The 52,109-nt window shown below is 71.6% G+C and carries 63 protein-coding genes (1 of these 63 cut by a window edge); 17 read left to right on the top strand and 46 right to left on the bottom strand.

Translation table 11 applies throughout. The annotated features are described in order from the left end of the window. Positions 1-323 precede the first annotated feature (323 nt). The 4 genes from GGQ91_RS02375 (at position 324) to GGQ91_RS02390 (ending at position 4,859) form a co-directional block, all read left to right on the top strand. A complete protein-coding gene (locus GGQ91_RS02375) occupies positions 324-1,166 on the top strand; it encodes a type 1 glutamine amidotransferase (protein WP_043760158.1) in 843 nt (280 codons plus the stop codon). Between the two features lie 105 nt (positions 1,167-1,271). Continuing rightward, positions 1,272-2,801 (top strand): phytoene desaturase family protein, encoded by a 1,530-nt coding sequence (locus GGQ91_RS02380; protein WP_043760156.1) that lies wholly within the window; start codon positions 1,272-1,274, stop codon positions 2,799-2,801. Positions 2,802-2,896: 95 nt separating this feature from the next. Continuing rightward, positions 2,897-3,655, top strand: coding sequence for a lysophospholipid acyltransferase family protein (locus GGQ91_RS02385; protein ID WP_182591476.1), 759 nt, complete (start codon positions 2,897-2,899; stop codon positions 3,653-3,655). Positions 3,656-3,722: 67 nt separating this feature from the next. Beyond that, positions 3,723-4,859 carry a glycosyltransferase family 2 protein gene (locus tag GGQ91_RS02390; protein WP_182591271.1) on the top strand — a complete coding sequence of 379 codons (1,137 nt, stop codon included), beginning with the start codon at positions 3,723-3,725 and terminating at the stop codon, positions 4,857-4,859. A 45-nt stretch (positions 4,860-4,904) separates the two neighbouring features. On the opposite strand, the gene GGQ91_RS02395 is transcribed toward GGQ91_RS02390, so the two are convergent. The 3 genes from GGQ91_RS02395 to cutA all read right to left on the bottom strand — a co-directional run bounded on the left by GGQ91_RS02395 (position 4,905) and on the right by cutA (position 6,550). Beyond that, entirely contained in the window at positions 4,905-5,492 is a 588-nt protein-coding gene (locus GGQ91_RS02395) for a cupin domain-containing protein (protein ID WP_244447714.1), read from the bottom strand. Between the two features lie 84 nt (positions 5,493-5,576). After that, positions 5,577-6,056, bottom strand: coding sequence for a hypothetical protein (locus GGQ91_RS02400; protein ID WP_182591272.1), 480 nt, complete (start codon positions 6,054-6,056; stop codon positions 5,577-5,579). Between the two features lie 140 nt (positions 6,057-6,196). Further along, positions 6,197-6,550: a divalent-cation tolerance protein CutA gene (gene cutA, locus GGQ91_RS02405; RefSeq protein ID WP_043350188.1), complete on the bottom strand. Its 354-nt coding sequence runs from the start codon at positions 6,548-6,550 to the stop codon at positions 6,197-6,199. Between the two features lie 143 nt (positions 6,551-6,693). Here cutA and GGQ91_RS02410 point away from each other — a divergent pair, with 143 nt between their 5' ends. Then, complete coding sequence (locus GGQ91_RS02410) at positions 6,694-7,461, top strand: NAD kinase (protein WP_043350190.1); 768 nt, start codon at positions 6,694-6,696, stop codon at positions 7,459-7,461. Positions 7,462-7,463: 2 nt separating this feature from the next. Beyond that, entirely contained in the window at positions 7,464-7,946 is a 483-nt protein-coding gene (locus GGQ91_RS02415; protein ID WP_182591477.1) for a GNAT family N-acetyltransferase, read from the top strand. 12 nt (positions 7,947-7,958) lie between these two features. On the opposite strand, the gene GGQ91_RS02420 is transcribed toward GGQ91_RS02415, so the two are convergent. The 6 genes from GGQ91_RS02420 to GGQ91_RS02445 all read right to left on the bottom strand — a co-directional run bounded on the left by GGQ91_RS02420 (position 7,959) and on the right by GGQ91_RS02445 (position 11,212). Next, positions 7,959-8,159, bottom strand: a complete 201-nt coding sequence (locus GGQ91_RS02420; protein WP_043350192.1) for a hypothetical protein — start codon at positions 8,157-8,159, stop codon at positions 7,959-7,961. A 35-nt stretch (positions 8,160-8,194) separates the two neighbouring features. Next, entirely contained in the window at positions 8,195-8,563 is a 369-nt protein-coding gene (locus GGQ91_RS02425; protein WP_043350195.1) for a DUF6481 family protein, read from the bottom strand. A gap of 123 nt (positions 8,564-8,686) precedes the next feature. Further along, a complete protein-coding gene (locus GGQ91_RS02430; protein ID WP_010683690.1) occupies positions 8,687-8,896 on the bottom strand; it encodes a cold-shock protein in 210 nt (69 codons plus the stop codon). Between the two features lie 370 nt (positions 8,897-9,266). Beyond that, positions 9,267-10,394, bottom strand: a complete 1,128-nt coding sequence (locus GGQ91_RS02435) for a beta-ketoacyl-ACP synthase (protein ID WP_182591273.1) — start codon at positions 10,392-10,394, stop codon at positions 9,267-9,269. A 7-nt stretch (positions 10,395-10,401) separates the two neighbouring features. Next, on the bottom strand, positions 10,402-10,881 hold the full coding sequence (locus GGQ91_RS02440; protein WP_182591274.1) for a 3-hydroxyacyl-ACP dehydratase FabZ family protein: 480 nt from the start codon (positions 10,879-10,881) through the stop codon (positions 10,402-10,404). A gap of 22 nt (positions 10,882-10,903) precedes the next feature. Then, complete coding sequence (locus tag GGQ91_RS02445; protein WP_010683687.1) at positions 10,904-11,212, bottom strand: acyl carrier protein; 309 nt, start codon at positions 11,210-11,212, stop codon at positions 10,904-10,906. A 302-nt stretch (positions 11,213-11,514) separates the two neighbouring features. On the opposite strand from GGQ91_RS02445, the gene GGQ91_RS02450 reads away from it, so the two are divergent. Further along, positions 11,515-12,633: an AI-2E family transporter gene (locus tag GGQ91_RS02450; RefSeq protein WP_043350201.1), complete on the top strand. Its 1,119-nt coding sequence runs from the start codon at positions 11,515-11,517 to the stop codon at positions 12,631-12,633. 13 nt (positions 12,634-12,646) lie between these two features. On the opposite strand, the gene GGQ91_RS02455 is transcribed toward GGQ91_RS02450, so the two are convergent. Beyond that, positions 12,647-13,150 carry a thermonuclease family protein gene (locus GGQ91_RS02455; RefSeq protein ID WP_043386014.1) on the bottom strand — a complete coding sequence of 168 codons (504 nt, stop codon included), beginning with the start codon at positions 13,148-13,150 and terminating at the stop codon, positions 12,647-12,649. A 209-nt stretch (positions 13,151-13,359) separates the two neighbouring features. On the opposite strand from GGQ91_RS02455, the gene GGQ91_RS02460 reads away from it, so the two are divergent. Continuing rightward, on the top strand, positions 13,360-13,620 hold the full coding sequence (locus GGQ91_RS02460) for a hypothetical protein (protein ID WP_182591275.1): 261 nt from the start codon (positions 13,360-13,362) through the stop codon (positions 13,618-13,620). A 46-nt stretch (positions 13,621-13,666) separates the two neighbouring features. On the opposite strand, the gene GGQ91_RS02465 is transcribed toward GGQ91_RS02460, so the two are convergent. Then, positions 13,667-14,347 carry a L,D-transpeptidase gene (locus GGQ91_RS02465; RefSeq protein ID WP_043349444.1) on the bottom strand — a complete coding sequence of 227 codons (681 nt, stop codon included), beginning with the start codon at positions 14,345-14,347 and terminating at the stop codon, positions 13,667-13,669. Between the two features lie 171 nt (positions 14,348-14,518). Between GGQ91_RS02465 and GGQ91_RS02470 the strand changes: the two genes are divergently transcribed. Beyond that, positions 14,519-14,959 (top strand): VOC family protein, encoded by a 441-nt coding sequence (locus tag GGQ91_RS02470; protein WP_053609225.1) that lies wholly within the window; start codon positions 14,519-14,521, stop codon positions 14,957-14,959. Here GGQ91_RS02470 and GGQ91_RS02475 read toward each other — a convergent pair whose 3' ends face one another. Then, a complete protein-coding gene (locus GGQ91_RS02475; RefSeq protein WP_043349450.1) occupies positions 14,960-15,403 on the bottom strand; it encodes a cyclic nucleotide-binding domain-containing protein in 444 nt (147 codons plus the stop codon). Between the two features lie 79 nt (positions 15,404-15,482). Here GGQ91_RS02475 and GGQ91_RS02480 point away from each other — a divergent pair, with 79 nt between their 5' ends. Continuing rightward, a complete protein-coding gene (locus tag GGQ91_RS02480; RefSeq protein WP_246410531.1) occupies positions 15,483-16,298 on the top strand; it encodes a thioredoxin domain-containing protein in 816 nt (271 codons plus the stop codon). A gap of 18 nt (positions 16,299-16,316) precedes the next feature. On the opposite strand, the gene GGQ91_RS02485 is transcribed toward GGQ91_RS02480, so the two are convergent. Continuing rightward, the gene (locus GGQ91_RS02485) at positions 16,317-16,523 is read right to left on the bottom strand and encodes a hypothetical protein (protein ID WP_053609227.1); all 207 of its coding nucleotides are present in this window, start codon (positions 16,521-16,523) and stop codon (positions 16,317-16,319) included. Positions 16,524-16,766: 243 nt separating this feature from the next. On the opposite strand from GGQ91_RS02485, the gene GGQ91_RS02490 reads away from it, so the two are divergent. Further along, positions 16,767-16,955, top strand: coding sequence for a con-10 family general stress protein (locus GGQ91_RS02490; RefSeq protein WP_043349455.1), 189 nt, complete (start codon positions 16,767-16,769; stop codon positions 16,953-16,955). Positions 16,956-17,102: 147 nt separating this feature from the next. Here GGQ91_RS02490 and GGQ91_RS27995 read toward each other — a convergent pair whose 3' ends face one another. Then, entirely contained in the window at positions 17,103-17,684 is a 582-nt protein-coding gene (locus GGQ91_RS27995) for a hypothetical protein (protein WP_236952777.1), read from the bottom strand. 249 nt (positions 17,685-17,933) lie between these two features. Beyond that, a complete protein-coding gene (locus GGQ91_RS02500; protein ID WP_043349459.1) occupies positions 17,934-18,737 on the bottom strand; it encodes a response regulator in 804 nt (267 codons plus the stop codon). A gap of 173 nt (positions 18,738-18,910) precedes the next feature. On the opposite strand from GGQ91_RS02500, the gene GGQ91_RS02505 reads away from it, so the two are divergent. Further along, positions 18,911-19,258 carry a NepR family anti-sigma factor gene (locus tag GGQ91_RS02505; protein ID WP_236952776.1) on the top strand — a complete coding sequence of 116 codons (348 nt, stop codon included), beginning with the start codon at positions 18,911-18,913 and terminating at the stop codon, positions 19,256-19,258. Positions 19,259-19,443: 185 nt separating this feature from the next. Here GGQ91_RS02505 and GGQ91_RS02510 read toward each other — a convergent pair whose 3' ends face one another. Then, the gene (locus GGQ91_RS02510; protein WP_007568853.1) at positions 19,444-19,620 is read right to left on the bottom strand and encodes a DUF1328 domain-containing protein; all 177 of its coding nucleotides are present in this window, start codon (positions 19,618-19,620) and stop codon (positions 19,444-19,446) included. A 205-nt stretch (positions 19,621-19,825) separates the two neighbouring features. On the opposite strand from GGQ91_RS02510, the gene GGQ91_RS02515 reads away from it, so the two are divergent. Beyond that, positions 19,826-20,002 carry a hypothetical protein gene (locus GGQ91_RS02515; RefSeq protein ID WP_164706346.1) on the top strand — a complete coding sequence of 59 codons (177 nt, stop codon included), beginning with the start codon at positions 19,826-19,828 and terminating at the stop codon, positions 20,000-20,002. Between the two features lie 230 nt (positions 20,003-20,232). Then, positions 20,233-21,153: an MBL fold metallo-hydrolase gene (locus GGQ91_RS02520; RefSeq protein WP_043386003.1), complete on the top strand. Its 921-nt coding sequence runs from the start codon at positions 20,233-20,235 to the stop codon at positions 21,151-21,153. Between the two features lie 13 nt (positions 21,154-21,166). On the opposite strand, the gene GGQ91_RS02525 is transcribed toward GGQ91_RS02520, so the two are convergent. Together GGQ91_RS02525 and GGQ91_RS02530 are read right to left on the bottom strand one after the other, a co-directional pair. Beyond that, positions 21,167-21,946 (bottom strand): DUF1499 domain-containing protein, encoded by a 780-nt coding sequence (locus GGQ91_RS02525; RefSeq protein WP_043349473.1) that lies wholly within the window; start codon positions 21,944-21,946, stop codon positions 21,167-21,169. A 67-nt stretch (positions 21,947-22,013) separates the two neighbouring features. Beyond that, entirely contained in the window at positions 22,014-23,849 is a 1,836-nt protein-coding gene (locus GGQ91_RS02530; RefSeq protein ID WP_246410533.1) for an AsmA family protein, read from the bottom strand. A gap of 304 nt (positions 23,850-24,153) precedes the next feature. On the opposite strand from GGQ91_RS02530, the gene GGQ91_RS02535 reads away from it, so the two are divergent. Next, entirely contained in the window at positions 24,154-24,894 is a 741-nt protein-coding gene (locus GGQ91_RS02535; RefSeq protein ID WP_053609231.1) for a CoA transferase subunit A, read from the top strand. A 24-nt stretch (positions 24,895-24,918) separates the two neighbouring features. Next, positions 24,919-25,581: a 3-oxoacid CoA-transferase subunit B gene (locus GGQ91_RS02540; RefSeq protein ID WP_043349486.1), complete on the top strand. Its 663-nt coding sequence runs from the start codon at positions 24,919-24,921 to the stop codon at positions 25,579-25,581. A gap of 268 nt (positions 25,582-25,849) precedes the next feature. Here GGQ91_RS02540 and GGQ91_RS02545 read toward each other — a convergent pair whose 3' ends face one another. The 17 genes from GGQ91_RS02545 to GGQ91_RS02625 form a co-directional block, all read right to left on the bottom strand. Next, complete coding sequence (locus tag GGQ91_RS02545; RefSeq protein ID WP_043349488.1) at positions 25,850-26,143, bottom strand: formate dehydrogenase subunit delta; 294 nt, start codon at positions 26,141-26,143, stop codon at positions 25,850-25,852. Positions 26,144-26,152: 9 nt separating this feature from the next. Continuing rightward, positions 26,153-29,026, bottom strand: coding sequence for a formate dehydrogenase subunit alpha (fdhF, locus tag GGQ91_RS02550; protein ID WP_043349489.1), 2,874 nt, complete (start codon positions 29,024-29,026; stop codon positions 26,153-26,155). 10 nt (positions 29,027-29,036) lie between these two features. Beyond that, entirely contained in the window at positions 29,037-30,596 is a 1,560-nt protein-coding gene (locus tag GGQ91_RS02555; protein ID WP_043760140.1) for a formate dehydrogenase beta subunit, read from the bottom strand. Next, entirely contained in the window at positions 30,593-31,066 is a 474-nt protein-coding gene (locus tag GGQ91_RS02560; RefSeq protein ID WP_010684574.1) for a formate dehydrogenase subunit gamma, read from the bottom strand. Before GGQ91_RS02560 ends, GGQ91_RS02555 begins: the two co-directional genes overlap by 4 nt. 460 nt (positions 31,067-31,526) lie before the next feature. After that, the gene (locus tag GGQ91_RS02565; RefSeq protein ID WP_053609266.1) at positions 31,527-32,183 is read right to left on the bottom strand and encodes a glutathione S-transferase family protein; all 657 of its coding nucleotides are present in this window, start codon (positions 32,181-32,183) and stop codon (positions 31,527-31,529) included. A 97-nt stretch (positions 32,184-32,280) separates the two neighbouring features. After that, positions 32,281-32,745 (bottom strand): cytochrome c-type biogenesis protein, encoded by a 465-nt coding sequence (locus tag GGQ91_RS02570; protein ID WP_043388082.1) that lies wholly within the window; start codon positions 32,743-32,745, stop codon positions 32,281-32,283. Then, positions 32,745-34,745 carry a heme lyase CcmF/NrfE family subunit gene (locus GGQ91_RS02575; protein WP_043760138.1) on the bottom strand — a complete coding sequence of 667 codons (2,001 nt, stop codon included), beginning with the start codon at positions 34,743-34,745 and terminating at the stop codon, positions 32,745-32,747. Before GGQ91_RS02575 ends, GGQ91_RS02570 begins: the two co-directional genes overlap by 1 nt. 10 nt (positions 34,746-34,755) lie before the next feature. Continuing rightward, a complete protein-coding gene (gene ccmE / locus GGQ91_RS02580) occupies positions 34,756-35,268 on the bottom strand; it encodes a cytochrome c maturation protein CcmE (protein WP_043388080.1) in 513 nt (170 codons plus the stop codon). 184 nt (positions 35,269-35,452) lie between these two features. Further along, a complete protein-coding gene (gene ccmI, locus GGQ91_RS02585; protein ID WP_043760134.1) occupies positions 35,453-36,943 on the bottom strand; it encodes a c-type cytochrome biogenesis protein CcmI in 1,491 nt (496 codons plus the stop codon). A 189-nt stretch (positions 36,944-37,132) separates the two neighbouring features. Then, positions 37,133-38,551: an ATP-binding protein gene (locus GGQ91_RS02590; RefSeq protein WP_182591277.1), complete on the bottom strand. Its 1,419-nt coding sequence runs from the start codon at positions 38,549-38,551 to the stop codon at positions 37,133-37,135. Positions 38,552-38,566: 15 nt separating this feature from the next. Continuing rightward, a complete protein-coding gene (locus GGQ91_RS02595; protein ID WP_343066747.1) occupies positions 38,567-38,932 on the bottom strand; it encodes a PrpF domain-containing protein in 366 nt (121 codons plus the stop codon). Continuing rightward, complete coding sequence (locus tag GGQ91_RS02600) at positions 38,929-39,606, bottom strand: response regulator transcription factor (RefSeq protein WP_012321897.1); 678 nt, start codon at positions 39,604-39,606, stop codon at positions 38,929-38,931. Before GGQ91_RS02600 ends, GGQ91_RS02595 begins: the two co-directional genes overlap by 4 nt. A 35-nt stretch (positions 39,607-39,641) precedes the next feature. Further along, a complete protein-coding gene (locus tag GGQ91_RS02605) occupies positions 39,642-40,013 on the bottom strand; it encodes a PepSY domain-containing protein (RefSeq protein WP_043354854.1) in 372 nt (123 codons plus the stop codon). A gap of 197 nt (positions 40,014-40,210) precedes the next feature. Beyond that, entirely contained in the window at positions 40,211-40,432 is a 222-nt protein-coding gene (locus GGQ91_RS02610) for a hypothetical protein (RefSeq protein WP_043354856.1), read from the bottom strand. Between the two features lies 1 nt (position 40,433). Further along, a complete protein-coding gene (locus GGQ91_RS02615) occupies positions 40,434-40,793 on the bottom strand; it encodes a hypothetical protein (protein WP_182591278.1) in 360 nt (119 codons plus the stop codon). 40 nt (positions 40,794-40,833) lie between these two features. Then, complete coding sequence (locus GGQ91_RS02620) at positions 40,834-41,355, bottom strand: hypothetical protein (RefSeq protein WP_182591279.1); 522 nt, start codon at positions 41,353-41,355, stop codon at positions 40,834-40,836. 66 nt (positions 41,356-41,421) lie between these two features. Continuing rightward, positions 41,422-41,931 carry a phage tail tip lysozyme gene (locus GGQ91_RS02625; RefSeq protein WP_179697622.1) on the bottom strand — a complete coding sequence of 170 codons (510 nt, stop codon included), beginning with the start codon at positions 41,929-41,931 and terminating at the stop codon, positions 41,422-41,424. A gap of 86 nt (positions 41,932-42,017) precedes the next feature. On the opposite strand from GGQ91_RS02625, the gene GGQ91_RS02630 reads away from it, so the two are divergent. Further along, positions 42,018-42,578, top strand: a complete 561-nt coding sequence (locus tag GGQ91_RS02630) for a GDSL-type esterase/lipase family protein (RefSeq protein WP_244538933.1) — start codon at positions 42,018-42,020, stop codon at positions 42,576-42,578. A gap of 39 nt (positions 42,579-42,617) precedes the next feature. Here GGQ91_RS02630 and GGQ91_RS02635 read toward each other — a convergent pair whose 3' ends face one another. The 11 genes in view from GGQ91_RS02635 to GGQ91_RS02685 are tightly spaced (at most 43 nt apart) and all read right to left on the bottom strand, a layout consistent with a single transcriptional unit that may run on beyond the window. Further along, complete coding sequence (locus GGQ91_RS02635) at positions 42,618-43,868, bottom strand: DUF2793 domain-containing protein (RefSeq protein ID WP_182591280.1); 1,251 nt, start codon at positions 43,866-43,868, stop codon at positions 42,618-42,620. An 18-nt stretch (positions 43,869-43,886) separates the two neighbouring features. Beyond that, positions 43,887-47,795: a baseplate multidomain protein megatron gene (locus GGQ91_RS02640; RefSeq protein WP_182591281.1), complete on the bottom strand. Its 3,909-nt coding sequence runs from the start codon at positions 47,793-47,795 to the stop codon at positions 43,887-43,889. Then, entirely contained in the window at positions 47,783-48,358 is a 576-nt protein-coding gene (locus tag GGQ91_RS02645) for an NlpC/P60 family protein (RefSeq protein WP_179697619.1), read from the bottom strand. Before GGQ91_RS02645 ends, GGQ91_RS02640 begins: the two co-directional genes overlap by 13 nt. Further along, on the bottom strand, positions 48,355-49,230 hold the full coding sequence (locus tag GGQ91_RS02650; RefSeq protein ID WP_053609246.1) for a DUF2163 domain-containing protein: 876 nt from the start codon (positions 49,228-49,230) through the stop codon (positions 48,355-48,357). The genes GGQ91_RS02645 and GGQ91_RS02650 overlap by 4 nt, the downstream gene beginning before the upstream one ends. A gap of 14 nt (positions 49,231-49,244) precedes the next feature. Continuing rightward, positions 49,245-49,886: a DUF2460 domain-containing protein gene (locus GGQ91_RS02655; RefSeq protein ID WP_179697618.1), complete on the bottom strand. Its 642-nt coding sequence runs from the start codon at positions 49,884-49,886 to the stop codon at positions 49,245-49,247. Positions 49,887-49,929: 43 nt separating this feature from the next. Then, positions 49,930-50,502 (bottom strand): phage tail tape measure protein, encoded by a 573-nt coding sequence (locus GGQ91_RS02660; protein WP_043349533.1) that lies wholly within the window; start codon positions 50,500-50,502, stop codon positions 49,930-49,932. Positions 50,503-50,511: 9 nt separating this feature from the next. After that, positions 50,512-50,715: a phage tail assembly chaperone gene (locus GGQ91_RS02665; protein WP_075382066.1), complete on the bottom strand. Its 204-nt coding sequence runs from the start codon at positions 50,713-50,715 to the stop codon at positions 50,512-50,514. Between the two features lie 14 nt (positions 50,716-50,729). Next, a complete protein-coding gene (locus tag GGQ91_RS02670) occupies positions 50,730-51,062 on the bottom strand; it encodes a gene transfer agent family protein (RefSeq protein ID WP_043387351.1) in 333 nt (110 codons plus the stop codon). A gap of 5 nt (positions 51,063-51,067) precedes the next feature. Beyond that, positions 51,068-51,478, bottom strand: coding sequence for a phage major tail protein, TP901-1 family (locus tag GGQ91_RS02675; RefSeq protein ID WP_043349538.1), 411 nt, complete (start codon positions 51,476-51,478; stop codon positions 51,068-51,070). An 11-nt stretch (positions 51,479-51,489) separates the two neighbouring features. Beyond that, positions 51,490-51,918, bottom strand: coding sequence for a tail completion protein gp17 (gene gp17 / locus GGQ91_RS02680; RefSeq protein ID WP_043387353.1), 429 nt, complete (start codon positions 51,916-51,918; stop codon positions 51,490-51,492). Further along, positions 51,915-52,109, bottom strand: partial view of a head-tail adaptor protein gene (locus tag GGQ91_RS02685; protein WP_043349544.1) — the 3' portion only. The gene runs 159 nt beyond the window's last position; the window shows 195 of its 354 coding nt (coding positions 160-354); its start codon lies off the right edge, out of view — the gene reads right to left on this strand; it ends in the stop codon at positions 51,915-51,917. The genes gp17 and GGQ91_RS02685 overlap by 4 nt, the downstream gene beginning before the upstream one ends.

Here is a 52,109-nt window from a genome sequence, read left to right on the forward strand (position 1 = left end):
TAATGCGCATCATTCATTTGGATGCGCCAACGAATAAATAATATTCGACAGCCCGAGGGATGGACGGGAGATCCGTCCCTTGGCCCGACCCTTGGCCCGTGCCGAGACCCGCGCCAAGACCCGTGCGCTCGGCATCCGTCACACCGTGGTCGTTGCCCTGTGCGTCCGGCCGGGGGCGCTTCGACCCGGTCGCCTGCGACGGGCTCCGGGAGCCGCTCCGGGCTGCGGCATGCTCGGCCCGCGACGATCCGCGCCGTTTCCCCGCGGCTCCGCGAGCGCACATGCAGCTTCCCCGCCGCACGGCCCCGCTCAACGGAACTCCCATGCTCCGCCTGCTCATCGCCGACGGCAACGACCGCGCGGCCCGGGACCGGCACGTCGCGGCCACCGGCCGAACCTCGGCCGAGTCCTACGCGGCCGTGGTCCGGGATCTTCGACCGGAGATCAGCTGCCATCTCGTCAGCCCCGCCGATGCCGACGCCACCCTCCCGGCGACCCTCGCGGATGTCGACGGCGTGATCTTCACCGGCTCGACGCTCAGAGTTTCCGAGGGCACGCCCGAGGTGAGGCGGCAGCTCGTGCTGATGCGGGCCGCCCTGGACGCGGGGCTGGCGATCTTCGGATCGTGCTGGGGCGTGCAGGTCGCCGCCACGGTGGCGGGCGGGCGGGCCGCCGAGAACCCGCGCGGGCCGGAATACGGCTTCGCCCGCTCCATTACCCCGACCGAGGAGGGCCGGACCCATCCGCTCCTCGCCGGCCGGCCCGCCACGTGGGACGCCCCCGCGATCCACGCGGATGCGGTGCTCCAACCGCCGCCGGGCGCCCGCGTGCTTGCCGGGAACCGGATCCTCGGCATCCAGGCGATCGAGATCCGCCAGGGGGACGGATGGTTCTGGGGGACGCAGTATCATCCCGAACTCGACCTGGACGAAGTCGCCGCGATGCTCCGCCTGTGCGACACGGCCATCGTCGCGGCGGGCCTCGCGGAGGATCCGGAGACGGTGGCGGCCTATGCCGACGAGATCGCAGGCCTTCAGACAGGCGAGCCCACAGCCGTGCGCCGGCTCGCATGGCGCCACGGATTGGGGCCGGAAGTGCTGGAGGCGGATCGCCGCCGCCGCGAGATCGGCAACTTTCTGACCCGGCTGTCCACAGGTGAGGATTGACCGAATGCGGCCGCGACCGGGTGGCGCGTTGACCCGCACGACCCCGGGGCTAGCTTCGCTGTCGCGGGTCACGTTCGTGGAAGGCCCGGGGAGCGACCCATCAGGATGAGCCAGGATTCAACGGTGGCCGTTATCGGCAGCGGACTCGGCGGTCTGGCGGCCGCGTGTGTCGCTTCCGCGCGGGGACACCGCGTGACGGTCTACGACAAGAACGGCTGGCTCGGCGGAAAGGCGGCGGTGCTCCACGAGGGCGGCTTCCGCTTCGACATGGGCCCGACCATCCTGACCGTGCCGCGGGTGCTGGAACGGATCTTCGCGGAAGCCGGCCGCTCGGTCCACGACTACATGGATCTGCGCCGCCTCGACCCGCAATGGCGGTGCTTCTTCGATGACGGCACCCAGATCGACCTGATGCAGGACGTCGAGCGGATGGCCGGCGACATGGAGCGCTTCGCGCCCGGCACCGGCGAGGGCTACAAGAAGTTCCTCTCGATCTCGGAACACCTGCACGGCGTTTCGGAAAAGTTCTTCTTCTGGAAGCCGGTCGAAGACCTGTTCGACACGATCAACATCCGCGCCAACATGAACCCGGGCACGCTGCGCGACGTGCTCTCCCTGCGCATGCACGCCTCCGTCGCCTCGACGATCCGCGGCAAGGTCAAGGACGCCCGGCTCGCGCAGATGCTCGACCACTTCGTGCAATATGTCGGCTCCTCGCCCTACGGCGCGCCGGCGGTGCTCTGCGCCATCGCGCACATGCAGACCGCCGACGGCGTCTGGTACCCGATGGGCGGCACCCGCGCCGTGGCGGAGGGGCTGGCGAAGCTCGCCCAGGAACTCGGCGCCACCTGCAAGACCGACACCGAGGTGACCGGAATCGAGACCGCGAACGGCGCCGTGCGGGGCGTGCGGACCGCCCACGGCGTCACGCCCTTCGACGCGGTGATCTCCAACATGGATTCGGTCCGCACCTACCGCGAACTCGTCGGCGGCGAAGCGGCCAAGGTCTACGCCAAGAAGAACCCCGAGCCGGCCTGCTCGGGCGTGGTGCTCTATCTCGGCCTGAACAAGCGCTACGAGCACCTGAACCACCATGACTTCGTCTTCTCCCGGGATCCGGAAGAGGAGTTCGACTACATCTACAACAAGGGCGAGCCGGCCCCGGACCCGACCGCCTATCTGGCGGCGCCCTCCTCCACCGATCCGAGCGTGGCGCCGGAGGGTGGCGAGGCGCTCTACGTCCTCGTGCATACCCCGTATCTGCGCCCGCACCACGACTGGCGTCCGGACGGACCGCTGTTCCAGAATTACCGCCGGACGATCCTCGACAAGCTCAAGCGCACCGGCGGCATGCCGGACCTGGAGGAGCGCATCGTCGTCGAGCGCCACCTGACGCCGCAGGACATCCACGAGCGTTACAAGGTGCTGAACGGCGCGATCTACGGTCTCGCCTCCCACGGGCGCGTGATGGGCGCATTCAAGCCTGGAAACCGTTCGCGGCAGGTGCGCGGCCTCTACCTCGCGGGGGGCGCCGCCCATCCGGGTCCCGGCATGCCGATGGTGATGATGTCGGGCTGGATCGCCGCCGACGCGCACGACCAGGACGCCCGCGGCGCCCTGCGCGCCTCGGCGTGACGGCGACGCCGCCACCTCCCGCCTCCGTCCCGGGGGGCGAGAGAGGTACGCGCGGCGCCCCCTTGCCCCCGATCTCGCCCGGAATCCGCGCCTTCATGGTGGCGTGGTTCGAGCGCTATATGCACCGCCACCTCGACGCCGTGCGGCTGCCGCTCTGGAGCGCACCGCCGGCGGCGAGCCATCCGGGCGCGATCGTGGTCTATAGCAACCACCCGGCGTGGTGGGACGCCGCGCTGATCGTCGTGCTGGCCGGCCGCCTCTATCCGGAGCGATGGAGCCGCGCCCCGTTCGACGCCGCGATGCTGGCGCGCTACCGGATCTTCGAGCGGATCGGCGCCTTCGGGGTCGACCTGGAGAGCCCGCGCGGGGCGGCGCAGTTCCTCACGGCCGCCCGGTCGATCCTGGCGTCCTCCGACAGCATGCTCTGGATCACCGCACAGGGCCGTTTCGCGGATGCCCGCGCACGGCCGCTGGCACTGAGGCCCGGCGTGGCACGGCTCGCCGAGATCGCCCCCGACGCCCTGTTCGTTCCCCTCGCCGTGGAATACACCTTCTGGGACGAGCGCGGCGCCGGCGCCTTCGTGGCCTTCGGTCCCGGGATCGGCGGATCCGAACTCGCCGCGCTTCCGCGAGACCAGCGGCTCGCGCGCCTGGAATCCGACCTGACCGCGACCCTCGACCGTCTGAGCGCCGATGTGATCAGCCGGGAACCCGGACGCTTCCGCACCCTGGTCTCCGGCCGAAAGGGCGTCGGCGGCCTCTACGATCTGTGGCGACGCGTGGCGGCCCGGCTCTCCGGGCGACGCTTCGATCCGGCGCATCGCGCCGCGGGCGGCCAGGATCGCGCCGGATGACCCCTTCCGCTCGCGCCCGGCCCCGTACGATCCCAGGTCGAGACTCGACACCAGCGCGGCGCGGACGATGACCGATTCGATCCTCACGGCCCTGGCCCTGCTCTGCCTGGTCACCGCCCTCCTGCCGGCCGTGCTGGCGGCAGTGAATCTCGCGGCTCTGCGCCGGCCCATGCCGGAGACCGGGACGAGCCTGGTCTCGATCCTGATCCCGGCACGCAACGAGGCCGGCAACATCGACGCCACCGTGCGGGCGGCGCTCGCCAGCACATCGGTTCCGGTGGAGGTGATCGTCGGTGACGATCATTCCACGGACGCGACCGCGGAGATCGTGCGCGCCGTCGGCGATCCGCGTCTGCGCCTCGTCTCGGTGCCGGCCCTTCCCGAAGGCTGGACGGGCAAGAACCACGCCTGCAGCCATATGGCCGGCCTCGCCCGCGGCGACCACCTGCTGTTCCTGGACGCCGACGTGCGCCTCGAAGCCGAGGCCGCGGCTGCCGTGGCGGCCCAGGCCCGCCGCACCGGTGCTGCACTCGTCAGCGGCGTACCCCGGCAGCGCACGGACACGCTCGGCGAGATGCTGACCGTCCCGATGATCGACTTCCTGCTCCTCGGCTTCCTGCCGGTGCCGCTGATGCGTCGGCTGCCGGACCCGTCGCTCGGCGCGGCCTGCGGTCAGCTGATCTTGGTCGATCGTGCGGCCTACACGGCCGTCGGCGGACACGCTGCGATCCGCAGGTCCCTCCATGACGGCGTCCGCCTGGCCCGCCTCTTCCGTGCCGCGGGCTACCGGACAGATCTCGTGGCCGCCGCCGCGCTGGCGACGTGCCGGATGTACGATGGCTTCACCCAAGCCTGGGCCGGCTTTTCCAAGAACGCCCACGAGGGCATGGCCACGCCCCGCGCCCTTCCGGTCTGGACGCTCCTGCTCGGCTGCGGCCAGGTCCTGCCGCCGCTCCTCATTCTGGCCGGCCTGATCGGGCTGGTGCCCGCCTCCGCCCTAGCCCTGGCCGCCCTGGCCTTGGCCCTGTCGCTGGCGACCCGGACGGCCGTCACGATGGCGGTCCGGGCACCCTGGGCGACGATCCCGCTCCACCCGGCGGCGGTCGCGGTGGCCCTGGCGATCCAGTGGAACGTGCTCCTGCGCCGCGAGCGAGCCGGCGCGGCCACTTGGAAGGGGCGCAGCTATCCCGTGAGCGGCGGCTGACCCGCGCAGGCCGACGGAAGGCCACCGCCGGCCCGGATCACGCGTTCAGGGCTGGCACGGGTTGGTGTTGCGGGCCTTTCCGGAAGACGGCTTCAGCGAGACGATGAGCTGAACGTTCGGCACATCGCCGACCTGCCGGGTCAGGTGCCCGACATGGCCCTCCGCCCCCTGCGGCGTCGATCCCATGTCGGCGTTGAACTCCACCTCGCCGGGTCCCTGCTCGAGCACGCTCCCGTCGGTGGCCTCCACCGACCAGCGGCCCGACAGGGTGATCACCCATTGCGGCCCCGGCGCCGTGTGCCACGTGCCGACATAGCCGACGGGCAGGACCGCATACTTGATCGACGCCACCTCCCCCGGCGGAAAGCCGACGTATTGCGGCGCTGCCGGAGGCGCGTAGCTCTTGAAGATGAAATTCTTCAGGTCACAGTATTGGACATGGCTGTGACCCTTGTCGTCGGCATAGAGAACCCCGTACCGCAAGGCGGGCGGATCGGCTGAGGCGAGACCGGCCGGACCGGACGGCGCCGCCTCGATGGTCATCAACGGTTCCTTCTTCGGATCGCCGGCCGCCTGAACATTCAGGGCGCCCATGACCGACATCAGCAGAGCCGCAGCGGCGCGGTCTGCCATCCTGAACCATCCCATGGTTTCCCCTCGGCTTTGTCTCGGGCGCGACGCGCGCCGCAGCCCATTACAATCGGCCGCCAGATTTTCTCAATCTTTTTCCCGTGCAACGAACTTCCGATGCTTTTCTTTATCTGAAACATCGATCTTTAATATCGAACCTTTGCATGCAAACTTAGATCTGTTCACGACGCCGAGAAGCAAGGCAAAGGAAATACCCGGATGCACGCGCTCCATGCGGCGTCCGACGGCGCAGGGGGCTTGTCCACAGACGCCCGACAGCGAGGCCGGCAACCTGACGGGTCCGGCTCCGATCCGCGGCCGCAGATCGGGGCGAGGATCGCTCATCGCCCACAGACCGCCAGATGCAGGATCCGGTCGGAGGCGCAGATGGATCCGACGGCTTCGGATGCCGGGCTCCCCATCGCGGGATACGCCTCGTCGTGGCTCGCAGCGCACGACCGCGCGCGCCCGGCTTGCAGCGCAGCGGCAGCCGTCCTGTTCGCCGGAGCGACGGCGGCTCTTGTCACCTTCGCCGGCAACAGCCTGCTCGGTGCCGGCATGGTCCATCGCCGCAACGCGGCGCCGGACCGCCCGGTCGTCCTGGCGCCGGTGGGCCGGCGCGTTCGTCCGGATCGGTGCCAAAGCGGTGTTCGCCCGGGTGCGGTGATCGCACAGCGGTTTGTCGTGCCGCGGCTCGGCCTATTGAATCAGGCCGACTGGGGCTCCGCTCCAGCCGAGCCGTCCGGCTGCGTTTCCGCCAGGATCCAGGCGGCGGTGTCGGCGTCCGCGCCGGCGACCGGCAGATGCAGGATGATCGGCGTGTCGTAGGGATGTCGCGCCTTCAGGGCGGCCGTCAGTGCGTCGGCGAGACCCTCACGGCTCTTGAGAAGGGCCGCGACCTCCGCGCCGCGCTCGACGGCGCCCTTCCAGCTGTAGACGGATTGCATGCCCGGCATCACGTTGATGCAGGCGATGAGACGCTCGCGGACCAGGGCCTCGCCGATATTCAGCGCAGAGGCGAGGTCGGGAAAGGTGGTGTAGACGAGGAGCGGACGCTCCATGCTATGCCTCCGATTGCGCATGTGCCGTCAGAGTGAGGCCCATGCCAAGCCAGGACGTCAACCGGGCGGTTCGCTCATCAGACTGGAGCCGTGACGTGAACCCTGAGGCGATTTTGACGCGCCTGCGCGGCTGCGCCTGAGCCATGGCGCTCTTCCAGAAGATCGCCTTCGTGGCGAGTCCGACCGGCCATGCCCGCGAGGCCGCCGCCGCCCTGATGCGTCGCTACGATCACGTCCCGCCCGAGGAGGCGGACGTCGTGGTGGCGCTCGGCGGTGACGGCCTGATGCTGCAGGTGCTCCACCGCTTCATGGACAACCCGAAGCCGATCTACGGGATGAACCGCGGCACGGTCGGCTTCCTGATGAACGAGTTTCGCGACGACGACCTTCTGGAGCATCTGGAGACGGCGCATCGCAGCGTCATCCACCCGCTGGTGATGGACGTCCTCGACACCGAAGGCCGCTCCCACCGGGCGCGGGCGATCAACGAGGTCTATCTGCTGCGCCAGACCCACCAGACCGCCAAGCTGAAGATCGCCGTCGACGGCAACGTCCGGCTCGACCTGCTGATCGCCGACGGCGTACTCGTCGCCACCGCGGCGGGCTCGACCGCCTACAACCTGTCGGTCGGCGGCCCGATCCTGCCCCTGGACGCCAAGCTGCTGGCACTGACGCCGATCTCGGCCTTCCGCCCCCGGCGCTGGCGCGGCGCGCTCCTGCCGGATTACGCCCGCATCCGGATCGACGTGCTCGACGCGCCCCACCGCCCGGTGGCGGCGGTCGCCGACCACACCGAGTTCCGCCGCGTCTGCACCGTGGAGACATCCCTCGACCGCGCCACCGAACTCGTGCTGCTCCACGATCCCGGCCACAGCCTCGACGAGCGCATCCTGCGGGAGCAATTCGGGTGAGCCTGCACATCAGACCTGCGCGGGCGACCGATCACGCGGCGATCACCCGCATCATCGTGCCGACCATCCGGGCGGCAGAGACCTATGCCCTCGACCGCGACCTCGGCGAGGCCGAAGCCCTCGCCTACTGGACCGGACCGGACCGCGAGACCTTCGTGGCGGAGGAAGCGGGGACGGTGGTCGGCACGTATTACCTGCGCGCCAATCAGGCGGGCGGAGGCGCCCACGTCGCCAATTGCGGATTCATGACGGGGGAGGCCGCGATCGGCCGCGGAATCGCCCGCGCCCTGTGCGCGCATGCCCTTGATCGGGCGCGGACGCGCGGTTTCACGGCGATGCAGTTCAACTTCGTGGTCAGCACCAACGTCCGAGCCGTCCGACTCTGGGAAAGCTTCGGCTTCGCCGTGGTCGGACGGCTGCCGGGCGCCTTTCGACACCCCGACCTCGGGCCGGTCGATGCGCTGGTGATGTTCCGGACGCTCTGAGGTGCGCCCGGATCAGGGCTGCGCAGCCGCGACGAGGTCGCCTTCGCGGATCGCCCGCTCGCCGGCCTTCGTGCGGATCCGGTAGCTCGGCTCGCCGGTCTGATCCTGCGGCATGAGCCGCAGGACCTCGAACACCTCGACCTCGCCCGCTTCGCCGGGGGTCCCGAGCCGGGGCCGGCAGACACGCTGGCCGATCTTGAACTTGTGGGACATGCCGGGCTCCTGGAGGGTGTTGCCGCTGCCGCGCCTCAGCGCTTCTTCTGCGCTTTCGCCTTGCGGGCGAGATAGCGAGCGTCGCGCTGGGCCTTCTGTTCGGCCTGGAGAGCCTTGGCGCGCTCCTGCGCGGCCAGCTGCTCGGCGTGCTTGCGCTCGATTTCCGCGAGACGCTCGGCCTCGGCCAGGGCAGCGGCGCGCTCGAGCTCGGCCTGACGCTGGGCGGCGCGTTCGGCCGCACGGGCCTCGCGGGCATCGACCACGGCGCGGCGGGCGGATTGGCGGGCCAGGACCGTGGGATCATCGGCAGACGGGCGCGCCCGGAACCGGGCCAGCATCTCGGACCGCGCCTTCGCGGCGGTCTCCAGACGATCGACGACACCCTGATTCTTCAAAAAGCTCACAGACACTCCTGGATCGGGCGCGGCGAAGGCCGTCGCCCACGAGAGAAAGGCAAGGAAAGAGAATGCAGATACGAAGAAGCCGCTCCAAGGGAGCGGCTTCGACAGAAACGCCTAGGACGGCGATCAGGCCGTCTGGAGCTGACCGGCGGACTGCTTGCCGCTGCGACGGTCGGTCTCCAGCTCGTAGGAAACCTTCTGGCCTTCGTTCAGGCTGCGCAGGCCGGCGCGCTCGACGGCCGAGATGTGAACGAACACGTCCTTGCCGCCGTCATCCGGCTGGATGAAGCCGTAGCCCTTGGTCTCGTTGAACCACTTGACGGTTCCGGTGCTCATGGAAGTCCTTGATCTTCGCAGGCATAGTGAGGAATGGCGCCCGCTCATGCGAGAAGGCGCCGGCATCGACCGATAGCGATAGGAAAGTCAGAACCGCCCTGCGAAGGCGTAACGGTCCAAGATATCCGGACACGTGCCGATACGGCTTAAATAAACCGCCGGCGGTTTTTTGGCAAGCGCAGGGAAATATTTCACCCGGCAACAGGCCCGCCGATGCGGGAAATTCTCAGCGGAAAATGCGGTTGAGCAACGCCAGAACGGCCGCGAGAACAACGAGATAAGGGAGTTCAATGCGGCGTGGGCGCATGAAGTCTGTGGTTACGGCCGCACGAACTAGCGCCGTCGGCACGCAGGCACCGGACGGGCTTGCTCAGGCCGGAACGAGGCGCAGAACACCCTCGCCGCGCCGATGGCCGACGGCGGTCACGGCGACCTCGCGGGCGCTGCCGCCGGCGACGAGGGCGGCCCCGAGCGCCGTTCCGAAGGGTGCCGCCACTTCGAGCCCGTGCCCAGTCACGTCCCCGAGGGCGCGCAGCCGCGCGCCGGGCGCGAGACGGGCCAGCGCAGCGTGCTCTTCCGCGGTGATCGGCGCGACTCCGGTGGCACCGGACAGGACGTGATCGGGGCCCGAGAGGCCGGCCTGTCGCCAGAGGGCCTCGAGGCTGTCGGCGACGCTGCCGGGCCTGCGCCGGGTCCGGTCGCTCGCCACCGTCTCAAGCCGGGCCAGGGCACGGGCACCGCGGGCGGCCGCATGCGCAGCCGATTCCAGCATCAAGAACGCTGCGCAGCTACCGAGGATGAAGCCGCCCGCCTCGCCGCGCGCGAAGACCGGGCGGTAGGCGTCGCGGGCGAGGTAGCCGCCCATCTCGTGGATGACCAGAACGTCCGGCCGCTCGGCGCTGTAGGAGCCGCCGACCAGGATCGCATCGATCTGGCCCGAAGCCACCCGCGCCTGGGCGATCCGCAGGGCGTCGACCCCGGCGGATTCCTCGCCCATGAAGGTGCGCGACGCGCCCGTCACCCCGTGCACGATGGCGATGTTGCCGGCGAGCAGGTTCGAGAGCTGAGCAAGGAACAGCGTCGGCCGGAGGTCGTTCTGCAGCCGCTCGTTCAGGTAGGCGCCCGGATCGGCGGCGTCCCGCAGGCCCGTGAGGATCGCCCCGTCCGCCGCGTAATCGCGCTCGCCGCCGCCCGCCGCCACGACGAGATGGAGCGCCTGCTTGAAGGCGGCCTCATCCTTTACGCCCGCGGCGTCGAGGGCGAGGCCGGCGGCGTAGACGCCGAGCCGCTGCCAGGCCTCCATCTGCCGCTGGTCGCTGCGCTTGGGAATCTGGCCGTCCCAGGCGATCGCCGGCGCCGGATGCACCGGGTAGGGCGCAAAGGTCTCGCTGTCCGTGCGCGGAGCCGCCTCCCCGGCGAGGGCGGCCAAGTGGGCGTCGACGCCTTCACCCGCGCAGGAGACGAGGCCGAGGCCGGTGACGACGACGGGGCGGCTCATGGCTGACTCAGGACTCGCGTTCGGCCGGCGCCGAATCGGGAAACAGGCCGATCGTCCGCGCCCGCTCGCGCATCGGCGCGTCGAGGCCGTCCGGGAACGGCATGGTGCGGAAGCGCAGCTCCGCGTCGCACAGCGCCTTGCCGTCGTGGCTGATCGCCGCCTTGGTGACCGCGTAGCCCGAGCCGTCATGCTCCAGGTGCGCCGTGACGAGGAGGTTCGCCCCGGGGCCCACGAAGGACCGGAAGCGGGCCTTGTCGACGCCGGTGAGGAACGGCATCCGGGCGAAGTCGAGATGGGCAAGCACAAGGTAGCCGGAGGCCTGCGCCATCGTCTCGGTGAGGAGGACGCCCGGTACCAGGGGATGGCCGGGGAAGTGCCCTTCGAAGACCGGGCTGGCCATCGGCACCCGGGCGAGCGCCTCGATGCGGCCGGCGGCCCGATCGAGGAGCCGCACGGAGTCGATCATCTCGAAATATTCGAGGCGCATGATGGGTCGGATCGGCCTGCGTTCAGACCTTGGCGGCCTTCTCGGCCACGAGGCCGTCGATGCGCGCGCAGAGGTTCTTGAGGACAAAGTACTCCTCGGCCGGGACCTTGCCCTCGTTGACCTCCTGGGTCCAGCGCTCGAGCGGCAGCTTGATCCCGAAGGCCTTGTCCACCGCGAAGGCGATGTCGAGGAAGGCGAGGCTGTCGATGCCGAGGTCGTCGATGGCGTGGCTCTCGGGCGTGATCTTGTCCCGCGGGATGTCGGCGGTCTCGGCTATGATGTCGGCCACGCGCTCGAAGGTGGCGCTGCCGTGGGCGGGCTCGTCGGACATGTCTTCTCGCGGGCTGTTCGAATTCCGGATCGGTCGTGCGGGAGCCCCCTCGCCGCCCGGGCGGCCCGGCGGAAACGCCCCGTGCGGCCACCCTACGCGTATACGGGCCCTCGTACGCGGCCCCGTCGAATGGCGGCGACCTCTACACGAGGGTGTCAGGGGCGGCAACCGCGGCGCTTCCCCGGCGTTTCAGCGCCTGTCCACAAGCGTGCGCCGCCGGGTGTGCGGACGCGCATGTGCGCCGATCGCGCCGACCCTAGCTTGACGGCGAGAGGACCGCGCGTCCTCAGGAGAACAGACGGATGCCACCGATCACCAAGCCCGCCGCTCCGCCGGCGCGGATCGAGACGCCACCCCTCCCGCCACAGGAGCGGGCGCGTTCCCAGGGTGCAGCTCGCGTCCTGCTCGTGCTGACCCTGTCGGCCCTGGGTCTCTGGATCCTGCACGAGTTCCTGCCCGCGCTGGCCTGGGCGGTGGTGCTGGCGATCGCCCTGTGGCCAGTCTACACGCGGCTGGAGCACCGCTTCCCGCCGGGGAAGCACAACATCCTGCTGCCCACGCTGATGACGGCGGCGGTGGCGCTGGTCTTCCTGGCGCCGCTGGCGATCCTCGGCGTCCAGGCCGCCCGCGAGGCCCACGACGTGGCCGAGTTCGTCCGCAACGCCGAGGCGAACGGCATCCCGGCGCCGGAATTCCTCCAGCACCTGCCCTACGGCGCCGCGCAGGCGACCGCGTGGTGGAACGACAATCTCGGCCACGCGCAGGCGGGCTCGGACCTGCTGCGCCGGTTCGAGAACAATTCCGTGCTCGGGGCGTCGCGCAATGTCGGCCGCGAGGTGGTGCACCGGATCGTGCTGTTCGGCTTCAGCCTCGTGGCCCTGTTCTTCCTGTTCCGCGACTGGCGGACGGTGCGGGACCAGTCGCTGACCGCCTGCCACCGGCTGTTCGGCCCGCGCGGCGAGCGCGTCGCCCGCCAGATGGTGGCCTCCGTGCACGGCACCGTCGACGGGCTCGTGCTGGTGGGCCTCGGCGAGGGCTTCGTACTGGGGATCGTGTACCACTTCGCGGGGGTGCCCCACCCCGTGCTCCTCGGCGCCTTCACGGCGGTCGCGGCGATGATTCCGTTCGGAGCCGCCGTGGCCATCGCCATCGCGGCGCTTCTTCTGGTGGCGGCGGGTTCGGTGACGGCGGCTTTGGTGGTGGCTGCGGCGGGTTTCGTCGTGACCTTCGTCGCCGACCATTTCATCCGGCCGGCCCTGATCGGCGGCACGACGAAACTGCCCTTCCTGTGGGTGCTCCTCGGCATCCTCGGCGGCGTCGAGACCTTCGGACTGCTCGGCCTGTTCGTCGGCCCGGCGGTGATGGCCGCCCTGGTCCTGCTGTGGCGGGAATTCACCGAGGGGCAGGACGCGACGGCCTGAGCCGCCGGACCCGCTAGTCGGCCGCGCTCGCCCCGGCCGTGGCCTCGACCCGGCGCCGATCCTGGCGCCAATCGGCCGGCTTCTCGAAGGTGCCGGCCCAGATGCCGCGGCGGGTCGCCCAGGCGTGCCCCTCGTGGCGGACATAGGTGGGCGTCACGTGGCGGCTGGCCAGCGCCAGGCCCTGGCCGACCATCCAGGCGGACAGATCCTCGCCATGGACATGGCAGATCCCGGTGACACGCCCGGCGACGGCTCCCTCCCGCCGCTCGCAGGTGACGACGCCGCCGTCGATCCGCGCGCGCAGGGCCTGCGCGGCCTCGCGGCCGCAGCGATATTCCAGGCCCTTGGCACTCTCGCAGCTCTGCGCGGTCTCGGGGGCGTCGATGCCGTACAGGTGGATGCGCGTCCCCTGCACCTCGATCGTGTCGCCGTCGATCACGGTCGCCGGACCGCTGATCGTCCCGGCCGCGGCTGCAGGGCCGCACAGGAGGAGCAGGGCAAGCATCGGTCTGATCATCACGGAACTGTCCACGCGGGAGGCAAGGCGTCGAAGAAAAGCGGTGTGAGGGCCGTCACGCTGCACGACCAATGTGGCGAATTTGTCGGGCGACCGGAGGGACGGCGCTTCCCCGGCGCCGACTTTCTCCCGTCGTGGTTGCGAAAGCGTTCCGACCCTGCGCGCGGGCTGCGCCACGGAACGGCGCCCCGGAGCCGTCGTTGTATCGCATGAGCTTTCTCAAGACCCTGCTCGCCGGCGTGGCCCTGAGCGCAGCCCTTCTCACCTGGATCGGCCTCGCGATCGGGCCGGAAGGACCGGCCGCCCGTACGAGCCCGGGGCTGACCACGGCCGCGGTCCTGGCGAGCGACGGCATGGTACGGGACGGCGCCCTGCGTGACCCGGCGCTGGATCGTGAGGGTCTCGGCCGTCTCGCGCGCCACGCCTCCGAAGAGGCGCGCGACGCCGCCTCTGTGAGGCCGGCCGGCTGACCGCCGCCTTTGCGCGGCGCAGCCGACGTCGGGGAAGCCAGACCGATCAGGTCCGGTATTGGCCGTTGCGCTTGACGAGAACGCGGGTTCCCACCGGAACGCGCTCGTAGAGGTCCGCGATGTCTTCGTTCAGCATCCGGACGCAGCCCGACGACATCTGCTCACCGATGCTCCAGGGCTCGTTGGTGCCGTGGATCCTGAACAGGATGTCGCGGTTGCCCTGGTATAGGTAGAGCGCGCGGGCACCGAGCGGGTTGTCGACGCCGCCCTTACGGGTCCGTGGCAAGTCGGGATGGAGCGAGACCATCGTGGCCGTCGGGCTCCAATCCGGCCAGACACCCTTGCGTCCGACCCGGGCCTCGCCCTTCCAGGAGAAGCCTGCCTTGCCGACGCCGACGCCGTACTGCATCGCCGTGCCATCGGCCTGAACAAGGACAAGCTGGCGCTTGTCGATGTCGACGACGATGGTGCCGGGTTGCTCGGGGCCGTTGTAGCTGACCTGCTGCCGGCGATATTTGGGGTCGAGCCGCTGGGTATCGACGAGGGGAATGTCGAAGGGCTTGTCGGGCTTTGCGCCGATGTACCAAGCGGATTCGTCGTCCTGCGCGACCTGGACCGGACGGGTCTGACAGGCCGCCAGCGGCGCGATCGCCACCACGGCGAGGAGGATCCGCGAGAGGGCGATCCGGCGCAGGCGGCTCCAGGCCGATGGAAGCGTGGCGATCATAGGTCCTGTCGTGCGGGATACGGTCGTCGCGCCATGCCTACCGCCTCAGCGCCCGTGACGATGTAGCTTTTCCGCCGCAGCGGATCGCGCGCGGGCGGCTCGCGCGGCCACGGTTGCGCCCTAATTCAGAATCGCGGCAACGCTCTATTGCGGCCGGCGCGGAGGTTAAGGATGCCCGAGACCCAAACTCTTCCGACCGAGGCGACGACCGTACCCGAGGTCCCGCTCAGCCCGGCGATACACCTCGACCACTGTGTGATCCACGTCAGCGACTGGGCCCGATCCAATGCCTTCTACCGGGATGTGGTGGGCGCCGAGATCATCGAGCGCGGCCCAGGCTTCGCCTACCGGTTCGGCGGCGTCCAGCTCAACTGCCATGGGCCTGGCGTCGAGGCGGTGCCCGTGGCGGCCAAACCCGTCCAGCCCGGCAACAGCGATCTGTGCTTCCGCTGGTCGGGTCCGATCGAGGCGGCGATCGCGCATCTCGAGGCAGCCGGCATCGCTGTGGAACTCGGGCCGGTGGAGCGGCACGGCGCCGCGGGTCCCGGCCAGAGCGTCTATTTCCGGGATCCGGACGGGTCGCTCCTGGAATTCATCACTTACGCAGCGTGATCAGCCGCGGCTCTCGGCCAGCGCCTGATTGGTCTGCTCCAGCCGCAAGGCCAGGACGCGCATCAGGGCGATGCTGATCTGGGGAAACTGTGCGAGCAGTTCCAGGAAGACGCCCCGGTCGATGCGCAGGGCGGTCACCGCGGATTGCGCCGTCACGGTGGCGGACCGGGGCTGCTCGGCCAGGATGCCCATCTCGCCGACCAGGGCATCCTGGCCCAGCAACGCCAGGCGCACCGGGCCGGCGGGGCCATCGATGCTGACCTCCGCGGTGCCCGAGAGGATCACGTAGGCTGCATCCGCCACATCGCCGCGGGCGAAGAAGCGTTGCCCCGGCTCGAAATGCACCCGCTCGCTGGTGAAGGCCAGAAGCTTCAGGCGCGACGGTTCCACCTCGCGGAACAGCGGCACCTGCTTCAGGGAGGAAACCTCGGTGTCGAGGGTCATTCGGGGGCTCCGCGACGGGTCTCACGCCCAGGACGGCGGGGCCGGACGGGCCCGTATATCCATGCGGTTCGTCAGGCACTTGTCCAGCCCTGCACTGGACGCAACTTGGCGGTGTGGTCTCGGCGCCCTGCTGGCACTCGGCCTCATCCTGGGGTCGAGGCCGGCCGCAGCCCGGCTGGTCCAGGCCGATCTCGCCCGTGTCGCGGTCACGCCGCCCCCGGGGGCCCGCGTCCCGCTCGACCTTGCGGTCACCGATGCGCGCACCGGGCAGCCCACCACCCTGGGCAAGGTCCTCGACGGTCGGGCCGCCCTGCTGCTGCCCGTCGATTACACCTGCGGCAATGTATGCGACCCGATGGTGTCGATGTCGGTAGAGGCCCTCGCGGCGACGGGACTCCCGCGGGACGATTACGGGCTCGTCCTGGTCGGGATCGACCCGCGCGACGATCCCGCGGCCGCGCGCCGCATGCTCGCGGATACGCTGGGAGACCGGGATGCATCGGCCCGCCCCCGGGCGCTGATCGCCTCGGACACGGCCCTCGCGCGCCTCACCGGCGCCCTGGGCTATCAGGCCGTCTATGATGCCGGCACCGACAGCTTCGCCCATCCGGCGGCGGCCATTCTTCTCGCCGCCGACGGCCGGGTGGCACAGGTGCTGTCGCCCCTCGCCCTGACCGGGCGGGATCTCCGCCTCGCCCTGACCGAGGCCGGCGAAGGCCGGGTCGGCAGCCTCGCCGACCGGCTCACGCTGCTCTGCTACGGTTACGATGCCGCACGGGGTCTCTATACGCCGCTCATCCAGCGGATCCTGACGGGGGCCGGGATCGTCACCATCCTGGCAATCGCCCTCCTGATCGCCGCCCTGATCCGCCTCACGCACCGGCGGCAGGCTTGAGGGCGGCTTCGGCCTGGATCAGCGCTCGGTCGAGAGGCCCTGGCGCCCGGGAGCGGGCGCTTCGCGCTTGAGGCTGGCATTCAGATGGGGCGAGTCGGTGGGCTCCTCACGGGTGGTCGGCGTAGCGGAATCTTCCGGGGCCGGCATCGGCGGCATCGGCGGCGTGTTCGGCCGCTCCGTCGCCGTGCCCGGGGCAGGATCCTTGACCATGTTGCGGTTCGTCATGCGCGATACCCCATCTCATTCCGCGGTCGCACTGTCGCACCGCCTCCCGGACCAAGTCGCCGTGGCTCCGGTCATGCCGACACGGCCGCGGATGTCGACCAAGGTCGAACGTCGACCAACGCCCGACACAAGTCCGGGTTGCTGCCAAGCTTAGCTGGCGGAAGCTTGAGCAGGTCTCGGGATAGGAACCTTGGTTATTGCTGAAGGTTGTTGCGGGGTGAAGCGAAGCCTGAGGAGGAACTGATGGCATCCGGAAATTCGACCTCGAAGCGGGGCTTTGCCTCGATGAACCTCGAGCGGCAGCGCGAGATCGCCAGCAAGGGCGGCCGCAGCGTGCCGGCAGAGAAGCGTTCCTTTTCGCAGGATCGCGAATTGGCTTCGTCCGCCGGTCGCAAGGGCGGTCAGTCCACGGGGACAGGCCGGGCCGAGTGAGGCATCGGCTCACGCGTATCGCGTAGCGGCGCCGCGTCTTCGGACCGGCGCCGTTTTCGTTTCGGCAATGCCAACACGGCACACCAACGCAAAAGGCCCCGCCATGGTGACGGGGCCTTTTGCGTTACGGGATCCGGGGGGCAACGATCAGGAAATGCAACGCCCGGGGGTCATGCGGCGCGCCTCGGGCCCGACCAGGGAGCTCAGAGCCGTCTCGCAGCCTTCGCGGACCATACGCCGGGGCGGCTGACGCAGGATCGGCTTGATCTCCAGATCCTGAGCTTCCCCTGCGACCGGGGCAATCCGACCGTCGGCCTTCTGAACGCCCGCGACCCGCGTCGGGCTGAGCGCGATGGAGACCGGCCGCATCCCCGGCAGCGGAATCTGCGCCGTCTGGGCGGTGGGCACCGGGGGCACCCAACGATCCGCCGTGTCGCGCACGACCGGCTGGACGAGGACGGTGAGAAGAGCGGCAGGAGCACTCACGCCCAGGAGGAAACCAGACCGCAGCATTGCCCCGACCTCATGCGAGAGCTTGACAGGATGTTCGTATAACGCGCCCTGCAATCGCAGGTTCCTAGACTGTGACGCGCCTACGTATCCTGAGTATTCGATGACAGCCCGGCCGTTGGTGCGGCGGCGCACGCCCGCAATCCACACCATCCACATGTGGCCAAAAGGCCACCGCATCAGAAAAAGTGCGTTTGCTGGAACCTCCCGGTCCGGCATCCGTTTTCTCTGCACCCGGCCACCTGGTCCTCCCCGCATTCCCCTTGTGCATCGGCCGGAACCTTCGCGACGGGCTGGAGACTTCTCCGGCCCGTTTTTTTGCGCCTGCATCCGGGATGTCCGGGTCTCCGGCACGGACAACAAAAAACCCCGGCGCAAGCCGGGGTTTTTGTCGTCATCGAGGCTCGGAGGCGGCCTGGGACCGGTTCAGCCCGGCGAGAACCGCCGAGCCCGGCTGAGGCCGTCCTCTCAGGCCGTCTTGGCTTCGCGCCGACGGGCCGTCTGCTGGAAGAACAGCGCCTGGCTGATCACCGCCGAGACATTCGCCGGCTGGAAGGGCTTCGCGATGAGGAAGGCGGGCTCGGGACGCTCGCCGGTGAGGAACCGCTCCGGATAGGCCGTGATGAAGATCACCGGGACCTCGAAGGTCTTCAGGAGATCGTTCACGGCATCAAGACCCGAGGAGCCGTCGGCGAGCTGGATGTCCGCCAGGATCAGGCCGGGACGCTTACCCTCGCCGGCGATCTTGATCGCCTCGGTGCGGGTGCGGGCGACGCCGATGACATTGTGACCCAGACCCTCCACGAGGGCCTCGAGATCCATCGCGATCAGCGGCTCGTCCTCGATGATGAGGATCTCGGTCGCCATGTCGGCGGCCAGCTCGCGGCCGGCCTCGTCCACGAGGTCACGGACCTCGGAGACGTCGACGCCCAGGATGATGGCCGCATCTTCCTCGGAGAAGCCTTCGAGGCAGGAGAGCAGGAACGCCTGCCGCGGCAGCGGCGTGATCTGGCCGAGACGGACCTCCGCCGGCAGATCGTGCTGAACCTGCTCGCTGCGGCCGTTCACCGAGAGCGAATTCCAGATCCGCGTGAAGACACGGAACAGATCGGCCTTGATGTTGGTGCTCCGGCCGAGCGTGTCCGGTTCGTTGACGAGGGTCTCCAGGGTGGCGGCGACATACGCGTCGCCCGCCACTTGGCTACCCGTGAGCGCCCGCGCGTAGCGGCGCAGGTACGGCAGGTGCTGTACCACGAGTTGCGATGTCGACATTCGATCCCCTGTGCCTCGCCGTGTTGCCCGGCCGCGAACGCCTCGGTCCTTTACCGAAGTCCTGCCGGGGCCGGCTTGTGTCCTGCGCAGCCTACCGCCCAACGCGGAGGCCCGCACTCCGTTCCACCCCCCGGCGGAACCGATCCCGGCGGGCAGGCGTTGCCGCCGCAGCCATGGCGTATGTCGAGCCGCAGCACAATGCGGCCGAGCCGACTTCGGCAACAAGGGGCCTATTGATGGTGGACCAGGGAAAGGAGGGAGGTCTTCGCGCGCGCTATTCGCATGCCGAGACTGTCTCGAATCGCTCGTCGGAGGGCCAGGACGGCGCCGTCGATCAGCAACCTTTCGACACCCCTGACCAGACCACCGGCCACCGGACCAAGAACGGCCTGAGCGACCAGACCCGCAATCGTATCGCGACGCAGCTGCGCGCGATGTACGACACGGTCACGCAGCAACCGGTGCCCGACCGCTTTGCCGAACTGATCGCGAAGCTGGACAGCGCCGACCGCAAAGCCTGACGGTCGAGAGCCCTCGACCCCGGATCCAGCGGACGCCCATCCCGATACCCCCGCCTCGGCCAGACGGAACCGTCTCGAGCCCAGTATGCGGACCGACACGACGGAAAAAGCCGCCGCACGGGGCGGCGGCTTTTCATCGCGCCGTGCGCCGGCCCGGGATCGGGGCCGGCGTCTCCGGTCGTTCCTCAAAGTGTCGGCGAGCGGCCCCGCATCAGTCCCACGACCGCCGAGATCGCAAAGAGGACGATGGCCACGAAGAATACCAGCTTGGCAGCTTCCATCGCCGTGCCGGCGATGCCGCCGAAGCCAAGCAGAGCGGCCACGAGGGCGACGACGAGAAAAGTTACGGCCCAACCGAGCATCGTTCAGATCCTTCGAAAGTCTCAACGCGGGCGGGCCGCGTCGTTCTGAACACGAAAACGCCAAGGTTTCGCTCCGGTTCCGCCCCGATCGCGAAGTCCCCTGGGGAGCGGGGGGTTCGTGCGCTGTCCGCGTCAAGGGGTGACGGAACGAGACAGGGGCGCTAGCGTTCGAAGAGAGGTCTCCAGGCTCGATCCGGGATTTGCGATGCTGCAATCTGCCAAGAGTGCCGTTCGATCGAAGGCCGCCGCGCTGGCGGTGCGCCTCGCCGATCTCGTCGATAGAACCGGCGATGCCTTGCGCGCGGCAGCGCTCGGTCTCCTGCCGGCACCGGCGCCCGTACCGGTCCGCGTGCGCGCTCGACAGACCCGCCGCCAGGGCTGACGTCCTTCGTCGCGGTCTGGCCCGTAAGCGTCACGCCCAGACCGACGGCCGCCTTCAGGGGGCGAGGCCGGCGCAGGGGCGGTCATCCGGTCCCAGAGAGCGCGTCTGCGACATCGGAACTTGCCGGACGCCCGGCGAATGCCCGGAAGGTCGGATCGCGGCCTCCGGGCCGATTGCCACGCGGCGTCGAACCGTCCAAGGAAACGCCGTGTCGATCGCATGGGATCGCGATGGCGGACGCCGACGAGAACAGCCTGACCTTCGATCGTTCGATGCCCCCAGCTGGGCGGCTGGAGCCGGTCGCCCCGTTGATCCGCCGCCGGGTCGCGCCGAACGGCGGCCCCTTCACGGCGAGCGGCACCTGCACCTACGTGGTGGGCCAGGATCGCGTCGCGGTGCTCGATCCGGGCCCGGATGATCCGGTGCATATCGAGGCGCTGCTTCAGGACCTCGCTGGGGAGCGTGTGGAGGCCATCGTGGTCACCCACACCCACCGTGATCATTCTCCGGGCGCGCGGCTCCTCGCTGCCCGCACCGGCGCGCCCATCGTCGGATGCGGGCCACACCGGGCCGCACGCGCGCTCTCGGAGGCGGAAGCGCCGATGCTCGACGCCAGCGCCGACCGGGCTCACGCTCCCGAGCGGATCATGGCGGAGGGCGATTCCGTGTCCGGTCGAGGCTGGACCCTCGTGGCCGTCGAGACCCCCGGCCACACGATGAACCATCTCGCCTTCGCGCTGCCGGAAGCGCAGGCGCTGTTCTCGGGGGACCACGTCATGGCGTGGTCGACCACGATCGTGGCCCCGCCGGACGGCGCGATGCGGGCCTACATGGACTCTCTCGACAAGCTGCGCGGGCGCGACGAGACCGTGTACTGGCCGGGCCATGGCGGACCCGTATGCGAGCCCGCCCGGTTCCTGCGCGGGCTGGCCGGGCACCGCCGCCAGCGCGAAGCGGCGATCCGCGCGCGGCTGGCGGCCGGCGACAGGCGGATCGCCGACATCGTCGCGGCGATCTACCAGGGGCTCGATCCCCGCCTCCGCGGCGCCGCGGCGCTGTCGGTCTTCGCCCATCTGGAGGATCTTGTCGGACGCGGGCGCGCGACCTGCGACGGCGCCCCCCGGCTGGACGGCACCTACGCGCCGGCCTGAGGGACGCGACGGGTCACTTCACCGCGAGGGCGAGGTTGGCGACGTCGTCGAGATAGGCCCGGATCCGGTCCGCGTTGCTGCCGAAATCGCGGCCGCTGAGGCGCGAGGCCGAGCGCACGTCGATCCGCGCCCCGTCCGCGCGGGGGCGGATACGCACGGTGACGTCGCCGGGCAGGTTGAGGATCAGACCGCGGGCCACGGCCTCGATCCGACCGTTCCCGGTGCGTCCCCCCGGCCGGATCGCCTCGACGATCTGCCAGTGCCGCTTCAGCGCCGCCTGCCGGGCGAGTTCGAAGGCCTCGTCGGCGCCGATATCGAGGGTCAGGGGCGCGATCTGCGGATAGGCGCCGCGCTGGCGCTCGCGGATCGCGGGGCCGGGATCCGCCGGGTAGCGGCCGCCGCGCGCCGCGAAGGCTGCCCGCGAGCGCGAGAAGGCGGGTGGGTTGTCGATGTCGGTGGTGATGTCGGACAGCGCCGGCAGCCGCAGGCTGCGCAAGCCCAGGAAAGCGGGATAGCCGAGGACCGCCAGCGCGAGGATCAGCCCTGCGAGGGCGGCCCCGAGACCGCGAGCCCCCTCGCGCCAGACCCGCACGAAGGCGAAGACCGCAGCCGCCGCGGCGAGCACCGCGACCCCGAACCCGGCCACCAGGGCCGCGAGCGCCGCGTCGGTGTCGGCACGCGGGTCCCGGACCAAGATCAGGGCGATGCCGGTGGCGATGACGGAGAACACGGCGAGCCGCCGGGCCAGAGGCCCTGCGCGGGTGACGGGTTCCTCGATGAGCAGGCGGCGCATGGGGATCATGACGGCGATCGGGATCCGATCTTAGAGCTTGGCCGGGGCCGGCGCCAACGCGCGACCGTCACGGCGCGAAGGCACGGACACTGCCGGGCAGGCCGAGGGTGGCGGGCAATTTGAGAGGATCGGGCAGCATCGCATCCCCGATCCGGCCGGCCGGATCGGACGGCTCGCTGTGGGCGGCCGTCTGAGCCGTCAGGGCGTTCCAGGGGCCCGTCACCGCGAACAGGATCCCGCGGGCGGAATCGCCGGGCGGCCGCAGGACGAGATCGCCCCTGGCGTCGAGTCGCCGTTCCGGCAGCGACACCTGGCCGTGAAGGGTGGCGCCGACACTCGGCCCCAGAAGACCCGACTCGGCGATCTCGCCGACACCGTCGACGAAGCGCAGCGTCACCACGGCCCGCTCGAACGCGGTCCGGCCGTTCCGGCGCGCCAGAGCTCCGGACGCCACGGCACCGTTGCGGTGGACGACGTCGGCGAGATCGAGGCCCGCGATGGCGCCGCCATCCATGGCGAGCGTGGCCCGTCCGCCGAGATGCGCCAGGAGGCCGACCGTGTCACGCGCCCTGGATTCGAGGGCGAAATGCCCCTGAACGGGCCCGACCACCCAGCGGGCCGCGCCGATCTCGCCGAGGAGCGCACCGAGATCGACGCGGTCGAGGCTCCCCTGGGTGCGCAGCTCCGTCGCGGCCGGATCGGTCCCGCTCGTCAGGTTCACGCGCCCCTTGAACGTGCCGTCCTGGATCCGGGCCCGGTTCACCGCGACCTCAAGGGCGGTATCCCGCACCAGGATGCTCGCCGCCAGATCCTGCACCCGAACGGCGCCGGCGCGGCCCTCCGCCGCCGACAGGCGGAGGTCGAGGTCGCCCTGCGTGAGCGGCGCCAGGGCGACGGATACCGGGGCGGGATCGAGGAGCCGGGTCAGATCCTCGACGAGCGGCGTGAAGTCGAGGGTCTCGGCCGCCAGGGTCGCCTGCACCGAGAGGCGCGGCGCCTTGCCGGGTCCGAAGGCGACGGCGCCGGCGCCTTCCAGCACGTTCTGACCGAGGCCGATGCGCAGGCTCGGCCACGAGATGGACCGCTCCGCCGTCTCGAACCGGCCGTCGATCGAGAAGGCGCCGGCGAGGGGCGCCAGCGGCACATCACGGCCGATCCAGGCCAGGCTCTCCGGCAGCGATCGCGTCTCGAACCGGACCTGCCCGGACAGGACGGGCAGCGCGTTCCCCTCCGCAGGCGGCGCCACCGTTCCGTCCGCCGCGAGGCTGCCGTCCGGCCACGTGACCTCCGCGGTGAACGGGCTGCGGCGGCGCTGGGCCAGCTCGGCCGGACGCAGGTGGGTCAGGGCGATCCGGGTCGGCACGCCCCGCCACGTGAAGCTGGCGCGGCCCTCGGCGGTCTTTCCCCAGAGCGGCCACGCGATGTCCAGGTCGATGTCCCGGGCCGTGTCGCCGGCGGCGAGGCGCGCGTCGCGCACGACGATGCGGCGTGGCCGGGCCGTCTCGCCGGACCGGGCCTGCTCGGCGAGGCGCGCGAGGGGGGCGTCCCAGCCGGCGGGGTCATCCGACAGCCGCGCGCCCTCCAGGCGAAGCCCGCTCACGGCCGCGCGCCCGCCGAGGAGGCTCAGCGGGTCGAGGTCGATAGTCAGGCGGCCCGCATCCGCCAGGACCGGGCCGTCGGAACCGGCGGCGAGCCGGACGCGGTCGAGGGTCAGGCGCGGCCAAGGCAGCACCGCGACGCTCGCGGGGCCCTGCAGCGTCAGGCCCAGGCCGTAGGCGTCGAAGGCGCGGCGCGCGTAGGCCGTGACCCGGCCGTCCTCCAGGGGCCAATCGCGCAGGCCGAGGCCGGCCGCGATCAGGCTCCCGAGAGCGAGGACGAAGATCGGGCGGCGCAGCGACATCATGCTCCGAAGGGGCGGCGGCTGTAACCGGAAGCCGGGCGCCGCGCCGGCCCCTCGGGCTGCCGCGGCCCGGCAGGGTCTGCACGTCGAGTGGGCAATTTAGCGTCCTTGACCGGCTTTGTCTGCCGCGCCCGCGCAGGGCCGCCCTGCCCTCCCCAACGCAGTGCCGGTTACGGATCGCCCGCGTCCGCGCGGACCGGTGCGGCGCACCACTGGATTTCACGCGCGGAATCGGGGAGAGCAGGCGCGAGGACACGCACTTCCCAAGGTTTCGGCCGGTCGGGTCCGGCGGGAAAAGGACGGTTCGATGAAGAAGGTCTACACGGATGCCGCCGCGGCCCTGGCCGGCCTCCTGCACGACGACATGATGGTGATGTGCGGCGGCTTCGGCCTCTGCGGCATCCCGGACGAGCTGATCGAGGCGGTGCGCCTCTCGGGCGTCAAGGGTCTCACCGTCGTCTCGAACAATGCCGGCATCGACGGGGTCGGCCTCGGCAAGCTTCTGGACACCCGCCAGGTCCGGAAGATGATCTCGTCCTACGTGGGCGAGAACAAGGAATTCGCCCGCCAGTATCTCGGCGGCGAGCTGGAGATCGAGTTCAACCCGCAGGGCACGCTCGCCGAGCGGATCCGCGCCGGCGGCGCCGGCATCCCGGCCTTCTTCACCAAGACCGGCGTCGGCACCAAGGTCGCCGAGGGCAAGGAGGTCCGCGAGTTCGATGGCGAGCACTACGTCATGGAGCGCGGCCTGTTCGCCGACCTCGCCCTGGTCCATGCCCATACGGGCGACACCGAGGGGAACCTGCGCTACCGGATGACCGCGCGCAACTTCAACCCGATGATGGCCACCGCCGCCAAGATGACGGTGGCGCAGGTCGAGCATCTCGTGAAGCCGGGCGAGATCGATCCGGACACGATCCACACGCCCGGCATCTTCGTGAAGCGCATCGTCGACGTGGGCGTGCGCGACAAGCGCATCGAGCAGCGCACGACGCGCACGCGCAACGATGCGACCCCAGCCGCCGCGGCCGGCGGCGGCACGCACTGACCGGACGGGAAGGGAGCGAGAACGATGGCCTGGACCCGCGAGCAGATGGCGGCGCGCGCCGCCAAGGAGCTGGAGGACGGCTTCTACGTGAACCTCGGCATCGGCATCCCGACGCTGGTGTCGAACTACATCCCCGAGGGCATGTCGGTGCAGCTCCAGTCGGAGAACGGCATGCTCGGCATGGGCCCCTTCCCCTACGAGGGTGAGGAGGATCCGGACCTGATCAATGCCGGCAAGCAGACGATCACCGCGCTGCCGACCACGAGCTACTTCTCCTCGGCGGATTCCTTCGGGATGATCCGCGGCGGGCACATCAACCTGTCGATCCTCGGCGCCATGCAGGTGGCCGGCAACGGCGACCTCGCCAACTGGATGATCCCCGGCAAGATGGTGAAGGGGATGGGCGGCGCCATGGACCTCGTGGCCGGGGTGAAGCGCGTGGTCGTGGTGATGGAGCACGTCGCCAAGAACAAGGACGGTACCGAGAGCCCGAAGCTGCTCAAGGCCTGCGACCTGCCGCTCACCGGAACCCAGGTGGTCGATCTGGTGATCACCGATCTCGGCGTGTTCGCCATCGACAAGAAGGGCGACGGCGGCATGACGCTGATCGAACTCGCCGACGGCGTCACCGAGGACGAGATCCGCAAGAAGACCGAGGCCGACTTCACGGTCGCCCTCAAGAACTGACATCCGCAGGCCCGGCGACCGACGTCGCCGGGTCCGACGGGGCGATGGCCGCCCAGATCGGGCGGCCATCGCATGACGGCGCAGGCGCCCTTCAGACGCGCCCGATGTCGGCGCACCTCGTCAGCGCCAGCCCCCCTTCACGCATCGGCACAGGCCAGACGCGAAACGCCCCCCTCTCCCGGTCGGAAGAGGGGGGCGTTTCGCGTGATCCTTCGCCGCTCGGCTCCGGCCGGGTCAGAGCCCGAAGCTTCCGACCTGTGCCGATCGGTCAGCCCGCGTCGCTGGCGCCCGCGCCCGCGAGCTGCGGATCCCGGGTCGCGGGCCGCACCGGGCTGTCGGCCGCCGGCTCCTCGCCCTGCAACGCCCGCCGCACGTAGCTGTCGACCCGGTCGCCCTGCTCCGGGAGGGCGGCCTCGAGATGCGCGATCATCTTGGGCGTCCAGAACGCCTTGATGTGCTTCTGGACCCCAGCGACCGCCTCCTCCTCCGGGTAGGACCGGAAGAAGGTGGCGATCTGGTTGGCCATGCGGACGAGCTTGTCCGCCTGCGTCACGGCACTCATCGGATACTCTTACTCCGCCGCGTCGAGCGCAGTGCCCTGGGAATTGGCGATCCGGGTCAGGGAGAAGTCCTCCTCGTAGAACTTCGCCTGCCAGTCGGAGGGCCGGTTGGTCCGCCGGACCTGCACCGCCGTCACCTTGTACTCGGGGCAGTTGGTCGCCCAGTCCGAGTAGTCGGTGGTGATGACGTTGGCGCCGGTCTTGGCGTGGTGGAAGGTCGTGTAGACCACGCCCGGCTGCATCCGCTCGGAGATCTTGGCCTTGAGGGCGATGTCGCCCGAGCGGCTCTCCAGAGCGACGAGATCGCCGTCGACGATGCCGCGCAGCTCCGCGTCGAACGGGTGGATCTCCAGCACGTCCTCCTCGTGCCAGCGCGAGTTCTCGGTGCGCCGGGTCTGCGCGCCGACATTGTACTGGGACAGGATCCGGCCCGTGGTGAGGATCAGCGGGAACTTCGCCCCCGTGCGCTCCTCGGTGGCCACGAACTCGGTGATCATGAACCGACCCTTGCCGCGGACGAACCGGTCCACGTGCATCATCGGCGTGCCGAGCGGCGCCTTCTCGTTGCAGGGCCACTGCACCGAGCCGAGCTCGTCGAGCTTGGCGTAGGACACGCCGGTGAAGCTCGGGGTGAGCGAGGCGATCTCATCCATGATCTCGGACGGGTGGCTGTACTCCATCTTGTAGCCCAGCGCGTTGGAGAGCAGCACGGTGCCCTCCCAGTCGCCATAGCCGCCCATCGGGGCCATCACCTTGCGGACCCGCGAGATGCGGCGCTCGGCGTTGGTGAAGGTGCCGTCCTTCTCCAGGAACGAGGCACCCGGCAGGAAGACGTGGGCGTATTTGGCGGTCTCGTTCAGGAACAGATCCTGGACGACGATGCACTCCATCGCCATCAGGCCCGAGGTGACGTGGTGCGTGTCCGGGTCGGACTGCGCGATGTCCTCGCCCTGGATGTACATGCCCTTGAACGAGCCCTCGACGGCCTCGTCGAGCATGTTGGTGATGCGCAGGCCCGGCGCGTTGTCGAGCTTGGCGCCCCAGAGGGCCTCGAAGCTCTCGCGGGTGGCGTCGTCCGAGACGTGGCGGTAGCCGGTGAGCTCGTGCGGGAACGAGCCCATGTCGCAGGAGCCCTGCACGTTGTTCTGGCCGCGCAGCGGATTCACGCCGGCGCCGAGCTTGCCGATGTTGCCGGTGGCCATGGCGATGTTGGCCATGCCCATCACCATGGTCGAGCCCTGGCTGTGCTCGGTGACGCCCAGACCGTAGTAGATGCCGGCCGCACCGCCCTTGGCGTAGAGCCGGGCCGCCCCGCGGACTTCCGCCGGGTCGAGACCGGTGAAGGGCTGCTGGCTCTCCGGGGAGTGCCGCTCATCGGCGATGAACCGGGCCCAGGACTCGAACTCGGCGAGGTCGCAGCGCTCGCGGACATAGGCTTCGTCGATCAGCCCCTCGGTGACGATCACGTGCGCCAGCGAGTTGATGAAGGCGACGTTGGAGCCGGGCTTCAGCGGCAGGTGATAATCGGCCTTGATGTGGGGCGACTTCACGAGGTCGATCTTGCGCGGATCGGCGACGATCAGCTTGGCGCCCTGGCGCAGGCGCTTCTTCATCCGCGAGCCGAAGACCGGATGGCCGTCGGTGGGGTTGGCGCCGATCACCAGGATCACGTCGGAATGCTCCACCGACTTGAAGTCCTGTGTGCCGGCCGAGGTGCCGAGCGTCGACATCAGACCGTAGCCGGTCGGCGAGTGGCAGACGCGGGCGCAGGTATCGACGTTGTTGTTGCCGAAGGCGGCGCGCACGAGCTTCTGGACGAGGTAGGCTTCCTCGTTGGTGCAGCGCGACGAGGTGATGCCGCCGACCGAATCCTTGCCGTACTTGGCCTGGATCCGCTTGAACTCGCTCGCGGCCCGGTCGATGGCCTCCTCCCAGGAGACCTCGCGCCACGGATCCGTGATCTTCTCACGGATCATCGGCTTGGTGATGCGGTCCTTGTGGGTGGCGTAGCCGTAGGCGAAGCGGCCCTTCACGCAGCTATGGCCCTCATTGGCCTTGCCGCCCTTGTAGGGGACCATGCGGACGACGCGCTCGCCCTGCATCTCGGCCTTGAACGAGCAGCCGACGCCGCAATAGGCGCAGGTCGTCACCTCGGCGTGCTCGGGCTGGCCGTACTCGTGGATCGACTTCTCCTGAAGGGTCGCGGTCGGGCAGGCCTGCACGCAGGCGCCGCAGGAGACGCATTCCGACTCGAAGAAGTTGGTCGGGCCGGCGGCCACGCGGCTGTCGAAGCCGCGGCCCGCGATGGTCAGCGCGAAGGTGCCCTGCACCTCTTCGCAGGCGCGCACGCAGCGGTTGCAGACGATGCACTTCGACGGGTCGTAGGTGAAGTACGGGTTCGACTCGTCCTTCGGCAGATACTTCTCGGCGCTCGGCTTGACGTGGTTGTCGCCGTCATAGCCATAGCGGACGTCCCGCAGGCCGACGACGCCGGCCTGCGTCTGCAGCTCGCAATCGCCGTTGGCCGCGCAGGTCAGGCAGTCCAGCGGGTGATCGGAGATGTAGAGCTCCATCACGCCCTTGCGGAGCTTGGCGAGCTTCTCGTTCTGCGTGTGGACGACCATGCCGTTCTCGGCCGGGGTCGTGCAGGAGGCCGGGGTGCCGCGCCGGCCCTCGATCTCCACGAGGCAGAGGCGGCAGGAGCCGAACGGCTCCAGGCTATCGGTGGCGCAGAGCTTCGGGATCTGCGTCCCGGCATGCATCGCCGCCGCCATCACCGAGGTGCCCGCCGGCACCGTCACAGACATGCCGTCGATCGTCAGCGTGACGGTCTGCTCCGCCACGCGGATCGGCGTGCCGTAGTCGATCTCCTTGATCAGGCCCATCGACGCCTCCTTACTCGGCCGCGGCCGGCAGATCGCCGGCGCGCCTGAAATCCTCGGGGAAATGGGTGATCGCGCTCATGACGGGCATCGGGGTGAGCCCGCCCATGGCGCAGAGCGACCCGTCGGTCATGACCTCGCAGAGGTCCTCGACCAGCTTGAGATTCGCATCCGGCCGGATGCCGGCGATGACCTTGTCCATGGTCTCGACGCCGCGGGTGGCGCCGATGCGGCAGGGGGTGCACTTGCCGCAGGACTCGGTGGCGCAGAACTCGAAGGCGAAGCGGGCCTGGGCCGCCATGTCGACGGTGTCGTCGAACACCACGATCCCGCCGTGGCCGACGAGACCCTTCTTGGCCGCCATCGCCTCGTAGTCGAGGGGCGTGTCGAGGAGATGGTCGGGGAAGTAGGCCCCGAGCGGTCCGCCGACCTGCACGGCCCGGACCGGCCGACCCGAACGGGTGCCGCCGCCGAAATCCTCGATCACCTGCCGGAGGGTGATGCCGAAGGCCATCTCGATCAGGCCGCCGTGCTTGATGTTGCCGGCAAGCTGGATCGGCAGGGTGCCGAGCGAGCGGCCCATGCCGTAATCGGCGTAGGCCTTGGCGCCGTTCTCCAGGATCCACGGCACGGCCGTGAAGGTCATGACGTTGTTGACCAGCGTCGGCTTGCCGAGGAAGCCCTTCAGCGCCGGGATCGGCGGCTTGGCGCGGACGATGCCGCGCTTGCCCTCGAGGCTCTCCAGCAGCGAGGTCTCCTCACCGCAGATATAGGCACCGGCGCCGAGGCGCACTTCCAGGTGGAAGGTCTTGCCCGAGCCCAGGATGTTCTCGCCGAGCACGCCGGCGGTCACGCCGTTGGCGATGGCCTCCTTGAGGGTGGCAAACGCCTGCGGGTACTCGGAGCGCAGGTAGATGTAACCGCGGGTGGCACCGGTCGCGACGGCCGCGATGGTCATGCCCTCGATGAGGTTGAAGGGGTCGCCCTCCATCATCATCCGGTCGGCGAAGGTGCCGGAATCGCCCTCGTCGGCGTTGCAGACCACATACTTCTGGTCCGCCTTGGCGAGCATCACGGTGTTCCACTTGATGCCGGCCGGGAAGCCGGCACCACCCCGGCCGCGCAGGCCGGAATCGCGCACCGCCGCGACGATGCCCTCGGCATCGAGCTTCAGCGCGGCCTCGAGGCCGCGATAGCCGCCATGGGCCCGGTAATCGTCCACGGAGACCGGATCGATCACGCCGCAGCGGTGGAAGGTCAGCCGCTGCTGCCGGGCGAGGTAGGGGATTTTTTCAGGATCACCGAGGCGCAGGGGATGGTCACCGCCGGTGGCGAGGCCGGCATCCAGAAGGGCGTCGATATCCGCCAGCTTGACCGGGCCGTAGGCGACGCGCCCCTCGGGCGTGCCGACCTCGACCATCGGCTCCAGCCAGAACAGGCCGCGGGAACCGGTGCGCACGATGGTGACATCGAGACCGCGGCGTTCGGCGCCGGCGAACAGCGCGCGGGCGACCTTGTTGGCGCCGAGGCCGAGGGCGACGGCATCGCGGGGAATGTAGAGGGTCACGCTCACTGGCGCACCTCCGTCAGGGCAGCTTCGAGGGCGTCGGCGGTCAGGTGCGCGACGGGCTCACCGTCCACGAGCGCGGCGGGACCGTTGGCGCAGAGGCCGAGGCAGTAGACCGGCTCCACCGTGGCGCTGCCGTCGGCGGTGGTCTCGTGCCAGCCGCAGCCGAGGCGGCCGAGGATCTCGCGATGGAGCTTGTCGGAGCCCATGGCCTGGCAGGCCTCGGCACGGCACAGCTTCACCTCGTGGCGGCCGGCGGGGTGGGCGCGGAAATCGTGGTAGAAGGTGATGCAGCCGTGCACCTCGGCGCGCGACAGGTTCAGCGCGTCCGCGATCAGCGGCACGGCGCCGGAATCCACGTAGCCGAACGTCTCCTGCAGCGCGTGCAGGATCGGCAGCGTGGCCCCTTCGAGATGGGTGTGTTCGGCGATGATCCCGGATGCGCGCTCCGCGCTCCAGGGCTCGTGACGCGCCATGGTTTCCAGCCCAGTCTGTTCCTGTTCTAATGCGAAGAGGAACAGAAATGCCGGTTGGCTTCAATCGCGCAGTCCGGTCGCTCGACAAAGGACGTTTGTCGAGCTGTAACCCGGCCGACCGCGCCCCGGCCGACTCCGGCTAATTCTTTGTCAGAAATTCATTTTTTGAATCGGAGCGGTGACGGACCACATCTGCGTGCGGCGCAACATGAATTTGTGCCCTGCAATAAATTGCATCCACACGGTGAATCGGCTCGATCGTCCGCCTCTGCCTTTCCGAGCAGCGCGAGCCATGCACCTCCGCGACACTGGCCCGTGTCCCGTCACCCTGGATCGTAGGGTGCGTGGGTCGCCTTCGTCCGGCGGCGACAGGGAGCGACCGAGGGAGGGCATCCGGGTTGCCTGCGCGCCCCGCTCGCAGGGACGACCTGCGCAGGCCGGAGGCCAAGCAGGCGGCTCGTCAGAACTCCATCTCCAGTTCTTCGATCTCGTCCGGCTCGTCGGCAGCGGCTTCCGCCCATTCCACCATCAGCGGCCAGTGCAGGATCGTGTCGCGGTAGGCGGCGGCGCGGGGCGGCAGGGCGACGTCGTAGGTGCGGAAGCGGGTGCAGACCGGGGCATACATGGCGTCCGCCAGGCACGGTCGCGCTCCGAACAGGTACGGCCCCTCGTAGCGATCCAGGCAATCGTCGAAGATCGTCACGATACGCTCGATGTCGGCCTTCGCGCCGTTGAACACCCGGAAGTCAGGGTGGAAGGCACGCAGGTTCATCGGCAGGGCCGAGCGGAGATTGACGAAGCCGGAATGCATCTCGCCTGAAATGGACCGGCAATGGGCGCGCTCCGCCGCGTTGCCGGGAAGGAAACCGGCCGCGGGAAAAGTCTCGGCGAGGTATTCGGCGATGGCCAGGGTGTCCCAGACGACCACGTCGCCGTGGCGCAGGCGCGGCACCAGGAACGACGGCGACAGGTGCAGCAGCTCCGCCCGGCTGGTGGCATCCGTGCCGGACAGGACCTCGGTCTGGAAGTCGAGACCGGCCATTCGGCAGATCAGCCAGCCCCGCAGCGACCACGAGGAATAATTGCGGCTCGAGATGGTGAGCGTAGCGGCCGTCATCGTCCTGCCCCGGGGCGCGTCGCCGATCATGCGGTCTGCGAAGCCCGATCCAAGACTCGTGCCGAATGGGGCGGGCGAATCGCTACCGCCCCCAATTCTAATCGCGTCGCAGCAGCGCCGCGACCTCCGCCTGCTCGGCGGCCGACAGAGTCCGGACCGGTGCGGGCGGCCGGCGGCGGGCGAGGCGCCACAGGCCGAAGCCGCCCAGCAGCACCGCCAGAACCGGGGTCAGCCAGAGCAGCAGGGTGTGCAGCGCGAAGACCGGGCGCAGCAGCACGAACTCGCCGTAGCGCGCCACGACGTAGTCGAGCACCGCCTTGTCGCTGTCCCCCTTCTGCAGCCGCTCGCGCACGATCAGGCGCAGGTCCTTGGCGAGCGGCGCGTCGGAATCGTCGATCGACTGGTTCTGGCAGACGAGACAGCGCAGCTCGGCCGAGATCTCCCGGGCGCGGTGCTCCAGGGTGGGATCCTTCAGCACCTCGTCGGGCTGGACCGCGTGGGCGGGAAGCGACGCCAGCAGGGCCAGCGCCGCCAGGGCCGGTCGGAGGGAGCGGCGCGCCATCATTCGGCCGGCACCGCGACGGGGAGCGGCCGCGCCTTCGCCTTGGCGGGGACGCCCACGCGCATCCGCCGGTCCGTCAGCGACAGGCCGCCGCCGACCGCCATCACCACCGCCCCGAGCCAGATCAGCAGGACCAGCGGCTTGTAGTAGAGGCGCAGGCCGACGCCACCGTCCTGCCCGATCTCGCCGAGGCTCGCATAGACCTGGCTGGCGCCGATCGTCAGCAGCCCGGACTCCGTCACCGCCATCTTGCGGCTCGGGTAGAAGCGCTTGCCGGTCTCGACCTGGCCGACCTCGTCGCCGGCCCGGGTGCGGATCGTCAGGTAGGCGGCGGCCTCCTCGTAGTTCGGTCCCTTGCGCGGCGCGACCCGGTCCAGGGTGGCCGTGTAGGGCCCCGTCGCCAGAGTCTGGCCGGGCTTGAGGGTCGCCAAGCCCTCGGTGGCCCAGCCCTGCGCGGCGATGCCCAGCACCACCACGCCGACCCCGGCATGGGCGATGGCGGTGCCCCAGGCCGAGCGCGGCAGGCCGACGGCGCGGCGCCCGATCTGGCCGAGCGAGCGGGCCCGGCTCGCCCCGTAGCCCCGGGCGCGGGTGACGATCTCCAGAACGGAGCCGATCAGCAGATAGGCGCCGAGGCCGATCCCCACCGGCGCCAGGACCGGGCCGCCCCAGGTGAGGGCCAGGACCACGAAGCCGACGACCAGGGCCACCGCCAGCGCGGCGAAGAGGCGCTGGGCGGCGGCGAGCACGTCGCCGCGCTTCCAGGCCAGTGCCTGCCCCACGGGCACGATCAGCAGCAGCGGGATCGCGAGCGGCACGAAGGTGGAATTGAAGAAGGGCGGCCCGACCGTGATCTTCTCGCCGGTCAGCATCTCCAGCACCAGCGGGTAGAGGGTGCCGACCAGGACGGTGGCGCAGGCCGCCACCAGGAAGAGGTTGTTGAGGACGAGCGAGCCCTCGCGGGAGATCGGCGCGAACAGACCGCCCTGCCGGAGCAGCGGCGCGCGCCACGCGAACAGCGTCAGCGAGCCGCCGATGAACAGCACCAGGATCGCCAGGATGAAGACGCCGCGGGTCGGGTCGGTGGCGAAGGAATGCACCGAGGTGATGACCCCGGAGCGGACCAGGAAGGTGCCGATCAGCGAGAGCGAGAAGGTCAGGATGGCGAGCAGCACCGTCCAGACCTTCAGGGCGTCGCGCTTCTCCATCACCACCGTGGAGTGGAGCAGCGCCGTGCCGGCGATCCACGGCATCAGCGAGGCGTTCTCGACCGGATCCCAGAACCACCAGCCGCCCCAGCCGAGTTCGTAATAGGCCCAATAGGAGCCCATCGCGATTCCGAGGGTCAGGAAGCACCACGCGGTCAGCGTCCAGGGTCGCACCGCCCGCGCCCAGACGGCGTCGATCCGTCCGTCGATCAGCGCGGCCACCGCGAAGGCGAAGCTGATCGAGAAGCCGACATAGCCGACATAGAGGAGCGGCGGATGGATCGCGAGGCCGGGATCCTGCAGCAGCGGGTTGAGGTCGTTGCCCTCGAGCGGCGCCGGGATCACGCGGGTGAACGGGTTCGAGGTCGTGATGATGAACAGCACGAACACGAAGGTGATCAGCCCCTGCACGCCCAGGGTGTTGGCCCGCAGCCGCGGCGGCACCGCGTTCTTGGCGGCGGCCACGCAGGCGCCGAACAGCGTGAGGATCAGCACCCAGAGGAGCATCGAGCCCTCGTGGTTCCCCCAGACGCCGGACAGCTTGTAGATCAGCGGCTTCTGCGTGTGCGAATTCTCGACGACGTTCTGGACCGAGAAATCGGAGGTGACGTGCGCCCAGGTGAGCGCCGCGAAGGCGAACAACACGCAGGCGAAGGCGCCGAGCGCCGCCTGCGAAGCGGTCTGGCGCAGGGCCGGATCGCCCGAACGTGCCGCCCAGATCGGCATCACCATCTGGACGAGGGAGATCGCCAGCGCGAGCGCGAGGGCGAAGTGACCGGTCTCGACGATCATGCGGATTCCCTCACCGCTCGCTGCGGGGGCCGAGGGTGCTGTCCGCCGCCGCCGTAGCGGGTTTCGGCGCCGGGGCCGCCTTGTTCGGCCCCCCCTCCTGCCAGCGCCCCTGCGCCTTCAGCGCGTCGGCCACCTCGCGGGGCATGTAGGATTCGTCGTGCTTGGCGAGCACCGTGTCGGCGCGGAACTCGCCGCCGGGCTCCAGGACCCCCTCAGCGACCACGCCCTGCCCTTCCCGGAACAGGTCCGGCAGCAGCCCCTTGTAGTGGACCGCGACGGTGGCGTTCGTGTCGGTGACGGCGAAATCGACCGTCTGGTCCGGGCCGCGCCTGAGCGAGCCGTCCTTCACCAGACCGCCGAGCCGCAGGCGCGTACCCGGGGCGATGGCCTGCTGGGCGATGTCGGTGGGCGAGCGGAAGAACACGATCGAGCCGCTCATGGCGTACAGGATCAGCCCCACGGCGAGCGCCAGCACGCTGCCGCAGGCGGCGATCAGGATCAGGCGGCGTTTCTTACGCGTCACGATACTTCCACCCCGCGGTCCGGCGCGCGGAGACCCGCCCCGACCGGAACCGTTCTCATTCTAGTCTTGAGGGTGTCGGCTCCAGGCGCCCGCGGGTCAAGGGCGGGCATCAGGACCGATTGTCGTACGGGCCCCGTTCCGCGCAGGCGGCCTCACGATTTCGCGGTGTCGCGGATCGGGCTTGTCAGGGATTCGGCTTGGCGGCGAGGTCCAACTCCCGGGCGAGTCCGTCGAGCCGCGCCACCGCGTCGCTGTTGGCGGCCAGCGCCATCCGGGCGCGGTCGAGGGCCTTCACGGCCTGGTCGCGCTCGCCCAGCGCGCTGTAGGAGCGCACGAGGCGCATCCACTCGTCCGGCGTGCCGCCCCGTGCGGCGAGGCGCCGGTCGAGCCCCTCGACCATGCTGCGAATCGCCGCCTGCTGCTCCGCCTGCGGCATGGCGCGCACCGCCGCCATCGCGGCCTCCTTCTCGGCCTGCGCGGTCGGGCCGGCCTCACCCGACCCGGCGGGCCCGGGCGCCGCGCCCTCCGCGCCGAGTCCCACGGCGCGGGCGCCCTGCTCCACCTGGGCGAGCCCCTGCGGGTCACCCGCGAGGGCGGTCCGGGCCCGGGCCAGGGCGGCGGCCGCCTGATCGGGCTCGCCGAGGACCACCCGGGACCGGACGAGCCTCAGCCATTCGTCGGAGGTGCCGCCGCCGGCCTTGAGACGGGCATCGAGACCGTCGACCATGCCGCGGATCGCCGCCTGCTGCTCGGCCGGGATCTTCGGGGCGGCCTGGGGCGTCGTCGGGGGCGGCGGCGGCTCGCCCTTGAGGCGGGCGAGGCTCTGCTTGACGATTCCGAGCCAGGGGGCGGTCGGCGGGCTGCTGGCCTCGAGTTCGGTGAGCTGGCGGATTGCCTCACCGGTATCGCCGGCCTGCTCGGCCGCCCGGGCCAGATAGAAGCGCGGCTTCGGGGCGTTCGGCTCCTTGGCCTGGGCCTTCTCGAACAGGGCCTTGGCCTCGGGCGAGACGGTGCCGTCGCCGGCCGCCGTGAGGGCCTCGGCCTGATCGGCGAGGGTGTCGGCGGTCTCGCCCTTCAGGCGCGCGATGTTGGCGTAGGCGCGGGCGGCATCGTCGAAGCGGCCGGTGCGCATGTAGACCGGGGCGAGCACCGCCCAGCCGCGGGCGTCGTTCGGGTCCCGGGCGAGGCGCGCCTCGATCTGCCCCACAGCCTTCATGAGTTCGTCGGCCCCGCCGCGGGTGGCCTGCCGGTCGGCTTCCGTCTGGGCGGGCAGTTCGGGCGAGCCGTAGAGGCCGTAGGCGATCAGCGCCACGAGGGGAATGGTGGAGAGCGCGAAGGCCGAGGCGGCCCGCCGCCGGCGCAGGCGCGGCTCGGCCGGGCGCGCGGCCTCGACGAGGCCGGCATCCTCGGCCTCACGCTGCGCTTCGCGGCTTGCCCGGAGCAGGCGGCGGGCCGCCTCGGCCTTGGCGGTCTCGGCCTCGTCCGGAGCGATCAGGCCGCGTTCGAGGTCGCGGTCGATCTCGGCGATCTGATCCTCGTAGAAGGCGGTCTCGGTGGCGAGCCCGCTCCCGCCCGCCTCGCCGGTCGGCACGGCGGCGCGCCGCGACATCGGCCAGAGCAGGCCGAGAACGGTCGCCGCGGTCATGGCCGCCAGAATGAACCAGATCGCCGTCATGGACCTTTCCGCCAACGAGCCGGACCGGCCCGCCCCTCCCCACGCCCTGTGGAGCCGGCAGCGTGATGCCACGACGCCTCCCGACGGCGGCACGGTGTCACGCAACTCTCCCACGATGACAAGGGCCTGGGCTGGGCCATGAGGCCGCGTCGGCCTCACACCGCCCCCTCGCGGAACTCGCGGACGGCCTCAGTGGGTCGCGGTGCCGACGGGCAGGTCGCCCGGCACCTCCAGCACCGCCCGCAGGCCGCCGAGTGCTCCCTCCTCCAGGGTGAACCGCCCCCGGTACAGGGCGGCGAGGTCGGCCACGATCGACAGGCCGAGGCCGGATCCGGGCTTCGATTCGTCGAGGCGCCGCCCCCGGCCGAGCACGGCCTGGCGGGCCTCCGGCGGCAGGCCGGGGCCGTCATCCTCGATGGCGACGACGAGGTGGGGATAATCGTCCTTGTCGACCGCCTCGGCCCGGATCGCCACCCGGCCGTGGGCCCATTTCGACGCGTTGTCGACGAGGTTGCCGACCATCTCCTCGAAGTCCTGGCGCTCGCCGCGGAAGCGCAGGCCGGGAGGCACGTGGACGTCGTAGGCGATATCCTTGTCCCGGTAGATCTTCCCGAAGGTGCGCACGAGGCCGGCCAGCGCCGGCTCCACCTCGGTCGAGGTGCCGAGCGTGCCGGCGAGCGCCGCGGCCCGCGCCCGGTCCAGATGGTAATTGACCTGATCGCGCATCACCGCAGCCTGCTCGCGGATCTTGTGCGTCAGCTCCTCGGGGGCATCGGAGGCGCCGACCTCGTTGACGATGATCGAGAGCGGCGTCTTCAAGGCGTGGGCGAGGTTGCCGACCTGGGTGCGGGCGCGCTCCAGGATCTCCCGGTTGGTCTCGATCAGGAGGTTCACCTCGCCGGTGAGCGGCGCGATGTCGCGGGGATAGGTGCCGGTGATGCGGTCGGCCTCGCCCCGGCGCACGGCGCCCAGCGCCGCACGCATCTTCTTGAGCGGCGCGAGGCCGAACCGGATCTGCAGCAGGGTTGTGATCGCCAGCGACAGGCCCAGCAGGCCGAAGGTGATGGTCAGCGAATTGCGGAACCGGTCGACGTCGTTGACGATCTCGTCGGCGGGACCCGCGACCCGGACCGTGTAGCGGCCCTCCTCGCCGAGATCGACGTCGCGCTCCATGATGCGCAGGAGGCGCCCGTCCTGCCCCTTGCCGTAGCCCTGGCGGATCTGGCCGATGCCGGCCTTGCCGTCCGAATCGGTGGCCGCCGGCAGCGGCACGCCGACCAGCGAGCGGGAGGTGCGCACGTCCCGCGGCTTCGCGTCGGGCTTGCCGACCTGCCAGTACCAGCCGGACAGGGGCAGGTCGAAGCGCGGATCGCCCAGCGAGAAGGTCCGGCTCTCGGGATCGTTGGGCGAGACGAGATCGGTGGCGAGGTTGTTGGCGAAGACGAGGAGCCGGCTGTCGAAGGAGCGCTCGGTGTTCTCGCGGTAGAGGGTCGTGAGGATCCAGGCCGCGATCAGCAGAATCGCGGAGCTCGACAGGAACGCCGACACGGCGAGCCGCACCGCGATGGAGCGGCGGCGCAGGGAGAAGAGGCCGATGAGGTCGATCATGGATGCGTCGGTCGCTCAGACGGGCGGCGGCGCATCGTCGAACACGGCGCCCCGCATCAGCGGGCGCGCCGTGCGGACGAACGCGCCGCGCGCGACCCGCCAGCCGTCGCCGACCACGACCTGCACGAAGGTGTCGTCGATGTCGGCATCCGGTCGCGCGGAGCGCTCCACCACACAGGTCTTCGACACCGACGAGACGCCCCCGCCCATGCCGTTGAGCTGCCGCCCGAACGGGTCGGGACTGTCCATGGTGGAGAGGAAGACCGGCTCCCGGGCGGCGACATCTCCCGGTACGTCCCGGCGGTGCAGCATCAGCGCCTTGCTGGTGCCGCCGCGCATGAAGACGGCCGGCAGCGTGCCGGAACGTGCGGCCGCGCTCACATCCGCGCCGGCGGCTGGTTGGGATCCACGAGATAGCCGAGGCCGCGCACGGTCTGGATCAGGTCCACCGCGAGCTTCTTGCGCAGGCGGCCCACGAACACCTCGATCGTGTTCGAGTCACGGTCGAAATCCTGATCGTAGAGGTGCTCGGTGAGTTCGGCCCGGGACACGACCCGGCCGGTATGGTGCATCAGGTAGGAGAGCAGCCGGTACTCGTGGCTCGTCAGCTTCACCTGGGCGCCGTCGACGAAGACCTTGCCGGAGCGTGTGTCGAGGGTGACCGGCCCACAGGCGATCTGGCTGGTGGCGTGTCCGGCGGCGCGGCGCAGCAGCGCCCGGACGCGGGCCATCAGCTCCTCCATGTGGAAGGGCTTGGTGACGTAGTCGTCGGCACCGGCATCGAAACCGTCGACCTTGTCGGACCAGCGGTCCCGGGCGGTGAGGATGATCACCGGCGTCTTCACGCCGGCCCGGCGCCACTTCTGGAGCACCGTGACGCCGTCGGCCTTGGGCAGGCCCATGTCGAGGATGATGGCGTCGTAGGGCTCGCTCTCGCCGAGATAGCCGCCCTCCTCGCCGTCATAGGCCTTGTCGGCCACGTAGCCGGCCTCCTCCAGCGCGGCCACGACCTGCCGGTTGATGTCCTTGTCATCCTCGACGACGAGCAGTCGCACGGCTTACTCCCCTCCGACACGGTTGCGGCGCCCGCTCAATACTGTCCCGCCACGGTGCCGGTGCGCGCATCCACGATCACGTGCACGAAATGCCCGTCCCGGCGCAAGGCGGTGAGCATATAGACGAGGCCGCCCTCGTGACGGCAGAGGCTCGCCCGCTGGATCTCGGCCCGGGGGATCACCGTGCGGGCCGCGCGGATCGCCGCCACGGGCGGGATCACCCGCCGCTCGCCGACCTCCTCGCGCAGGTCGGCGGGGGACAGGCAGCTCTCGATGCGCAGCGGCGCCTGGCTGGAGACGGCGCCCGTCTGGGGGGCCGGCCCGTCATCCGCCATGGAGCCGAACCCGCCCGCGGCGAGGGCCGCGGCGGTCAGGCTGATGGCGACGAGGGCGATGGCGTAGCGCATTGGCGAACGATGTGCGCCCAGGGCACTGAATGCGTCCTGAATACGTAGCCGTGCGTCAACCCCGGCGGTTGTCGGCGTCGGTCCGGACATTCCCTTCGCGGTTGATCTGGCGGCGGACGGCATCGTGCCGACATGACGGCCGAGGCGGCGCCCGGTTCCACGCCGCGGGCCGCTTCGCACAGGCGCGTCGACCGCTGTCATGGCGACGGAGCCGGGGCGGGCCCGCAGGCCAGGGCGGCGCGGGCCGGCGGGTTGACCCCGCCGGGTCCCGCCGGCGCGGCCAGCGCGCCGCCGCCGGACCCGAGCGTCCAGGCGCGCCGGCCGACCGCGCCGCCCTCGTGGACGGCGACCGTCACCGCCGCGGTGGCGGCCAGGGCGAGCCAGGCCCGGTCGAGAACCCTGTCCCAGCGCAGACGCATCTCACGCTCCCGTCAGCAGCTTCCAGAGGGCCCGCAGGGCCGGGACATGCGCGGCGAGCCACGCGACCTGATCGGAGAACCAGTGCGCGGCCGCCGCCGCGGCGACGAAGGCGAACACCGTCGCGTGCTTCAGCCGCCGCAGGTAGCGGCGCAGCGCCCGGCGCTCGACATGCGCGTCGACCAGCTCGTCGAGGGCGGCGAGCCGCGGCTCGGTCTGACGCGCAAACCACGCGTGCCAGAAGGGCGGGAAGCGGATCGTCCGGGGCCGGCCGCCCAGCGCGACGCCGGGACCGGCCCCGTCCTCGGGGGGCTCGACTGCCCATCCCGAGGCCCTGCGGGTCGTGGTGCGGGCGGTATTCATGGCGTCGATCCCTGTTCCACGGGCTCCCGGGGCGCCGGCCTCAGCCGCGGCGCTTGTCCGGCTCGCGCAGTTGGGTCAGCGCCGGGGCGAGGACGTTGGCTGCGCTCGCCTGCGGATCGAGGGGCAGCGCCCGGAAGATCCGCGCGGCGACGCCCTCGGGCCCGCCCGCCTTCCGGACGACGTGCGCGGGGGCGGTCGCGAGCACGTGACGGGCGCCGGCGGCCACCACTGCGGCGCCGACATCGACGCCGACGGTTCGGCCCCGGGCGGCCCCGGCCACGGCATTCTGCCCGAACTCGGCCCCGGCGCGGATCGCGGCCTCGATCCGATCGCGGGTGAGCACCGAGGCGGCCCAGGGCGCGACCCGGGCGATGCCGGCGGTGACGGCGGCGGCGGCGAGGGGCACGAGGGCGGCGGTCACCGGCTGGAGCAGGCCGACCAGCCAGTCGCCCCACGGGATCGCCAGGTTGGTGGCGGAACGGGCGGCGGCCGGCTCGGCGAGCGCGGCAAGCGACAGGCTCGTGCAGGCGAGGGCGAGGCCCGCCCGGATATGGTGCATCATCGTCGATCTCCGTGGCTATGCGCGCGGCGGACCCGGCCGGCTCGGGATCGGGTGCGACGGGGCCGGTCAGGCCCGTCCGGGCCGCCGGGCCGGTGCCGGAGCGGCGGGACCGTCGCGAAGGGCGGCGAGCGCCCGGCGGGCCCAGGCGAGGCGGCGCGCGGGGGCGACGACGCCCGGTCGCTCGTAGCGCCGCCAGACCGTCTCGGTGGCGGCCGCGAGGGTCGTCGTGGTTCTCAGGGCGGCGAGGGCCGGCGCCTCGGTGGTGCGCAGCTCGGCGCAGAGATAGCCGTAGCCCGCTTCGGGATCGGCGGGATCAAGGCCGCGCGCCCGGCACCAGGCCTCCAGGGCAACGCGCCGGGGGCCGGTCCACTGGGCGAGCCCCCATCCGCCGCGGGAGCCGGGCACCGCGGGGGCGATCTCCTGGAGGTGGCGGAACCCGCCGGTCTCGTAGCCGAGATTGCCCAGGAGCCCGGCGGCCTGGACGTCACTCAGGCCGAGATCGCGCATCAGCCGCGGCCCGAGGCGGCGGCATGAGGCGGCGAAGGAATCCCGCGCATTCGGGAGGGGGCTCGACATGGGCGTGCTCCGGACGGTGGCGTGCCCGACCCCGCCGGGCTAAGGCGGCGCCGCCCGATCCCGGGCGCGGCGCCGATGGGGGACGTGTGGGACGCGGACAGGACCGGCCGCTCGTGTTCATCGGCGATTCGATCACCGCCGCCTGGGGCGTCGTGCGGGCCGAGACCTTCGCGCGACACGGCTTCGTGGCCCGGGGGGTGCCGGGCGAGACGAGCGCGCAGATCCGGGCGCGCTTCCTCCGGGACACCGCGGATGCGCGCGGCGTCCACCTGCTCTGCGGGATCAACGACATCGCGGAGATCGGCGGCCCGGTCCCGGACCGGGCGATCGCCCAGAACATCATCGCCATGGGGCGGATGGCCTTCGCGGCCGGTCTGCCGCTCACCATCGGCACCGTGATGCCGAGCGACTTCTGGGGCTGGCGCCCCGAGTTGCGCCCGGTGGCGCGGATCCGCGCCCTGAACGGATGGCTGCGCGGCTATTGCGCGGCGGGCCCCGCCCGCCTCGTCGATTACGGGCCGGCGCTCGCCACGGCGGAGGGGGCGCTCCGGCGGGATCTCACCGACGACGGCATCCACCTCAACGGGGCGGGGTACGCGGCCGTGGAGCCGGTGATGCTGCGGGCCCTCGGCGCAGTCCCGGACTGACAGCGGACGCGGCCGCGACGGACCCGCAGGGTCAGGCGCTCACGCACCCAGCGCGAGCCAGTAGGTCGGCACCGACCCAGCGCCCGCCACCGAACCGGCCGTCGCGCGACGGGTGCGGAGCGTGAACCCGGCGACCGCCACGTCGCTGACCTGCGCGGCGTAGAGCGCGGCGCCGGCGACCGGCTGCGCCCAGACCCCGAGGCAGCTCCCCGGGAAGGCGGTGCCGAACGCCACCGCGACGTCCGCGTCGGCGGCGGTGACGAGCCCCCATTGCACGATCAGGCCGCCCGGGAGCCGGACCGACCCGTTCGCGCCGAGCACCTGCGCGCCGGTCGCGAGCGGCGTCCCGTCGGCGCGCTGGTAGTGGTGCACGCGCCAGCGGCCCGCCGCGTCCGAGGTGGCGATGCAGGTGTCGTCGGGGGCCGTGACGAGATCGGCCCGGGTCGGCAGCGCCAGCGCCTCGGGATCGTGGACCAGGGTCGCGGCCCCCGAGAAGCGCACGAACCGCTCCCGGTCGGCCGCGGCGCCGAAGCTCGCGATCCGTGCCGCGCCGGTGACGAGCACCCGCCGCGTGCCCGCACCGCCGAGGTCGGTGATGGGGGCGGCCGCGAGCGCCGTCTCGGCCGAGGCGAAGTCGATCCCGCCGGTCCGGGCCGAAGCGGTGAGCGCCGTGGCGAAGGCGGCCCCGTCGGGCGAGACCTTCAGGCTGAAGTCGTCGCTCCCGATTGTGCCCAGCATCGCCCGCGCCGCGTAGCCGGTCTCGAAGACCAGAGCGGCGTCGCGGGCGGCGGCCTTGCGGTTGACGAACACCCGCATGTCGCCGCTGCCCGGCGTGGCGTCGTCCCAGGTCAGGAGCGCGGCATCGGCCTTGACGGCGAGGCGGTTGGTGGCGTCCGCCCCCGTGTTGATCCCGAGGCGGCTGACGCTCTGGATCGCCGTCAGCGTCCGGCTCAAGCTCGTCCAGGCCGCGCCGTCGAAGACGTAGAGGTCGGCCTCGTCGATCAGCCAGGCGAGCCAGCCGGCCCGCGGCACCGCGCCGGTCCAGACGCCGTCGCCGTAGCGCACCACCTGGCCGGCGAGCCCCGCCCAGGCGCCCCCGGGCTCGGCGACGACCACGAGGTAGCGGTCGCCCTCCGCGGGGCTCGGCGGCGGCGCGGTGAGGTCCTTGTCCAGGCAGGCCAGCTGGACGAGGGCGTCGAGGAGGGAGAGCGCCTCGTTGTGGGTGACGTGCTTCTGCGCCTGGCTGGCGGCGATCAGCGGCAGGCCGAGATGGGGCGTGGCGTCGGACATGGGGCAACTCCCGGGCGGTCAGGCCGTGCGGACGGGGATGCGGGCGCGACAGGCAGGGCCGGGGCCGGCGACCTGCCCGATCTGCGCCACGGCGACGTCGAGATGCGCCTGGGCCCCGCCGAAATCGGCCGCCTCGTCCGCGTAGAGACAGTGCTGGGCCTCGGCCCGGAGCGTGCGCAGGGCCGTGCCGGCGGCCGAGAACAGCGTCACCGCGTAGGACTCCGGCTCGTCGAGCGGGATCTCGGCCGGCTCCCAGGCGTCGCCGTCGCGGCGGGCCCGGCGGATCCAGGAGAGCCGCACGCCATCCGCGCCGCGCCGCGCCCGCAGGTGGACCGGCCGCAGCGGCGTGAGCGCCGCGAGGCCGGCCGTGGCGGTGAACTCGGTGAAGGCCGGATCGGCCGGATCGCTGTCCGCCGGCCCGATCCGGTAGCGGAAGGCGCGGCCGACCTCGTCCAGCCGGTCGATCAGGGGCGTCACGGCGCCGTCGTCGAGGCGCACGATCAGGCTCCCCGCCGGGCTGACGCGCCCCGCCGCCGCCTCGCTTCCGGCGAGCCCGCGCAGGAAGCCGGACAGCCGGTAAGTGTCGGGCCCGGTCAGCAGCGCGTTCGCCGCGCAGAGCAGCTCCACGGCGCCATCCGCGCCGAGCAGGGCGAACAGGTTGCCCCCGGCGCGCATCGCGCCCTCCCCGATCGACGCGAGGGCCGCGCCGCGCCGCAGGGCGACGTCGAGATGCACGCCTCGCTGGATCCGCCAGAGCGGGCCGGCCGGCAGCGCCGACAGGGTGCGCCCGAGGCAGGCCGGGTAGTCGACGACGCTGTGCAGGGCGAGCGGTCCGTCGCCCGCCGCGCGCCAGATCGCAAGCGCGCCGGGCCAGGGTTCGGCCGCCACCGCGGCGTATTGCAGGACGGTCGGGCTGCCGCGGTCGACCGGCAGGTCGAGGGCCAGGGCGAGCGGCGGTCCCGGGAAGGCGGGCGGCGCCACCGCCGCCTGGGCCATCTGGCGAGGCAGCCCGCGCCCGGGCCCCGCCCGGGGCGGCACGCCGCTCGCCTCGATCCGGCGGCCCGTGGGCGCGTCGTCGATCCGGTCGATCCGGTGCAGGACCGTGCCGCCCGGAACCGCGCAGGGCACCGCCAGGAGGTCGCCGGGCTCCAGCTCGACCCGGCGCGGGCTCACGGTGAACACCGCGCTGTCGCGGGCCGCGATCAGCCGGTCGAGCAGCGCCTCGGCGAGCCCGTCGCCGGTCTCGCGGCGGGTGACGATCGCCGACTCGATCCGGGTCTCGCGCCGCCGCAGGCCGGCGGGCCGCACGGCCGCCGCCGTGGCGCGTCGGTAATCCGGGCTCTCGGATTCGGTGATCCCGAGCTCCACGGAGCGCGGCAGGGCGCTCTCCTCGGCCCGGACCTGGTGCAGGACCGGCCGGTCCTCGGACAGCCGGACGAGGTCGGCCTCGGCCAGGACCACGGGCCGGTCGCGGCGGGGACCGCGCAGGCGCAGGGTCCCGGCCACCGCCGAGACGTCGAGGCCGTAGACCTGCGCCAGGGTCTCCAAGGCACCGCGTGCCGTGAGCGGCCGGTCGATCACGTAGCCGTCGAGATAGGCGGCGGCCTCCACGGAGACCGGCGCGTCGAAGCCGAAATCCGCGAGGATCCTCAGGACCAGCAGGTCGAGGTCGCAGCCCTCGATCCGGCCGGTGATCCAGTGGCCCACCCGCCAGTTGGCGTTGTCGGCCCAGACGCCCCGCACCGTCGGGAAGGCCGGGAAGGGCCGCGCGTCCCAGGCCCAGACGAAGATCCCGTCGGGATCGACCATGCGGCCGCCATAGACCGGCGAGACCGGGTTGTCGGCCTCCCGGAAGCCCGGCACGGCCGGGTCGAACCGGGCGATCACGGCTTCCAGACCGCGGAGCTGGATCAGCTCGTCCCGCAGGGCCCGGGATTCCGGCGGGAAGGCGCTCTCGGAGGATTTCGGGTCCGGGAAGACGTTGGGGCCGTTGGTGCCCTTGTCCACCGCCGGCACGCCGATCTCGGTGAGCCAGATCGGCTTGCCGGCCGGCACCCAGGCGGTGCTGCGGGTCTCGACGCCGCCGTCGCGCTCCATGTGCGGGCTCGACCACCACGCGACGAGATCCTTGGCCCGGTAGAGCCACGGCTTGCCGGCGGCGCCGTCGGTGATCGGCCGGCGCGCCTGGGCGGCCCGGTCGTCTGCGTCGGCATAGTACCAGTCGAAGGCCTCTCCGGACGCGCCGCGCGCCTTGAGATAGGCCCGGTCGGCGATGTCGCCCGTCACCGCGAGGTCGGCGTGGTCCGGGTCGTCGCGCCAGTCGGAGACGGGCGGGTACCAGTCGATCCCCACGGCGCCGATGTTCGGATCGGCGAACAGCGCGTCCAGGGGGAAACGCACCGTGGCGCCGCCGTCGCGGACATGGGCGCCGTACTCGGTCCAGTCGGCGCCGTAGACCAGGGTGACCGCCGGGCCGAGGCGTTCGCGGAGCGCGGCGGCGAGGTCGCGCAGGGCGTCCACGGCCGGGTAGCCGGCGGCGCCGCGCACCCGGTTGAGGCCGACGAGCTCGCTGCCGATCACGAAGGCCGCGAGCGGCACCCCGGAGGCCGCCCAGCCGGCTGCGAGGCCGGCGTAGTGGAGCAGAGCGGCACGGTACCCGCCCGCGAAGAAGGCCGCGACCTGCGCGTCGGCCGCGGCGGTCCCGTCCGGACTTCCCGGGCAGCCCGGGGCCGGATCGCAGGTGATGCGGCCGCGCCAGGGATAGGCGGGCTGCGCGGCGCCGGGGACGTGCGGGTCGGGCAGCGCGTTGCCGGCCGGCACGTCCATCATGACGAACGGATAGAGCGACACCGCGAGCCCCCGGCGCGCCAGCTCGGCCACCAGCCGGGTCAGGCCCGCATCCGCGGGGGTGCCGCCATAGGCCGGGCTGCCGTCCGGCAGGGTCGAGACCACCTCGGCCCGGTCGCGGGTGATCCCGGCAACGCGCCAATCCTCCGGCAGGGCGCGCTTGTGTGCGGCCTCGACCTTCGGCACGACCCGGCAGAATCCTGCCCGCAGGTCGGTGCCGAACCACGTCGCCACCACGGCGACCCGGCGCAGGTTCGGGCAGAGCGCCTGGAGGGCGTCGAGGGAGGCGACGACGTCGGTGCCGCGCTGGAGCTGGTGCCGGTTGGCGGCCTCGGTCCGGCCGAGCCCGAGATCGACGGTGACCCGGTCCGGATCGAGGCCGAACTCGCTGGCGCCGGGGATCAGGTCGACGGCCCGCACCCGGCCGAACAGGCCGTTGACCGGGCGGATCACCTCGAAGGCGAATTGCGGGACGCGGTTGCCGAAGGCGGCGAGCGGCAGGTTCTCGAACACCACATAGGCGAGGCCGCGATAGGCCGGCGCGGTCTCAGCCCCCTCCTTGGCGACGATGAGCGGGTCGGGCTCCTGGCCGGGGCCGCCGGTATGGACCCGAAGGTTCAGGCCGACCTGGTCGATCTCCTTGCCGTCCGCCCAGATCCGGCGGACGAAGGCGATCTCGCCCTCGCACAGACCGACCGCGAGGTTGGCAAAGTAGGTGTAGCGGGTCGTGACGGTCCTCTGGCCGCCCGTCAGGCCGCCCATGGCCTTGGCGGGCGCGGCGGCGCGCTGCACCGCGGTGTTGGCGACCTCCAGCGGACGGGTCGCCCAGATCAGGGTGCCGCCGATCCGCGCCCGGCCGTAGACCCGCGGGATCGGATCGCCCTCGGTGGAGGTGAGCCCGGCCACGTCGGCGAGCCGCGGCCCTTCGACGAAGCGCGTAGACCGCCCGGACCCCGACAGGGCGCCGCCCAGCGCCGCGCCCGCGACCGAGCCGAGCGCCCGCCCGACCATGCCGCCGATCGGACCGCCGAGGGCGGTGCCCACCGCCGCGCCGGCCGAGGACAGGATCAGCGTCGCCATGGCGGGGCTCCGAGATCGACCTGTTCGCCATCGACTCGGCGGTCTCGATGCGCACCGCGGCCGGGCCGCGGGTCAAACTCGGCGACGCCGCGGCGGCCCGACGGGACGTCCGGAAACCGGAACACCCCCGTCACGTGCCGACGCCACCAGCCGGTGAGCGCCACCTCGGCGACCACCGCGCCGTCGTGGGCATGGATCATGGCGCCGTCGCCGGTGGCGATGGCGCAGTGGCGCGCCGGCAGGTGGCGGCGGAAGGCGAAGAGCAGGACGTCGCCCGGCCGCGGCGCCAGATCCGCCAGGGGTCCCGGCACCGGCACGAGGTGGCGGGCGGCCGCTTCGGTGAGGGGGTCGGTCCCGGGCGCGGCCGATTCCGCCCAGGTTCCCGAATAGGGGGGCGGCCCCTCCGGCTCGTCCCCGTAGAGCCCGCGCCAGACCCCGCGCAGCAAGCCCAGACAGTCGCACCCTACGCCCCGGAGCGAGGCCTGATGCCGGTAGGGCGTGCCCAGCCACAGGCGCGCCTCGCCGAGCGCCGCAACACCGATATCCCGCCGCATCGCGCTCATCGGAACAGGCTCCCGCCGTCGAGGACGTGGTCGGAGCCCGGCACCGCGCGCATCACCGCGTCGTTGCCGGGCATGTGCGGGAAGCCCTGGAAATTGACCGCGTTGGCGAAGCGGTCGCGGCACGTGGCGAGGCGCTTGTCGCACCCGGCCGTGAGGCTGAAGCCGTCGCCGACGGCGACCGGCCGGGGCGGCACGGTCCAGAGCTCGATCAGGGACCCGAGCTGGAGGCGCAGATCCGCCGCGAGCCCGGCATTGGCCCCCGCGGTCCAGGTGAGCCGCCCGCCGGTGAACAGGCCGTCCGCGAAGGCGCCGACGAGCGTCGCCGCGAGCGTGGCCGGCTCCGGCACGCCGGTCACCCGGCCGGTGGTCGTCCACGCGGCGCGGTCCACCCGGCAGCGCGCATCACCGAGATCGGCACCGCAGGTCGCCCGGTAGGTGCGGCCCCGCTCGGCACCGAGCCGGTGGGCGAGGCCGCGCAGCTCCGCCACGAAGGCGTCCCCGTCGCGGCGCACCTCGCCGATGGTGGCGACGTCGATGAGAAGCCGCGTCTCGGGGTTGGTCCAGTCGACCAGCCAGGTCTCCACCGCGGCGCCGTCGTAGAGGCCGCCGGCGATGTCCGCCTCGGTGAGGCCGAGGCTGCTGAGCGCCCCGGCCACGTCGCCGCCCGAGACCGCGAAGCCGAGTTCGGCGCTGGCCTCGGCCGCCTCCAGCCCGGTGCGGGCGGCGTGGACGAGGCCCGCGACGGTCAGGTCGCGGTCGTGGTCGGTGAAGCCGAGGGCGAGCCCGTCGCGCCGCCGGAGGGACCAGCAGCGGCACAGGGTGGTCACGCCGCCCGCGAGATGGGCCGCGAAGGCCTCCGGGATGTCGCGCATGGCCTCACGCCTCCTCAGGGCACGATCTCGACGAGCGGCACCTTCGGGATCTCCCCGGCCGTGAAGGCGGCGAGGTCGATGGTCAGCGCGTCGGTGTCGAAGCGGACCGGAACGTCGAAGGCGAAGCCCGCCGTCACCGCGGCGCCCGGGGGCGGGACTTGGCCGGAGGCGAAGGTGACGAGACCGGTGGTCGGATCGCAGGCGAAGGCGCCGGGTTCGATCTCCCGGCCCGAGACCGCCACCCGGACGCTGCCCGCCACCGGCTTGGCGATCCGGCGGCGATAGGGCGCGAGACCGGCGCCGTAGGTCTTCACCAGGGGGAAGGCGGTCGCGGTTCCGTCACCCGTGCCGAGAGGCTGGTCGAGGGGCCCGATCGGCCGGCCGGGCGGCCCGGAGCGGCCGTCGACCCGGTCGCGGAACCGGAAGCCGTAGAGCCGCCCGCGCCGCTCCTCGAAGAAGGCGAGCACAGCATGCAGCGCGTCGAGGCCGCGCATGCCGAACCCGGCATCGTAGCGGCGGCGGGAATCGGCCCAGCGGCCGTTCCGGTGCTCCCGGCCCGAGGCCAGGGTCACGATCTCGGTGAGCCGCTGCGGGCCGCCGCTCGCGCGCAGGGACACGTCGAGGGGGAACAGCACCTCGTGGAAGTCGTCGGCCATGGCGAACTCGGCGGTTGGAGCGGGGCGTCGGCGGCGGGATCCCTCACGTCGCCCGCTGGCCGCGCGCCACCGCCCGGGCGAGGCTCGCGGTCACCTGGGCCTCGGAGCGGCGGAAGGCTCCTGGGTCGGGAGTCGCGATGTTGACGGTCACGGAGACCGGCCGGGCCTGAGCGCCACCCGCGGCGACGCCGAGCCGCCCGTCCGGACCGCGGCCCAGGGGCAGGATCGCCTCGGGGCCGGCCTCGCCCATGAGGCCGGCGCCCCCCGCCATGGGGAAGTAGGTCGGTGCGGCCACGACACCGCCGGCGGCGAAGGGCTGGACGCGGCCGCCCCGGAACACGCCGCCCCGGGCGAAGCCGGCCTCCGAGCCCGAGCCCAGCATCGCGCCGATGAGGCCCGTGACGCCCGATTGGATCGGCCCGGCCGCCGCCCGCGCCGCCACGCCGGCGAGGCGCGCCCCGATCGTGCCGAGCACCCCGTCGAGGCTGCGACCGGAGGCGGCCCCGCGGGTCAGGGCCGTGTCGAGGCTGCGGCCGAAAGTCTGCGCCAGGCGGTCGAGGGTCTCGAGCTGCCTGATCCGGTCGTCGGCCTGGGTGTCGGTCTCGCTCTCGGCCATCGGGGCGCCTCATGTCGGATCGGGATAGGCGGCGAGCAGCCGCGCGAAGGCGGCGCGGGTCAGGGGCTCCGGCCCGCCGCGCCGGCCGAGCGCGGCGGCGAATTCGCGCGGGGTCGCCGACCAGAAATCGCGGGGCCGCCAGCCCAGAGCGCCGAGGCCGAGGGCCAGGGCGTCGTCCCAGGGGAAGCGGCCCGGAGCCGGACGCGGCGGCAGATCCGCATCCGGCTCTAGGGAGGGTTTGCCGGGCCCGGCGCCTCCCCGAAGGCGGCCGCCAGGACGTCCCCCAGGGCGGCCGAGACGGCATCGAGCCCCCCCGCCAGGGGCAGCCGCGCCACCGCCGCGTCGTCGAGATCGTGGCCGCCGCCCCGCAGGGCGACGCCCAGAAGGGCGATCAGGTCGCGGGCCGAGACGCGCCCGCCCGCGAAGCGCGCGGCGAGGCCCGCAAGATCGCCGGCCTGGAGCGCGGTCTCCAGCTCGGCCAGCGCCCCGAGGGTGAGGCAGAGGGTGTAGCGCTGCCCGCCGAGGTCGAGCGGCACCTCGCCGCGGATCCGGTTGGCCATGGGATTCAGGCCGCCGCGAAGGCGAGTGCGCCGCCGGATTCGAGGCTCATGTCGAAGGTCACCTCGCCGGCATGGTCGCCCCGGTATTCGAGGCTCGCGATCTGGAACGGTCCCTCCAGGGTCCCGAAGGCCGGGATCACGATCTGGAACACCTCGACCGCGCCCTCGAAGAACAGCAGCCGCAGGCGCGCATCCGACGCCTGGTCGCGGAACACGCCGGAGCCGGCGATCGCGGCCCGGCGCACCCCCGCGCCGGCCAGCAATTCGCGCCAGCGCCCGGCGGAATCGGCGTTGGTGACGTCGACGGTCTCGGCGTTGAGGGTGATCTGGCGGCTGCGCAGGCCCGCCACCGCCGTGAAGCCGCCCGCGCCGTCGCCGGCCCGGATCAGCAGGTCCTTGCCCTTCTGCGCGCCCATCGGCCTTCTCCTCACAGGGTCTCGGTGACGGCCTCGACCGTCAGGCTCGCGCGGGCCTCGCCGGTCCGGGCGTCGCGGTGGGCGCGGACGGCCCGCACCCGCAGGGTGACGAGCCGGCAGCCCGCAAGGGGGAGGACGGGCGGCGTCGCGGCGTCCTGCAGCAGGGCCGCCATCCGCGCCGCGGCGTCGAGGGCGGTGCGCACCGAGCCGGCCTGAGCGATCACCACGATCGCGTGGCTGTGCCGGTGGCGCTCGGCGCCGTCGACGGAATCGTCCGTGATCTCGGCGTCGCCGAACAGGGCATAGACCGGGAGCGTGCCCCGCGGCGGCTCGTCGTAGAGCCGGACCCGGCCGCCCAGCAGGGCCGCCAGGGCGGCATCGGCGGCGAAGCGGCCGATCAGGCCGGCGCGGAGCGCCAGGAGCGGGCCCGGATCGCTCACGACCGGCCCTCCCGGGGCAGTTCCTCGACGTGGCAGATCAGGTCGCGGCCCCGCGCATCCGGCTCGGTGACGGCGCGGATCGCGAAGCGGCGGGGCCCGGCGGCGAGCCGCATGGTCGGGTCGAGCTCGGCCCGGCTCCGCAGGGTGACGCGGTAGGCGGGCAGCGTGTCGGTGCGGCCGCCCGCCGGGCG

Origin of the sequence: Methylobacterium fujisawaense (assembly GCF_014138435.1) — a bacterium.
GTDB lineage: Bacteria > Pseudomonadota > Alphaproteobacteria > Rhizobiales > Beijerinckiaceae > Methylobacterium > Methylobacterium fujisawaense.

What these genes read in the sequence shown, in the direction of transcription:
- GGQ91_RS02375 (WP_043760158.1), top strand. Translation starts at nt 324, where the DNA reads ATGCTCCGCCTGCTCATCGCCGACGGCAACGACCGCGCGGCCCGGGAC.
- GGQ91_RS02380 (WP_043760156.1), top strand. Translation starts at nt 1,272, where the DNA reads ATGAGCCAGGATTCAACGGTGGCCGTTATCGGCAGCGGACTCGGCGGT.
- GGQ91_RS02385 (WP_182591476.1), top strand. Translation starts at nt 2,897, where the DNA reads ATGGTGGCGTGGTTCGAGCGCTATATGCACCGCCACCTCGACGCCGTG.
- GGQ91_RS02390 (WP_182591271.1), top strand. Translation starts at nt 3,723, where the DNA reads ATGACCGATTCGATCCTCACGGCCCTGGCCCTGCTCTGCCTGGTCACC.
- GGQ91_RS02395 (WP_244447714.1), bottom strand. Translation starts at nt 5,492, where the DNA reads ATGGCAGACCGCGCCGCTGCGGCTCTGCTGATGTCGGTCATGGGCGCC.
- GGQ91_RS02400 (WP_182591272.1), bottom strand. Translation starts at nt 6,056, where the DNA reads ATGGACCATGCCGGCACCGAGCAGGCTGTTGCCGGCGAAGGTGACAAG.
- cutA (WP_043350188.1), bottom strand. Translation starts at nt 6,550, where the DNA reads ATGGAGCGTCCGCTCCTCGTCTACACCACCTTTCCCGACCTCGCCTCT.
- GGQ91_RS02410 (WP_043350190.1), top strand. Translation starts at nt 6,694, where the DNA reads ATGGCGCTCTTCCAGAAGATCGCCTTCGTGGCGAGTCCGACCGGCCAT.
- GGQ91_RS02420 (WP_043350192.1), bottom strand. Translation starts at nt 8,159, where the DNA reads ATGTCCCACAAGTTCAAGATCGGCCAGCGTGTCTGCCGGCCCCGGCTC.
- GGQ91_RS02430 (WP_010683690.1), bottom strand. Translation starts at nt 8,896, where the DNA reads ATGAGCACCGGAACCGTCAAGTGGTTCAACGAGACCAAGGGCTACGGC.
- GGQ91_RS02435 (WP_182591273.1), bottom strand. Translation starts at nt 10,394, where the DNA reads ATGAGCCGCCCCGTCGTCGTCACCGGCCTCGGCCTCGTCTCCTGCGCG.
- GGQ91_RS02440 (WP_182591274.1), bottom strand. Translation starts at nt 10,881, where the DNA reads ATGCGCCTCGAATATTTCGAGATGATCGACTCCGTGCGGCTCCTCGAT.
- GGQ91_RS02445 (WP_010683687.1), bottom strand. Translation starts at nt 11,212, where the DNA reads ATGTCCGACGAGCCCGCCCACGGCAGCGCCACCTTCGAGCGCGTGGCC.
- GGQ91_RS02450 (WP_043350201.1), top strand. Translation starts at nt 11,515, where the DNA reads ATGCCACCGATCACCAAGCCCGCCGCTCCGCCGGCGCGGATCGAGACG.
- GGQ91_RS02455 (WP_043386014.1), bottom strand. Translation starts at nt 13,150, where the DNA reads ATGATCAGACCGATGCTTGCCCTGCTCCTCCTGTGCGGCCCTGCAGCC.
- GGQ91_RS02460 (WP_182591275.1), top strand. Translation starts at nt 13,360, where the DNA reads ATGAGCTTTCTCAAGACCCTGCTCGCCGGCGTGGCCCTGAGCGCAGCC.
- GGQ91_RS02465 (WP_043349444.1), bottom strand. Translation starts at nt 14,347, where the DNA reads ATGATCGCCACGCTTCCATCGGCCTGGAGCCGCCTGCGCCGGATCGCC.
- GGQ91_RS02470 (WP_053609225.1), top strand. Translation starts at nt 14,519, where the DNA reads ATGCCCGAGACCCAAACTCTTCCGACCGAGGCGACGACCGTACCCGAG.
- GGQ91_RS02475 (WP_043349450.1), bottom strand. Translation starts at nt 15,403, where the DNA reads ATGACCCTCGACACCGAGGTTTCCTCCCTGAAGCAGGTGCCGCTGTTC.
- GGQ91_RS02485 (WP_053609227.1), bottom strand. Translation starts at nt 16,523, where the DNA reads ATGACGAACCGCAACATGGTCAAGGATCCTGCCCCGGGCACGGCGACG.
- GGQ91_RS02490 (WP_043349455.1), top strand. Translation starts at nt 16,767, where the DNA reads ATGGCATCCGGAAATTCGACCTCGAAGCGGGGCTTTGCCTCGATGAAC.
- GGQ91_RS27995 (WP_236952777.1), bottom strand. Translation starts at nt 17,684, where the DNA reads ATGCCGGACCGGGAGGTTCCAGCAAACGCACTTTTTCTGATGCGGTGG.
- GGQ91_RS02500 (WP_043349459.1), bottom strand. Translation starts at nt 18,737, where the DNA reads ATGTCGACATCGCAACTCGTGGTACAGCACCTGCCGTACCTGCGCCGC.
- GGQ91_RS02505 (WP_236952776.1), top strand. Translation starts at nt 18,911, where the DNA reads ATGGCGTATGTCGAGCCGCAGCACAATGCGGCCGAGCCGACTTCGGCA.
- GGQ91_RS02510 (WP_007568853.1), bottom strand. Translation starts at nt 19,620, where the DNA reads ATGCTCGGTTGGGCCGTAACTTTTCTCGTCGTCGCCCTCGTGGCCGCT.
- GGQ91_RS02515 (WP_164706346.1), top strand. Translation starts at nt 19,826, where the DNA reads ATGCTGCAATCTGCCAAGAGTGCCGTTCGATCGAAGGCCGCCGCGCTG.
- GGQ91_RS02520 (WP_043386003.1), top strand. Translation starts at nt 20,233, where the DNA reads ATGGCGGACGCCGACGAGAACAGCCTGACCTTCGATCGTTCGATGCCC.
- GGQ91_RS02525 (WP_043349473.1), bottom strand. Translation starts at nt 21,946, where the DNA reads ATGCGCCGCCTGCTCATCGAGGAACCCGTCACCCGCGCAGGGCCTCTG.
- GGQ91_RS02530 (WP_246410533.1), bottom strand. Translation starts at nt 23,849, where the DNA reads ATGATGTCGCTGCGCCGCCCGATCTTCGTCCTCGCTCTCGGGAGCCTG.
- GGQ91_RS02535 (WP_053609231.1), top strand. Translation starts at nt 24,154, where the DNA reads ATGAAGAAGGTCTACACGGATGCCGCCGCGGCCCTGGCCGGCCTCCTG.
- GGQ91_RS02540 (WP_043349486.1), top strand. Translation starts at nt 24,919, where the DNA reads ATGGCCTGGACCCGCGAGCAGATGGCGGCGCGCGCCGCCAAGGAGCTG.
- GGQ91_RS02545 (WP_043349488.1), bottom strand. Translation starts at nt 26,143, where the DNA reads ATGAGTGCCGTGACGCAGGCGGACAAGCTCGTCCGCATGGCCAACCAG.
- fdhF (WP_043349489.1), bottom strand. Translation starts at nt 29,026, where the DNA reads ATGGGCCTGATCAAGGAGATCGACTACGGCACGCCGATCCGCGTGGCG.
- GGQ91_RS02560 (WP_010684574.1), bottom strand. Translation starts at nt 31,066, where the DNA reads ATGGCGCGTCACGAGCCCTGGAGCGCGGAGCGCGCATCCGGGATCATC.
- GGQ91_RS02565 (WP_053609266.1), bottom strand. Translation starts at nt 32,183, where the DNA reads ATGACGGCCGCTACGCTCACCATCTCGAGCCGCAATTATTCCTCGTGG.
- GGQ91_RS02570 (WP_043388082.1), bottom strand. Translation starts at nt 32,745, where the DNA reads ATGGCGCGCCGCTCCCTCCGACCGGCCCTGGCGGCGCTGGCCCTGCTG.
- GGQ91_RS02575 (WP_043760138.1), bottom strand. Translation starts at nt 34,745, where the DNA reads ATGATCGTCGAGACCGGTCACTTCGCCCTCGCGCTCGCGCTGGCGATC.
- ccmI (WP_043760134.1), bottom strand. Translation starts at nt 36,943, where the DNA reads ATGACGGCGATCTGGTTCATTCTGGCGGCCATGACCGCGGCGACCGTT.
- GGQ91_RS02590 (WP_182591277.1), bottom strand. Translation starts at nt 38,551, where the DNA reads ATGATCGACCTCATCGGCCTCTTCTCCCTGCGCCGCCGCTCCATCGCG.
- GGQ91_RS02605 (WP_043354854.1), bottom strand. Translation starts at nt 40,013, where the DNA reads ATGCGCTACGCCATCGCCCTCGTCGCCATCAGCCTGACCGCCGCGGCC.
- GGQ91_RS02610 (WP_043354856.1), bottom strand. Translation starts at nt 40,432, where the DNA reads ATGCGTCTGCGCTGGGACAGGGTTCTCGACCGGGCCTGGCTCGCCCTG.
- GGQ91_RS02615 (WP_182591278.1), bottom strand. Translation starts at nt 40,793, where the DNA reads ATGAATACCGCCCGCACCACGACCCGCAGGGCCTCGGGATGGGCAGTC.
- GGQ91_RS02620 (WP_182591279.1), bottom strand. Translation starts at nt 41,355, where the DNA reads ATGATGCACCATATCCGGGCGGGCCTCGCCCTCGCCTGCACGAGCCTG.
- GGQ91_RS02625 (WP_179697622.1), bottom strand. Translation starts at nt 41,931, where the DNA reads ATGTCGAGCCCCCTCCCGAATGCGCGGGATTCCTTCGCCGCCTCATGC.
- GGQ91_RS02635 (WP_182591280.1), bottom strand. Translation starts at nt 43,868, where the DNA reads ATGTCCGACGCCACGCCCCATCTCGGCCTGCCGCTGATCGCCGCCAGC.
- GGQ91_RS02640 (WP_182591281.1), bottom strand. Translation starts at nt 47,795, where the DNA reads ATGGCGACGCTGATCCTGTCCTCGGCCGGCGCGGCGGTGGGCACCGCC.
- GGQ91_RS02645 (WP_179697619.1), bottom strand. Translation starts at nt 48,358, where the DNA reads ATGAGCGCGATGCGGCGGGATATCGGTGTTGCGGCGCTCGGCGAGGCG.
- GGQ91_RS02650 (WP_053609246.1), bottom strand. Translation starts at nt 49,230, where the DNA reads ATGCGCGACATCCCGGAGGCCTTCGCGGCCCATCTCGCGGGCGGCGTG.
- GGQ91_RS02655 (WP_179697618.1), bottom strand. Translation starts at nt 49,886, where the DNA reads ATGGCCGACGACTTCCACGAGGTGCTGTTCCCCCTCGACGTGTCCCTG.
- GGQ91_RS02660 (WP_043349533.1), bottom strand. Translation starts at nt 50,502, where the DNA reads ATGGCCGAGAGCGAGACCGACACCCAGGCCGACGACCGGATCAGGCAG.
- GGQ91_RS02670 (WP_043387351.1), bottom strand. Translation starts at nt 51,062, where the DNA reads ATGGCCAACCGGATCCGCGGCGAGGTGCCGCTCGACCTCGGCGGGCAG.
- GGQ91_RS02675 (WP_043349538.1), bottom strand. Translation starts at nt 51,478, where the DNA reads ATGGGCGCGCAGAAGGGCAAGGACCTGCTGATCCGGGCCGGCGACGGC.